Origin of the sequence: Gilliamella sp. Occ4-3 (assembly GCF_001690675.1) — a bacterium.
GTDB lineage: Bacteria > Pseudomonadota > Gammaproteobacteria > Enterobacterales > Orbaceae > Gilliamella > Gilliamella bombi.
Genome location: NZ_LZHR01000055.1, coordinates 1 through 57,671, shown reverse-complemented (window position 1 = coordinate 57,671; position 57,671 = coordinate 1). Strand labels below are relative to the sequence as shown.

The following is a 57,671-nucleotide window of genomic DNA, read 5'->3' as shown; positions in this document are numbered from 1 at the left end:
AAATTCCATTTCTCCCGCTTTTTGCAAACTTCCATTAGGATCACTGCTATCAAGATAATGAACATCCCATTGATTATCAGCGGTTTTAACGTAAAAGAGCTGAATATTGCGTTGATTACCAAGCGAATCATAAGTAGTAATAGTCGTAGAATAATTAAATGTATCAGCATCAAGCGCATTGACAGGTTGTTTTGCCGGAACTTTACTATTGGAATTTAAGTTTGTTTGCAAAGAAGCCTTGGTTGTCGCTGATGCATTTAGCATTTCTTGCGAAATTTTTAATGTATCTGGAGCTGCACCTTGCTGCACTTGAGGTGGTGTTCCAGTTGCAAGATAGCCAGTCAAATAAAGACCATCAGCAGAAATAATATTTCGTTCGGAATCTAATTGAAACTGTCCATTGCGGGTATAATAGGCTTGCCCATTACTATCCACTAAACGGAAAAATCCATTGCCAGAAATAGCCACATCTAAACTATTGTTGGTTGTTGTAGCTATCCCATCATTAAAGTTTTGCATAATCGCAGCCACTTTAACCCCCATACCAACTTTTGAGCCAGCATAGATATCAGCAAATGAGATACTAGCACTCTTAAATCCTACTGTTGCTGAATTGGCAATATTATTCCCAATAACATCTAATTGCTTTGATGCAGCATTCATACCACTCACTGCTTGAGAAAATCCCATCTGAACTTTATCTCCTTTAAAGAATTTGACGTACTTCGTCAATACTAATTGAACCAAGTATTCCTAAATCAAGTAATACTTTATTATTAACTTTACTATTGATAACACCATATACTACTGAATAAGATAATGATGTTGATGATACTTTTTTCCCGTCATAACTTGCATTAACTGAAAAAGTATAACTACCATCTAGTGCATTCGTCCCATCATTTAGCACACCATCCCAAGTGAAAGAACTAACGCCTGCTGGAATTGCGCCTAAATCAACTTCACGAACTACATTGCCATTTTCATCTTGAATAGTAATAATTACTGAGTCAGCTTCATGTACCAGCTCAAAACCAAATGGTGTGGTAACGGTTTCTTCTTTTGAGTCTGAACTTTCAGATTCTGAGGTTGCAACTAAAATTTTATTGCCAGGAACCATCACTCCCTTGCCAATCATATTACTGGCATTGACTGATAAACTATCATCAATCTGACCAGAAACCATTCCTAACGTTGTATTAAGACGTTCTATACCTGCTAAAGTATTGATTTGAGCAAGCTGTGATGTTAGCTGACTATTATCCATTGGGTTAGTTGGATCTTGGTTCTTCATTTGTGCAATTAATAACGTTAAGAAATTATCTTGTAATTCTTTACTTGAGTTACCATCAGATGCCGTTTTTTGTGTCGTTTGAGGTTTTGTTATCCCCGATGATTCTGAAACAAGAACATTAGCTATACCCATCAACCACTCCTTTTTATTGCCCTAATGCCAGTGTTTTTAACATTAAATTTTTGGCGGTATTAATTACTTCTATATTTGCTTGATAACTTCGTGATGCCGAAATGGTATTAACCATTTCGGCAACTACATCAACATTAGGTTTTTGAATATATCCTTTAGCATCGGCCAATGGATGATTAGGTTCATAAACCAAATTCATCGGTGAAGGATCTTCAATAACTTGCGACACTTTAACCCCTGCAATTGGGTTAAGTTCACCATTATCATCCACTTGAAAAACAACCTGCTTAGCTCGATAAGCTTTGCCTGAAGTACTAGTAATACTGTCTGCGTTAGCTAAATTACTAGCACTTACATTCATTCGTTGTGTTTGTGCCAATAATGCCGAGCCTGAAATTGCAAAAATAGAAAAACTCATCATGATTATCCTTGCTGTAATACCGCCATAATATTTTTAAATTTTTCACCTAAAAACGTTAAATTACTTTGGTAGTGAATACTATTATCAATAAAAGCTGTACGTTCTTGATCCATCTCGACCGTATTACCATCTGCCGCAGCCTGATAAGGTATACGATAAAGTACATCATGATTTGTCATGATTGGTGCTTTTATCTGAATATGATGATTTGAAGTGATATTAAGTCCAACGTTATTAATCTTATTCTGATTGTTAAGTGCTTTGCTTAGCTCAGCATTAAAATCAATATCTCGAGCCTGATAGTTAGGCGTATCGCTATTTGCAATATTTGCAGCTAATATATTTTGTCGTATTTCACGTATATTTAATGCTTGCTGATGAAAATTAACCCATGTATCTAATTTATCAAACATAAAATCATCCCATTTTTTTGATAATTAGAATTTTAAGCGAATAAAAAAAAAGTTATTGCGCAAATAACGATAAAAATTGCCCTTATTTCAAGATTCATTTCTTTCAATCATAAAGTAAAATCAGCTTATGAATAATTTAGAATAAATAAGCATGATTAAAATCGCAAAATTGATACTCGCTATTTTTATACTATTTAGTTGGAATAATGTTTTAGCAAATTCGCTTGATAAACAGATTAACAATTTAATATCACAGCAATTTGGTCATAAAGCGGACGACATTTTAATTACTTATCTTACTGCTAAACCGCAATTAAATTGTAAGACTCCAACACTCTCTTTATTAAATAAAAAAAAACAGTGGGGCAACATGACTATCAGTGCCCAATGCAATAATAAAAAAAAATTTATCCAGATTAATGTTGCTGTCAAAGGGAACTATATTGTAGCTAAACAAGCAATAAGTGCAGGGACGCTAATCAACGAAGATTATATACAGATACAATCAGGTTGGTTGGATAAACTACCTTCGACTGTTATTTTGGATGGAGTTGACGCAATTAATCATATAGCTTTACGAAATATTAATTTGGGTGAACCAATAAAAACAACAATGCTTCAAAAAAATTGGCAGGTGAAAGCAGGACAAATAATTAAAGTAATAATAAATGGAGAAGGTTATGAGATAACAACTAATGGTAAAACACTTAACAATGCTATATTAAACGATAAAATAAAAGTTAAACTAAATTCTGATAAAATTGTTGAAGGCACGTTAACTCACCAAGGTGTAATAATTTCCAATAAATAATATTAATGATTTTTTTATTATTGCCGATAATAGAATTATACAAATCACTTAAATCTTAAATTTGATTAAAGGTATTTTATGACTATAGATGCGACTAAATCCGTTACAGCCATAACAGGGCTAGTAAGCCGCGATGTAATTAACGAACAACAAAATACTCACAATGCATCTGTACAAACTAAAAACAGTACTAATGTAAGTACTAACGTGAGTATAAATCAAAATTCAATACACCTTTTACATTCAACCAACAAAGATATCGACGTAGAAAAAATTGAAAAAATAAAACAGTCCATATCCAACGGAACATTGGTTATTGATACACATAAAATTGCAGATAAATTAATTAAACAATTACTAGAAGATTTTTAAAAATAAGACAGAATTATAAGGATAAAAAATGTTAGCACTTAATGACATCCTAAATAAAATAGCAGAGATGTTACAAACAATTTCAGAAACTCTACAATCAGAGCAAAAAATATTAATTGAAAATAGTTCAACAAACCAGTTAAGTGAAACTATTAACAAAAAAAGCCAATTACTAATTCAACTAAAGCTACTGGATGAAGAACGCATAAAACTAAGTGAACAATTTAATATTCAACCGCCCTATAAAGAAAATCCTACAATCGAAGCTCTTTGGCTATCAATTACTGATACAACAAAATTATTAGCAGATATAAATCGTGATAATGGGCTAATCATTCAAAACCGCATGAATCTAACCCAGCAATCAATCAACTATCTTAAAAGTATTAAAAGTCCTGCTGTTTATACTAATAGTGGCTATCAACAAACTGAAATTATTTCGTCAAAACGAGCCAAAGTTTAAAAAATTAATATTTATTGACGGTAAACGCCATAAATACCCCCTAAAATGCCCTCTTATTAAGCCAACAACCCAGTAGCAATTAGTTCATACTGTTAGTATTGTAAATCTTTATTAAACTATAGCGTTTTATTTAACTTCATCATGGCTGACGATAGTGATCTAGATAAAAGCGAACACCCCACCGATAGCAAAATAAAAAAAGCTAGAGAAAAAGGGCAGATCCCTCGTTCTCGTGAATTAACTTCGTTATTAATTTTGTTAATAGGTATTATTTTATTTGGATTAATGGGATCACACTTAGTTAACCAGTTAACTACGATCATTAAAACAGCAATGAAGTTTTCGTATAAAATAGAGGATGATAAGTTAATCGTCTTCAATTTAGTTAACTTATTAACCGATGGTTTTTGGGCAATTGTACCCATTTTTTTTGGTCTAGTTATCGTTGCTATATTTGCACCACTTTGTGTTGGCGGTTTACTATTTAGCCTGCAATCAATTAAGCCTAATTTTCAAAAACTAAATCCGATATCTGGATTTGGTAGAATATTTAGTATTAGAGTTTTTTCTGAATTACTAAAAAGCATACTTAAAGTTATTTTTATTTCTATAGCTTCAACATTGTTTGTAATGCACCATTTCCCTTACATGCTTTCGTTACCCAATATGCATTTAAATAGCGCATTAACTAAAGCAATACAGCTAGTGATTCTTTGTGGAATTTTTAGTGTTATATCTTTAATACCCATGGTTGGTTTTGATATTTTCTATCAAATATGGAGTAATTTAAAGAAACTGAAAATGTCAAAACAAGAAATTAAAGATGAATTTAAAGAACAAGAGGGAAACCCACAAATCAAAGGGCGTATTCGTCAAATGCAACAGACTATTGCTAGACGCCGTATGATGAAAGATGTACCTAAAGCCAATGTGATTATTACTAACCCAACGCATTATGCCGTCGCTCTGCAATATGATGAAAAAACAATGATTGCTCCAAAATTATTAGCGAAAGGAACAAATAAAATTGCGTTACGCATCAAAGAAATTGCTAATGAACATAATATCCCCCAGTTAGAAGCTCCACCGCTTGCCCGTGCTTTATACCGTCATGGTGAAATAGGCGAAACAATACCAACCGAATTATATACCGCGGTTGCCCAAATTCTAGCGTGGGTTTATCAATTGAAACATTGGTATAAATATGGTGGCGATAAACCAATAGCGCCAAATAATTTACCCATACCTGAGTCATTATCCGTAAATAAATAAAGGTAATAACTAGTCTTATGATTAAATCTAAACTACTTAATTTATTATCAACCAATACATTAAAAAATGGGCATTATCAAGTCTTAGCTGGACCATTGCTAATTTTATTGATTCTTTCGATGATGGTATTACCACTACCTGCATTTATTTTGGATCTGTTTTTTACTTTTAATATTACATTATCAATTATCATCTTGATAGTAGCATTGTTTACTAAAAGAGTGCTTGATTTTGCAGCATTCCCGACCGTTTTATTATTTGCAACTTTATTAAGATTATCGTTAAACGTTGCTTCTACGCGGGTCGTTTTATTAAAAGGTCACACCGGTAGTGCTGCTGCTGGGCGGGTTATTGAAGCTTTTGGACACTTTTTAGTTGGTGGTAATTTTGCTATTGGTATTGTGGTATTTATCATTTTAGTCATTATCAACTTTATGGTCATCACCAAAGGAGCAGGTAGAATAGCTGAAGTGGGTGCACGCTTTGCGTTAGATGGTATGCCCGGAAAACAAATGGCTATTGATGCCGATCTGAATGCGGGTTTAATTGGTGAAGATGAAGCTAAAGCCCGTCGAGCCGAAGTTTCTCAAGAAGCCGATTTTTATGGGTCAATGGATGGTGCCAGTAAATTTGTACGTGGTGATGCGATTGCGGGATTATTAATAATGGGCATAACCATTATTGGGGGGTTATTAGTTGGAGTTGTTCAACACGGTATGGCTTTTTCTGATGCTAGCGAAACCTATGTTTTACTAACTATTGGCGATGGTTTGGTAGCACAAATACCATCACTCATTATTTCAACCGCAGCAGGCGTTATTGTTACTCGAGTCACATCACAAGATAACATCAGTGATCAAATGATTACACAGCTTTTTAATAATCCACAAGTATTGATTTTAACAGCTGTCGTCATTGGTTTACTTGGACTAATTCCGGGTATGCCAAATTTAGTTTTTCTACTCTTTACTGTTATTTTATTAATCATATCTTGGTGGCTAACTAAACAGAAAAAGACAGAACAAAAAGTGGCACCCAAACAAGCTAATGTACAAGCAACCACGCCAGCTAATATAGAAGCAACATGGTCAGATGTTAATATTGAAGATATATTGGCAATGGAAGTTGGTTATGGGTTAATTCCCATGGTAGATCAAACACAAAATGGTGAGTTGTTAGGGCGAATTCGTAGTTTACGCAAAAAATTTGCTCAAACACTGGGTTTTTTACCACCTCAAGTTCATATAAGAGATAATCTTTCATTAGCACCTTATCAATATAAGATATTTATAAAAGGTGGTGAAATTGGCAAAGGTGAAATTGTTAATAATAAATGGTTAGCGATCAATCCCGGTAATGTAACTGAAACCATTGAGGGCATTCCAACAACCGAACCTGCCTTTGGATTACCAGCGATATGGATAGATGAAAGTAATAAAGAAAATGCACAAATATTGGGGTATACCGTTGTTGATACAAGCACCATGATTGCTACTCATTTTAATCATTTATTACAGCAATTTGCTAGCGACTTATTAGGACGTTTAGAAACTCAAGAACTGCTCGACAGAATAAAACAAGATATGCCGAAATTAGTGGAGGACTTTATTCCTGGTGTTGTTACACTAACCACATTTCATAAAATATTGCAAAACTTGATCGCTGAAAAAGTGTCAATCCGTGATATGCGTACCATTATTGAAACCATCTGTGAGTACGCACCAACCCAAAATGATGCTTATCAGCTACTAAGTATGGTAAGAATTGCTTTAGGAAGAGTCATCACACAACAATGGTTTCCTGGATCTGAGCCAATCAATGTAATAGGATTAAATATCAATTTAGAACGTTTGTTATTACAAGCGCTCCAAAATACTAGCAATGTTGAACCAGGGCTAGCCGAACACATTGTCGAGCAAATTAAACAAGCCATTCACCAACAAGAAGCTATCGGTGCACCACCAGTGTTATTAGTGAACCATGCATTAAGACCTATGCTTTCACAATTTTTAAGGCCTAACTTTCCTCAATTAGTGGTATTGTCAAATTTAGAAATCACCGATAATCGAGAGATAAAAATGAGCACGCAAATTGGCGCAGAATAGTTACTTTATAATACTAATAATGAAGTGTTTCAGTTAATAAAAACTAGAAACACTCATTTCTAAACCGCCTATACGGCGGTAAACAATTTTATGATAGTTAAAGTATCAAAATAGGTGTTTCTAAATATTGGCCTCGGCGACCTAAGGACTAGGAAATAAGGACTAAGGTCTGAGGTCCGAGACGCAAACAACATAAAAGCTGCCCATTGAGCTGCCCGTCCCAATATCGCCATAGGCCGAGTCCACAACGTACATGAAGGAAGTATTCTTATCATTTTCATCCTCGCTCGACAAGTGGTAGTTGAAGCCAAAGTCGGCACCTTTGTAGAAGTCCACGACGCCCCACTCGGAAAAAAAGCCGGCATCAATATGACGCATGTAATTATTATATGGCGAAGATGGGCTAGCACCTACAGCAGGAGGAAGAAGACCTCCGTTAACATTAACCGCGTTGGTTAAATCTCTGACCCTTGGCATATGGTAGCCTATATTATGACACCATTTTAACATATCATAATAAAAGCTCCTATCACCCCGATGGATGAACCACTGCTTCAACACAAATCCATATTTTACTACCTCAACGCCATATGTATCTCTACCCACTAACTCAAACGTTTGCGGTAACCTTGGCTTAACTACACTAGGTTTAGGATTGTCCCATCGATATCTTGCCACTGGACCTGTTAACTTAACACGTGCTACCCACTCTTTACAATCCTCATAAGGAATCCAACTGTCACAAACTACATCATTTGTCACTGTTGCTGTAATTCCCTCATGCGTGACCGGTTCCCATGTCAAGTCTCTCACATCTATTCCTGTTATAAGTAAATCAAAATATAAATTATGCGCTCCTGTAGTCGGGAAATTTAAATTGTATGATTCAGGATTGATTGATTGAACTAAAAAGCCCTTCTTAGGATTCCATATGTCAGCTGGGCCTGCGTATTTATCTTTACCCAAAATTAGATTCGGTCTTACATAATTGATAACTGGCTGCGACAGTTGTAGCATTATTGCATCACTACGATTACCCGTTCGAACCTTTTTGCCATTCGCCTGTACATTCCATAAAGAAGACAATAATAACAATACCAATACTAACGGAACTTTTCGGAATAATTTTGATAATAATTTGAGAAATAACTTTGAAGATATAAACGTGGCGGGGTTAAAAATCCAACTAGTGTGTTTATCTGATAAATTTAAGACATAGGTTTGCCATGTCTGGTGTCTGGTGTCTGGTGTCTAAAATGATAATGCATTACGGTTCACCTGTCAAGTAAATTAATGATTTATTTTAATTTTTATGTTTATTTGATTGTTTAATAAACTATTCCTTTAAGGTGTTAAAGTATAGCCATTTTAAAAAAACTTGGCTAGTTTTTTATGCAATTTTTTAATTAGAATACGGTGTTAGGTTTTGTAAGCCTTAACTTTTGTGAATATCATGAATATTGGTGATAATTTCTAAACCAAGGAATTAGTGAATTACCTAACAACCAATGAACATATAATCCTTACCATGTTATGGGATGTATTACGCCCATAAAATCGTTCAGGTAGAGTATTGATTTTATTTAATTTTTTATTTTTATTAAAATCAACCAGTTATACAGAAATTTCTATTTTTATACAAAAAAGACCACCTACTCGATATTGAAGTGTCTACTATTGATGCACGTTTAACTTTACATTTTCTAAACTGCCTATACGGCATTGAAGGGTCTCCTAATCTTGATCCTCTAACTACCCTTTTTCTAAACTGCCTATACGGCATTGAAGTTGTTGGCAATGACAAAGGAAGAATATCGTGATTTCTAAACTGCCTATACGGCATTGAAGGATATGCAAGAGTCGTTAAAAATAAACGAACATTTCTAAACTGCCTATACGGCATTGAAGTGGCGTCATTTTTATTTTTGCTGATAGAGCTTTTTCTAAACTGCCTATACGGCATTGAAGGCACAATAGCGTGTTCGTCGTCAACTGGATTTTTTCTAAACTGCCTATACGGCATTGAAGAATAATGTCTATATAAAAAACTTAGGTAACGTTTTCTAAACTGCCTATACGGCATTGGAGTAGAATTTTATCTCAATAGGACCTTATTGTAAAAGAGCATACTGCACTTTTCCCAATTTTTACCCTTTTTTTGAGTCTATTTTAATATCAATAATAATCAATATGTTAAAATTATCCCCAAAAAAAGGGTTAATGATTTAAAAATCAGGAACAGTGGCTGTTTGGCTTAATCCATAGCTATTAAATGTGCCTTGCACTGGCTCTGGGCATTTTTCTTGTTTTAACCACAAAATAAATCTTTGACCTGTACTTTTACTATTCAAATGAAGATGTGGGTATTGCAAATGAACGCTTCCCCATTTTTCAACCATTTTATTTTTCACTTCAGGTGTCCATTTACCTTGTGCTGTTAATCTTTTTTCGGCACGTCTTAACGCACTCTGACCTTTAGGATTAACACGACTCAAATGCAAATAGCCTTTTATCGTTGCCGGTACTGTTGTGATAGGCATCAATAAAGCATAATCACTTATCGATGATTTTTGCTGTATATCTGCTTTAAGTTTTTGCAATTCCTGCTCGGTACCAAATAGGCGAATCACTCCGCCTAATGTTCGGTGCACATTGTAACAAGGAAAACTAATTGCGATATTTCCTTGTTGATTAACCAAGATTTGGTGAAGTGACTGCATGACTTGATTAATCACGTCCACCTCGGTTATCTCAATTTGCGAAATAGCTCGCAGCTCTAAATAGTGTGAGTGCATATAATTTACTCCTTGCCACTAGCACCAAAAACACCACCACGAATTAATACCGCAATCACATAATGTTGTTGCTCAAGCAATGGTTTTTCACCTTTTAATACCCAATTATCAAATAAGGTATAAAAGTCTAATTTCTGTTTTGGTTGTCGGAAAGCATGCCCCATTGATGTCACCGAGCCATACGGTTCTATTGCTATTGGGAATTGAGCATTATCGTCATACCAAGTATCGATAGTTCGAATTGCATTGCTGATTTTTTGTGAATGCATGGCGGCTTGTTTGTTCTTCTCATACAATACTTTACTTTTAGTTTTGCCAGTATCTAGAATTAATTCTTGTGACGGGTAGACTTCTTGACCTAAGCCCATTTTCAGTTTGGCTTCAACGTTAAAAATCACAAACTCTTTACCACATAATCCTGCTTCAATCAGTGTAGCAAGATCATTCACCGATTTATCATCATAATCAAATGAGTTTAGTTGATATTGTTTAACATCACTGACTTCAATCATTGGTTTTTTTTCATCTTTTCGAGTAATCGAAAGGCTAATTTGCTCTGCTGCCATACGGTTACGCCATAACCAACGGCCACTTAAGATATTAATAGCATAACGCTTAGCTAGTGCTGTCAATCCTTGCGTTTGAATATAACCCTGCGTTGTTTTTTCTAGTTCTTTTTGATATTCGATATCATTACATACTGATGGTTTACCTAAAAATGGCAACACTTTACAGCTCCATGTAACTACCAAAGTATCTTTATCGGCATCTAACGAAGCGACATCTACCGTTTGTAAATTTGGTTTTTGTATTTCAGCATCTAATTTGGTTGGATCGTTTGCCACTGCATTTTTAAGACGATTTGAAATAGTGCCTCGAACTGATTTTTCAGTAACTACAACAGGGGATAATTTATTGGTATCCGTACTACTTTGCTGTGCAAAAATTGCATCTGAAATATCAAAACTACGTTCAAAAGCAAGTACGCTTGCCGTTGTCATTTTATCTTTACTCATAATGTATTCCTTAATCTATAATTTTCTAAATTTACTTAATTAGTTTCTTGATTGATAATATAAATTTCTGCATCATTAGATTGCAATTCACTGCATTTATAACGCCAAAAAGCCTGTGATAAACTCTTTTTCAAGCGTAAAGGAAAGACCCATTTACCAAGCCCATAAATACACTCCACAAATTGCGTGGCATGCTCATTACTGCGCGCATGTTCAACCTTACCTGCTGAAAATAACGGTGAAATAGCTTGATAGCCCAAATGTAAAGGGACAAGCCAACCACGACCTTGCTTAACCGATGTGGTTTGCCAGTGATCTTTTTCTTGTGGATGATGATGCAATATCGCTGTCTCAATCAAGGCATCAAGCGCTGTAGCATTAGGATCTTGTTGCTGTAATTCAGCAGTAATATCTTGCAAATCTTGTGGTGCTTCAACTAAAACAAATGCTGGTAACAAAGCTTTAATTAAATCATCATGAGATTTAAAGGCAGGGAATAATTCTACCGATTCAATAGATTCTACATATCCACCAGCTATACGTTGCTGGTATAACTTATTCTTCATCTGTGTAATAAATTCTTCTTTATCTTCAGATTTATTCAAACAAGACCGAGACCGCACTTTTACTTCTACAACTAATGAAACATCCAGATGAACTCGCCCTTCTTCAATAATTGAACGAGTACTACCATTTTTAGCTAGTGGATTACGTGTTAATCGAAAAGTATAATCCGCATAGTTGTTTGGTCGATAAACTTGTACATCACATTCATGACATGCAATTAACACGCCATCTAAGTAAATAGGATTTTCTGATTCAATTTTACGACTTAAAGCATGAATAGCGCCTAAAAACCCCGAAATAGCTGGGAATCCATACGTTAATGGGCTAGAAATCGCATTGGCATTATGGATTTTGACATGATCAAATAATAAATAATAACGTAATGATGCCATTAAAATATCCCCTCCCTTTTACGTTGACTTGCTTTTACCGCTGCATTAAATTCACGGCGCCATTCGCTAAATTCAGGATCAGCAAATTGTTGTTTAAAATTTTTAAATTTTTCTTTTAAGGCATTTTGAATCCAAGTTGCAAAACGCTTTTCTAAACTTTGTTGCCAATCGCCTTGTTCATACAGCTTTTTAAATTCCTCTTCATTCTCTAATTGGGCTCGCTGTGGATCAAGCCAAAGTTTTTCATTAAAATTAAGTGAATAATCACGACTCCAACCGGCTGGTTGAGTAGTTTGAATATAACGAGCAAACTTAAGTAGTAATGATAAAATCACCGCAAGAGCATCTTTACGATCATCTCGTTCTTCTACAATATTTTTTGGCGATTCAACCATATCAAATAGTAGTTTAAAACCAAATCGGCAGAAATATTGCAATGTATGATTGAAAATAGTTTCTTGCTGTTTAGAAATCGATGGGAATTGAGATTTTTGAAATATAGGAGGCATAGATGGTAATAAAAAATTACGCCCCATTTGACTACCAATAAGTTGGCTTGCATTTTGAGCATTACTGCCACCTAGTTTAACAACGGCTAAATCATGAAAAGAAAAATAGGGCTGATGCTCAACATTCTTTTTTTTACGTAATTCTCGTGCATTTTTATTTTCTTCCGAAAATCTGGTTTGTATCTTTTGATAAACTAAATGGCATAAAGCACTAGGATGTAGTGGAATCAGTAAGCGGTAATTATTTTCATGCTGTGACAAATAAGTTTCTTCACTATTCGGCCAGAAAAATTGCTTATTAAGTTCTGAAGCCTGCGCATCACTCCAATTATCTCTAAGTAACTGCTGAAAATTTTCCAAATAAAGAGCAGATTTATTTTTATCATCAGATAAAGCTTCTTGAACAGCAGAGTGATTATTAATGATAAGCTGTAAAATTGTTATATCATTTTTAACGACTTGGTTTAAAAGCCCAAATATATCTAAAGCCGCAGCGCCACTGGCATCAAAAGGCAAAGAGTTCACTGTAGCAGATGATACTAAATTATTCAGATTATTAGGCTTTATCTGTGTATTGTAATTTGCATTACAAGCCTTTGAGCTTGGGTGAATCCCTTTTGAGAGGTGCGTTGCAATAATAAGCCATGAAATACGACGAATAGCTGCATCTTCCATCCACGCTTCAAATTCAAATCGCTTGGCTAATTCATCTAATTTTTGCTGAGCTTCATTCACTGCGACCTGATCACCTAGCTTTTTTGCTTTTTCTAGCTTAGACGTTTCAGTTTTATAATTACTATTATTGGCAAGCCGTTGTTGCAGAAAATCTAAAATTACTTTTCTTATATCTTGCCAAGATATGTTATTCATTGACCTTCCTTATTTATCTTAAATTTTAATATAATTAGAATAAAATAATCTTTGCTAAAAATCAAGCAAATAATACAAAAAATAACCTAAAAATAAAACACAAAAAAGAAAGAAACAAAGAAAAAATAATACTTAACAGGAGTATTATATAAAAGCAAAAAAGATAATTTAAAAAAAATCAATGCTATAAATAAAACCAGCTAATTTACACTGTCCGAGATTAACACTTTTATAGACCGCTTATTCAGCGGTAAAATTCACTTCAAAGAAAAGTAAATACTTAACATTTCTCAGCAACCTATTCGGCTGTCAAAGCTCAGTATAAAAGAATTACCTCACTTTTACTAGCAACCATTATTCACCTGACGATATTTTGTCAAAAAGTTTCAGGTAACTATGTGTTTCAGTATAAAAACTGATATTCTTTTATCCTTTCTTTTCATAAAATCCTAAATCAGGATGAAAATACCAACTGCTATTACGATATAAGCTTACGCTACAAAATTCATTCGCTAATCGATATGGCGTTTTATTTGGGAAATATTCGGTTATTTTTGCTATGGCTTGCCCGACACTATTAACTAGCCACGGTTGAATATTAGGATTATCAAATGACCAATTTTTATATTCAATTATACTATTTTGTGTATCTTCGCAGCGCTCATCTGGTGTTTGCCATGCGATATCTGCATAGCTAAATTGATAATCGCCATCGTCGTCGAGTTGGCAAATATATTCATCTTGTGTCTTATCATTTCCTCTAAATGGCGAAATCGCCTGTAAATGCACACAATGGTGATGAGCTAAGCCTTGTTGCCAATAGCTGGTCACATAATTACTTTTACGGGCATTAATTGCAAAAAGATCTGCCATGACCTTATGTTCTAATTCAGCTAGCGTTAGCCCATCTTCAGGGCAGGACTTAATACGTGGAACCGCATCAATATTAACTAACTGATAAGCTGGAATTAGTTCATTTGTTTTATGGGTTTTCAGCAAGAATAATGGCTTTTCTTCAAAACCTGGTTTAGTAAAACAGGCTTTATCCGTACGATACTTAGATTCAATCGCTTTTAAATTCGAGCCTAATATGGCCACATTGGCCTTTTGTGCAATTTTTTGTGGTCGGTGACGCCATACTCGCCCTACTAACTGAATAATAGAGCGCATGGATGATGGTTCGACAATCGCCCAATCATAATCGTGATCACGCCCGACTTCGGTGACTGGTGTGCCAATCACAATAAAGATATGATTTTCTTTCTTGCTACCTTTTATAGCTTGACAAATTTCAGGTTGGTTAAATAGTGCCTGTTCATCACTGCGATTTAAAATTCTATCAAGTTTTTCTTCTAATTGGCTACGCAATAACAGCAGTTGTCGAGCATGATAAACCACGATATGAAAAGCAGTATCACTAGGTAACTTCTTTTGTTCGTAAATTTGTTCGGTAAGTGAAATAACATCTTCTGTATGGGCAAAACGCATTAAACCGATACTTACCTTTTTTTGTGATTTTTTATCAATTTGATGATGATCTTGGTGAAATTGATAAGCTTGATCTAATAGTTGTTTAGCTAGCACACCATAATTAATTTTTTGGTTTTCTGTTTTATTTTCTTGGTAATTTAGTAGATCTAAAATATGCCCTTTACGGCGGATTGCACTTTGTGCTAATTGATGAATGCGCATTGCTACAAATTGTTGATGGTGATCGCTAAACGTTTTAGTATCAGCAATTTGTGATATCGACTGTTCATATTCATCAAACCAACCACATATAATGGTATTATCGGCATATTGGTTATTTTGATTCCAAATTTTTCGCCCTGCTTGGTAAGCGTCAAATAATCCGGCAATTAAATCTGGCGTTAAGGTCGCCGATGACAGCAGTACTTTGCTCCCAAACAATCCAGCTAAATGGACTAAACGCGCTAGCGCTGGCAAGTCGTGTTGATCAAAATCATCTGGCTCATCTAAAATCAAATCTGAGGTTAACAATCTTAACGTGGGTGCAATATATTTACCGCCTCGGCTACATTCGCTAGCTTGAATAATATGGTCAATTGTACATGTCACAATAGGCGCATAAAGTAATTGCCGTGCTTTACTGTCTTCGATAATAGTACCTAATTCACTATCAGCAATACCACTTTCTGCTACATCAATATATTCATCAAGTAACGATTCGATAGATTCACTACCTTGGTTTTCTGATTTTTTTTGAGAATCGTTTTGTTCAATGTCTTCACTACTCAGTTCAAACAAGGTTTTTGTGGCACGCCCACCAACTAAAATCGCCAGATGTTTATCACTTAAGTGTAATCTTTCTCTTAATGCTTTACCTGTTTGCAACGTTAAAACACGTAATCCCAATGCAATAGTAAAACGCACGCCCCGTTTTGGATTTGAAAGCGCATACATAATCCGCCCATTGGCTAAGGTTTTACCACAGCCAGTCGATGCCATGTTAACACCAAAAAAGCCACATTCATCGGAGACGTTTTGATAACTTTTTGCTAAATCAAAAGCATGATTTTGCCACTGGAAGCGTTCGACAGTTGTATGTTCAGTAAAATATTTGTGTTGATTAATTGTAGGGAGTTGGGTAGTAATTTTAGTTAATAAGTTAGCAAAACTCTCTGAATATTCAGCAACACCTAACAAATGTTCATCCAAATACTGCTTAGTTTGCTTGCCTTCTTCACCTAGATAGGTGTTGGCAATTAGTGTTTGTTGGTAATTATTCTTTTTAGCTATAGGTGGCAAACTGGAATAATTGTAATCAGCCGTCATCAAACATAAGCGCGAAATATGTAATAAAAAAGGATCTACTTGGCTTAACTGTATTAATGATTCTTGATTTAAACCTGCTGTAGCATATTCATTTAGTTTGTGTAGCCACAGTTTACTATTTGTTACACTATCTTGAAGTTCCCAGAAATTTTCAGGTGCAGGATACTGACTAAAATTGTTTTTAACCCATCCTTCAACTGCAGTTAGATTTTCATAAAAGCTATCTATCGTTAACTTAGAAATATCAAAATCATCATTTTGCATACCTTTAAAATCTTTTGGTTCTACGAGTACAAAAAATGGCATTCTATGATGCGAAACTATAAGCCAAGCAATCCATTGTGCTAATATTGGTAATATTGTGAGATCATTATATTCAATTTTGGTTAATTCTTTATGCCAATCTAGGTTTTGATTTTGAAATTCAGTAAAATTTGCTAAGCGCTCCAATACAGCTTGATTGGTAGTACAGCCTTGAATCATCAATAAAAATAGTTGTAATGAAATCCATTCATGACGATAAGGATCAGCAGCAACAAGACCTTTATTTAATTTATCTTGAAAGCCAACTGTTGCTTTGCCAAGGTCATGTAGTAATGCAGAAATAGCCGTAATTAATTGAATGTCTTTTAGATCAGAAGAATGAATCATATCCATGATAATAACTAATTAAATTGATTGAAATATAGCAAATAAATTAACATTATTCTGTATCAAAAACGAGCATTTTATTGTTTATTAAGAACAATTTCATGATTTCTAAGTTATTATATTGTGGATGGAATTTTTAAAGACGAGTGATACTCGTCTTTATCTTTGTGATTAGCAATAAAGTTGCTGTAATGGCGTTACAGTTTGTGCCGGATCGTAATCTAGCGCTGCAGTTGTAGCATAAGCAGCATTCATCGTGGTATCGTAATGTACCTTATATTGAATGGCACTTCGACGTAATACTTTTGAGGCTTCAATAGCTGCTCGCCCAGAGGTGGTATTAAGAATATAGCTATATTCGCCATTTTTTATATGGTCATGGATATTTGGTCGCCCTTCGTTTTCTTTTTTTACGACTTGGCATGGTATATTTGCTTGTTGTAATACCTTTGCCGTGCCAATAGTTGCATCAATACTAAACCCATGAGTAATTAACCGTTTAGCTACCTCTAACAGCCTTGTTTTATCCTGATCGCGAACCGATAATAATGCTTTCCCTGATTTTTTCATATTGGATAAACTACCTAGCTGAGCTTTAGCAAAGGCTTCAGCAAAGGTTTTACCAATTCCCATTACTTCACCTGTTGAGCGCATTTCAGGACCTAATATTGGGTCGACACCACTGAATTTATTAAACGGTAATACCACTTCTTTTACCGAATAATAAGGAGGAATCACCTCTTTAGTCACATTTTGCTTGGCAAGTGATTGCCCCGTCATCACACGAGCCGCTATTTTCGCCAGTGGTAAACCCGTTGCTTTTGAGACAAAAGGTACAGTACGAGCTGCACGAGGATTGATTTCGATCAAATAAATTTGATTATCTTTCACCGCAAATTGCCCATTCATTAAACCTTTTACATTGAGTTCAAGTGCTAATTGTTTGGCTTGTTGTCGTAGTTTGTCTAAAATATCTGCAGTTAATGTGTGTGTTGGTAGTGAGCAAGCGGAATCACCAGAGTGAATGCCTGCTTGTTCAATATGTTCCATAATGCCACCAATCAGGATTTGCTCACCATCAGCAATTACATCAATATCAACTTCAATTGCATCATCTAAAAAGTGATCAAGTAAGACTGGTGCATTATTTGATTCGCTTACCGCTGTTTTAAAATAACGCCTTAAATCTTGTTCATTATAGACAATTTCCATTGCTCGACCTCCTAATACATAAGAAGGTCTAACCACTAATGGATAACCTATTTTTTCTGCTTCAATGACAGCCTCGTTAATATCGGTCACTGTGGCGTTGACAGGTTGTTTTAATTTCAGTTTATCGACGACTTCTTGAAAGCGTTTACGATCTTCGGCTTTATCTATAGCATCAGGTGAGGTACCAATAATTGGTAGCCCTGCTGCTTCAAGCGCACGAGCAAGTTTTAGCGGTGTTTGCCCACCGTATTGCACAATAACACCATTTGGCTTTTCAACATGTGCAATTTCAAGCACATCTTCAAGCGTGACAGATTCAAAATAGAGGCGGTCAGAAGTATCGTAATCGGTTGAAACCGTTTCGGGATTACAGTTAACCATAATGGTCTCATAACCATCCTCACGCAGTGCCAATGCCGCATGTACACAGCAATAATCAAACTCAATACCTTGTCCGATCCGATTAGGACCACCACCAAGGATCATAATTTTTTTACGGCTAAATTGAGGATTAGCTTCACACTCTTGCTCATAGGTTGAATAAAGATAAGCGGTATCTGTTGCAAATTCAGCCGCACAGGTATCAACACGTTTATAAACAGGGTGAATTTGATATTGATGACGTAAATCGCGAACAGCTTGTTCTGTGGTATTAAGCAGTTTGGCGATGCGTAAATCAGAAAAACCTTTACGTTTTAATTGCCACAATGTTTCTTGATCAAGCTGTGCAAGTGATTGTTCCTTTAGCTTATTTTCAAGGTTAACCAACTCTTCAATTTGTACTAAAAACCAACGATCAATATTGGTTAGTAAAAAGATATCTTCTAAGTTGAATCCTGCCCTAAAAGCATCAGCAATATACCAAATCCGATCAGCGCCCGCTTCTTGGAGCTCATAACGAATTTTGGTGATATTTTTTTCATCAGTATAATTATCAATTTTAGGATCAAATCCTGAAGCGCCAACTTCAAGCCCTCGCAACGCTTTTTGTATTGATTCTTGGAAGGTACGCCCAATGGCCATCACTTCACCAACTGATTTCATTTGTGTGGTTAAACGATCGTTACAACCAGCAAATTTTTCAAAATTAAAGCGTGGAATTTTGGTAACAACATAATCAATTGACGGTTCAAATGAAGCGGGGGTTTTTCCGCCTGTTATATCATTAGATAATTCATCAAGCGTATAACCGACAGCCAGTTTGGCGGCGATTTTCGCGATAGGAAAGCCCGTTGCTTTCGAAGCTAAGGCAGATGATCGTGACACCCGTGGATTCATCTCAATAACAATTAATCGCCCTGTCTTTGGATCAACCGAAAATTGTACATTGGAGCCACCAGTTTCAACACCAATTTCACGCAGTACCGCGATCGAAGCGTTACGCATGATTTGGTATTCTTTATCAGTCAAGGTTTGTGCCGGAGCCACCGTAATTGAATCACCAGTATGAATACCCATTGGATCGAAGTTTTCAATTGAACAAACAATAATGCAGTTATCATTTTTGTCTCGAACTACTTCCATTTCATATTCTTTCCAACCAATTAATGATTCATCAATAAGTAGTTCATTGGTTGGCGAAAGATCAAGTCCTCGAGTACAAATTTCGTCAAACTCTTCGGTATTATAAGCAATACCGCCACCAGTGCCCCCCATGGTAAATGATGGACGAATAATGCAAGGAAAACCAACTTGATCAAGAACGGCGTAAGCTTCTTTAAGTGAATGAGCAATCCCTGATCGAGCGGTATCAAGACCAATTTTTTTCATCGCCTCATCAAAGCGTTTTCGATCTTCGGCTTTATCGATAGCATCTGCTGTTGCACCTATCATTTCAACATTAAATTCTTTCAATACACCTTGTCTTTCAAGCTCTAATGCACAGTTTAACGCTGTTTGACCGCCCATGGTTGGTAAAATGGCGTCTGGCCTTTCTTGTTCAATAATCTTACGAACGCTTGTCCAATGAATGGGTTCAATATAAGTGGCATCAGCCATTTCAGGATCTGTCATGATAGTGGCTGGATTAGAGTTAACTAAAATAACACGATAACCTTCTTCACGCAGCGCTTTACAGGCTTGAGCACCAGAATAATCAAATTCACATGCTTGACCAATAACAATTGGGCCAGCACCAATAATTAGTATACTTTTTATATCTGTTCGCTTAGCCATGATTATTGCTCCTGCTTATAAATTTTAATTAACTCAATAAAGTGGTCAAAAAGCGATGCTGCATCATGAGGCCCAGGACTGGCTTCGGGATGACCTTGAAAACTAAAAGCCGGTTTTTGATTGTGATGAATGCCTTGTAATGAACCATCGAACAGTGATTTATGCGTCGCTCGTAAATGAGCTGGTAAGCTTGCTTCATCTACAGCGAAGCCGTGATTTTGTGCAGTGATCATTACCTTATTATTTTCTAGATCTTTAACAGGATGATTACCACCATGATGACCAAACTTCATTTTGATAGTTCTAGCACCACAAGCAAGCGCAAGAAGTTGATGACCTAAACAAATGCCAAAAATAGGAATATCTGTGTTTAAAAACTGCTTAATGGCATCAATCGCATAACTGCAAGGTGCAGGATCTCCTGGGCCATTAGATAAAAAGATCCCATCGGGCTTTAAAGCAAGGACTTGTTTTGCTGTCGTTTTTGCTGGTACAACGGTTAATTTACAACCACGCTCAACTAACATTCGCAAAATATTACGTTTTACACCAAAGTCGTAAGCAACAACATGATATGGTAATTGGCTTTCTGGTTTTGGAGCAGGCTGTTGCTGTTGCCTTGTCCACATGCCCTGTGACCAAATATAACTTGTCAAACAAGTCACTTCTTTAGCTAAATCAAGCCCACTTAATCCTTTAAAATTGATTGCCTGCTGTTTAGCTATTTCGGCTTTTTCAAGTAAGGCCGTTTTGTCCGTTGCTGTTATGATGACGCCATGCTGTGCACCTTTTTCACGCAAAATACGGGTTAAGCGCCGCGTATCAATATCCGAAATGGCAATAACATTATGTTTTTTTAAATAGCTAGAAAGACAGAGTTCACTTCGATAGTTGCTAGCTAATAATGGCAAATCACGAATAATCAAACCTTTTGCATAAACTTGGTTCGATTCGGCATCGGTATCATTCGTTCCTACATTACCAATGTGCGGGTAGGTTAATGTAACCAATTGCTCACAGTAAGACGGATCGGTAAGAATTTCTTGGTAACCTGTCATTGAGGTATTAAATACCACTTCCCCAACTGTTTGACCATCAGCACCAATTGATTTCCCAATAAATTGCGAACCATCTTGTAACATAAGGAGGGCATAAGTTTGCATGACTAAAAGATCCTTTGAATGAATTATCATGAATTTTGAATAAAAATTCAATTTTACCTAGCTACAAAGATACAATATTTGGTCATTTTATTACACTTTTTTGTACAAAAAAAGCAATATTATAAAAATTATTTTAATAATTAAGTCTAATTTTTGAGACTTACCTCAACATAAAGGTAAAATGTTAGGGTTATTATGATGTTTAACTTGAATTTGCATAATTATTCAAATAGAATCATTTACATCATTACGGTTATTAGGAGCTATATCATGCACGGTTTTTATCAGCGTCATTTTTTACGATTACTTGATTTTACCCCTACCGAAATCAATCAATTAATTAATCTTGCTATCGAATTAAAACAAGCCAAACAACAAGGGCAAGAACAACAACATTTGATTGGTAAAAATATTGCATTAATTTTTGAGAAAGACTCCACCCGTACACGTTGTGCTTTTGAGGTTGGTGCATTTGATCAAGGTGCAAATGTCACTTATTTAGGACCAAGTGGTAGTCAAATCGGTCATAAAGAATCAATTGCGGATACCGCACGCGTGCTGGGTCGAATGTATGACGGTATTGAGTATCGTGGTTATGGCCAAGAGATCGTTGAAACATTAGCCCAATATGCTGGTGTACCAGTATGGAATGGCCTAACGACCGAAGCACATCCAACCCAAATTTTAGCCGATTTTATGACAATGAAAGAGCATATAGGCAATCGCCCATTAAGTAGCATTAAATTTGCCTATTTAGGCGATGCCCGTAATAACATGGGAAATTCGTTAATGGAAGGTGCGGCTTTAATGGGAATGGAAATTCGTTTAGTTGCACCAAAGGTCTGTCATCCCGAAGCCGAACTCGTACAAAAGTGCCAAGATATAGCAAAAAATACGGGGGCAAAAATTATCTTAACCGAAGATGTTGCCAAAGGAGTTAAAGACGTCGACTTTTTATATACTGATGTATGGGTATCAATGGGTGAGCCTAAGGAAGTTTGGGATGAGCGTGTTAAATTATTAACACCTTATCAAGTGAATGAAAATGTTATTAAACTTACCAATAATCCAAATGTCAAATTCATGCACTGTTTACCCGCTTTTCATGATATGAACACTACCGTCGGTAAACAGATGGCAGCTCAATATGGTTTAACCAATGGACTTGAAGTGACTAATGATGTGTTTGAATCTGAACATAGTATTGTTTTTGATGAAGCCGAAAACAGGCTACATACCATTAAAGCGGTAATGGTTGCAACATTAGCCAAAGATGAATAATATTGCCATAATCGATACTTAAATGCTTAGCTAAAAAATTAGGCACTTTCTTTTTGCCGGCTTAATGTCGGCAAATTTTATTTAAAAGAATATTAGATTATGACAAAACAAGAACGAAATAAAGATTTTAAAAAATTCCTCAAGTTAACCAATCCCATTCATTTTTTAGCTGTAGGACTAGGTAGTGGTTTATCTCCAATTATGCCCGGAACAATGGGATCGTTAATGGCGATTCCACTTTGGCTATTATTTTATGGTTTACAACCAGCTTTATACTGGGTATTTATTTTAGTGACTTTTATTTTTGGTTGTTTTATTTGTCAAAAAACATCGGATGATACCCATACGCACGATTCAGGGCATATAGTATGGGATGAATTTGTTGGCATGTGGATCACCCTATTTTTTATTCCACAACTTTCTGTTATGTGGATTGCGATAGCCTTTGTAGCATTTAGGATTTTTGACATGGCAAAACCGTGGCCAATTCGTTGGTTTGATAAACGTATACCTGGCGGTTTTGGTATTATGGTGGATGATGTGATTGCAGCTATCTTTTCATCATTCACCGTTTATATCATGACATTGGTTATTTAAGATGTAATCTTATACTAAAACGCATACTTTCCTGAAAGTTTTTTACAAAAATAGATTAAAACATCTTTTGCGACCATCCTAACTTAGTCGAAAGATTATTAAAATAATCATAATCTTTGGTATGAATTAAATTAAATTCATATAAAGATCGGCGAATAATCACATCTTGCGTTGGTTTGACCGGTAAAATAATTTGGCTATCACAGGCAATATTTAAATCAAGCGCAGTAGTTGGAAATTTAAGATGAATTGGGTTATTGCCTTTGATAACCAAAGGTCTAACTGCTAACGAATGCGGAAACATTGGCGTAATAATTAATGCATCTAAATGAGGCGCTAAAATAGGACCTCCAGCCGATAACGAGTAAGCGGTAGAGCCTGTTGGCGTTGCAATAATTAACCCATCAGCTCGCTGTGAAAACGCATTACGTTCATTAATGTAAACATCATAGTCAATCATATGCGCTACAGTGTTAGGAGTGACGACAATTTCGTTTACGGCGAAACTCGAATTAATCAAATTACCATTATCATAAATGGAAACTTCTAATAAGAAACGAGGATCCTCCTCATATTCACCGGCAATAACAGGACTTAATTGTTCAATTACTTGTTCATGCGAGATATCCGTTAAGAAACCGAGATTACCTCGATTAACACCAATCACTTTGATTTTATAGTGTGACAAGTACCTAGCTGAACGTAGCATATTTCCATCACCACCCACAACAATGGCTAGGTCAGCTTGTTCACCAATTGCTTCTAACGAAGCGTAATGGCTAACTGGAAATTGAATATGATCCGCTAAGCGATCTTCAACTAGCACATGAATACCAAGACTAACAAGCCAATCATAAAGCACTTGATGAGTTTCGATTGCCTCTAATTTACGAGGAAGTCCAATGAGACCAATGCATTTAAAAGGTGTATTCATAAAATATCCTTGTTATTCTTTTATATAAACGATATGTATTTTTTCGTCACAGGTCAAAAAATTACATATCAATTTACTGATAAGCTTGTAATCATAAAAATTGTCCCCATAATAACCGTAATTCACTAAGTTTTCGACTACATTATTTGGAGTACCTTATGACAGAGCAAGATAAAAATATGTCAGAAAATGAAACTAACATTGACACACCAGCTGAAGAAACAACAGAGCAAGAAGCTCCAGTGCAACCAAGTCTAGAAGAGCAATTAAACGCAAAAGATGCACGTATTGTAGAGCTAGAGCAAGCATTACAGTTAGCTAAAAAAAATGAAAGCGAAGCCATGATTCGTGCGCGAGCTGAAATTGATAATGTTCGTAAACGTGTTGAACAAGATGTTGATAAAGCTCGTAAATTTGCGCTAGAAAAATTTTCTAATGAATTATTACCCGTTATTGATAATTTAGAACGAGCTTTAGAATCTACAGATAAAACCAACCCTGAGCATAAAGCTACTGTTGAAGGGTTAGAACTGACATTAAAATCATTCCTAGATACTGTCAAAAAATTTGGTATTGAAGTGATTAATACTGAAGATTCACAACTAAATCCTGATGTGCACCAAGCAATTAGTATGGTTGAATCACCAGAACATCAATCAGGTCAAATAGTAAATACCATCCAAAAAGGCTATACCTTAAATGGCCGGTTAATTCGTCCTGCGATGGTAATTGTTGCTAAATAGTTATCTTTAGATAGGTTAACCGCCAATCACTGTGGCGGTTAATTTTATTGATTCCGTTGCTCCTCACGAGCAAGTTTCTTCATTTTTTGTTCAATTCGTTGACGTTTTAATGGTGAAAGGTAATCAACAAAGAGTTTACCTTTTAAATGATCCATTTCGTGTTGGATACAGATAGCAAGTAACTCATCGGCATCAATTTCGTAAGGATTGCCATGGCGATCTAGAGCTTTAATTTTGATTTTTTCTGCTCTTGGCACAAATCCACGACAATCAGGAACCGATAAGCACCCTTCCTCAATACCCGTTTCACCTTCTTGGCTTATCACTTCAGGATTGATGATCACATAAACTTGGCTTTTATCTTCTGATACATCAATAACAATAATTTGTTCATGTACATCAACTTGGGTTGCTGCAAGCCCAATACCGTTTTCGTCGTACATGGTTTCGATCATGTTATCAATGATCGTTTGTAGCTCAGGGGTGAACTTGGTAACAGGCTTAGCAACTTTGCGAAGTCGCTCATCAGGAAAACGTAATACCGGTAAAATAGCCATAAATTCTTCGATCTACTCCTCAAATTTCGGGTTTATTCAAATTATTGCTCATTGTAAACATTTATCATACTGATGAATAGCCCTTGTTGGCTATTGGTAGCATTTATCTTATCAATTCAAGATATCTAAATCATTTAAAACGAGTGCGGAAAGATTATGATGAGTAAATATGAATTCTTATTAAGAATTTCAATGGTTGGATATGGAAAACAAAATATTTTTGAAAAAATTGGACAGTTTTTTGCTAACGGTTTACCAAGTAGCATACAAAATGTGCCTTGTTTGTTAAATAAACTAGGATTGTCGGATGTTCAAATAGTGCGTTTTTATGAAACATCATATCTTCATTTAGAGCCAATACTTCAATGGTTAGAATCACCCCACCCACAAAAACACCTTATTGCTTATTGTGATAACGATTATCCTTTATTACTTAAACAAATTTGTTCTCCGCCTTTATTGTTGTTTATTTTAGGTAATCGACAGTTATTACATTCACCTCAATTAGCTATGGTTGGAAGTCGTGAATTTAGTGAATATGGAGCACAGTGGGGACGATATTTTGCTAGTGAATTAGCTATTAATGGTTTAACAATTACCAGCGGTTTAGCGCTTGGATTAGATGCTATTTGCCATCGTGGCGCACTTGAAGTATCGGGTCATACCATCGCAGTGTTAGGCAGCGGTTTAGCAAAAATTGCACCGAGATCAAATTTAAACTTAGCCAATGATATTTTGGAGCAAGGTGGGGCTATTGTGTCCGAATTTTTTCCATTTGAAAAAGCCAGATCCGTCTATTTTCCTCGTCGGAACCGAATTATTAGCGGGTTAAGTTTAGGAACTTTCGTGGTTGAAGCTTCAGAAAAAAGCGGCTCGTTAATTACTGCGCGTTATGCACTTGAACAAAATCGAGATGTATTTGCCTTACCAGGTGATATTAACAATGAAAACTGTAGTGGAACTCACTATTTAATTAAACAAGGCGCTTATTTAGTTTCTAAACCAGTTGATATTTTAGAGCATTATTATAGTTATTTATCAGTAGTAAATAGCTCGTGTAATCAGCTTAAAGAAGAACAGAATAATTCTATTTTGTATCCTGAAATTTTTGCTGTGATTCATCATCAACCTATCCCTGTTGATATTATTGCTCAACAAGTAAATATGTCGATTTCAGAAGTGAGCGTCAAATTATTAGATATGGAACTAGAAGGTTTAATAAAGACGGTAACAGGTGGTTATATTCGTAATCGAGTGATTTAAAATTAAAGATTTTTTTGTCAAAAAGTTTCCGGTAATTATACGTTTAAGTATAAAAACCGCCGATAAGTACCAGCGGTTCACACTATTTTTTATTTATCTTCAATTTCAAGAGCAATTTCAGATAGGATGATACCTGTGTTATCAGCATAGACAAAATCACCTGAGAAGAAAGTCACTCCACCAAAATTAACACGAATATCAATTTCACCAATGCCTTGATCTTCAGCACCAACAGGAATAGCAGCTAGAGCTTGAATGCCAATATCGGCTTCAGCTAGATAATCAACTTGGCGAACAGCACCATAAACAATAATTCCTTCCCATTGATTTTGAACAGCAATATCTACTAGCTCTGCATCAATTAGCGCTCGACGAACAGAGCCTCCCCCATCAATAACAAGGATTTTTCCTGAGCCGTCTGATTGTAAAATTTCGTATAGTAAGCCGTTATCTTCAAAACATTTAACTGTTACAGCTTGACCTGAAAACGATGCTACGCCACCAAAATTACTAAATATTGGTTCAACTACGTTAACATCTTCTGGGTAATAATCGCAAAGAATTGAAGTATCAAACTCCATTATCAAGTCTCCTTTTGCTGTGATATATAAGTTTATTTAGTATAACGCTAATACCAAGTAAAATGATATTAAAATTAAATAAACGTGAACTAGCTCAAAATAATCCCCAAACAATAAAGTAAATTAGTCAATAAAGCAAGTTTGACCATCTGTAATAATAAAGGTACCCCTTCTTTGTGCGTATTAAATTGAAAAACCATATAAATATGCTTAATAAATAACGGTAATGTTAATATAAACAAACCGCTCCAGATTGTTTGTAATTTATTGTATGCAAATAAACTTAGCGAACAAAATGCTATGAGTAATAGCAATAAATGATAATATCGCCCCATACATTTACCAATCATTACCACTAAAGTACGCTTATTACTTTTTCGATCTAGTTCTATATCACGAAGGTTATTGATATTAAGCACAGCAACGGATAACAAACCACAGCCTAAAGAAGGTAAAATAATGGATAAAGAGAATACCTTAGTTTGCAAGTAGAAACTACCCATGACGCCAATCAAACCAAAAAAAGTAAGTACTGATAGATCGCCAAATCCAATATAGCCGTAAGGTTTTTTACCCATGGTATAAGTTATTGCGGCAACAATAGATAATAATCCTAATAATATAAAAATAAATAATTCATAAATATTATTACAAGCAAATATAAGCAAAATCAGCCCAAATAAAATACATAAAAAAATATTAATCCATAGCGCTATTTTTAGCTGCTTAAGTGTAATTAAGCCTAATTGTATACCTCGATTATGGGCAGTAAGATTGTTTTGATCGCTACCTTTAATTTCATCTCCGTAATCATTGGCTAGATTAGAAAGAATTTGTAACAATGATGCTGTAATTAATGAAAACAGTAGTATCCAAAAACTAAATTGATGTTGCCAATAAGCTAGTGCATTACCTACTAATATCGCAGAAAGAGAAAGAGGTATGGTTTTTAACCGTAAACTAATAATCCATGGGTAAAATTTATTGTACATTCAAAGCGTTATTATTTTTAGTGAAAACTATAAATCATAATAACAGGAATACTGAATCAATTCACTGTGTTAGTAATAAAAAGCTCCTTCAGTAAAACTCAGATTATTTTCCGTATATGCACTTTACCCATATTTATCATTTAGCTACGCATTTTTAAATATCGAAACGTTTTCATTTTTCTAAATATACTTCTAACTTTTCCTTCTCGTAAGGCTGATATGAAAATACCTAACGAGCTATATATTACTCCTAGTAAAAGTATCATAAATATATTTAGCCAGTTATCTGATAAGCTTAACCCCATTTGATTCACTCCTGCAATCATATTGGTTGCCCAAGTTGAAGGTAGAGAATAAGAAACACATTGCACCCATAATGGCATTGCATCAATAGGCCAAATGGTTCCTGAAAGATAGAAAACAGGTGTGGTTAAAAATGCTAATGTAAGATATATCATCTCAGTACGGCGTAAACATTCTGTTAGTAATTTGCTCAAACCTAGCGCCCCAAGCAATAATGGAAATGTCATGATTAATATTTCGGGAATGCTAGCTAATTGCCGATAACCAAGTATCCAAGGCCATAAACCAAATAATACAATAGATAAAAATAACCAAATAGGTAATAACCCACATAAACTGCCAAAGACAACAATTTTAGGCGGTTTGCCTTGAGGTAGCGAATTTAAGGTGATATTAGTACGAGTTGAAGCAATTAAAAAAGAGTGTTGTAGCAACATGACTAACAAACCTGGAAAGGTAATGGCGGCAAAACTGATGCCTGCATTATAAAGTGGTTCGGTTTGACCTTTTATAGGTGATAAAATAATATTGATCTGTTTATCTGAAAATCCGTTATTACGCATTATTTTAGTATTATATTCAGTCAATATCTGCTGATATATCCCTTTTATATCAACTTGTATTAAACCATTAGCTAAACGACTTGAAGCATCACCATATGCAGGAATTGTAACTTCTTCACCATTTATTAGACGCTTTTCAAAATCTCTTGGAATTGTGATCACAGCAAAAAGTTTACGATTATTGATATCATCATAAGCCTGAAGAGAGCTTTCATAAATAATTGTATCAATTTTTGAACTTGTTTCTAATGAGCGGATTAAACCACGGCTTGTTGGAGTATGATCTTGATCAACAATTGCTATCGGTAAATTAGTGATAGTTCCATTAATATAAACAAGGCTCATTAATGATACTGACAATAGTAACAATAACCACATTGGTCGTCCTAACAGATAAAAGAATATTTTTATAAATGAAGACCAAAATATTTTAATCATCTAAATTTATCCTCTTACTGTGAATGTAAACGTCTTACTAGACGCTTTCTGACTAACACGGTAATAATAATTGGATAGATCATTAAAATTCCGCATGTTTTTAACACCGACAAATAACTAGAGTGACGCAAAAACAGATCGAACAGTTTATTTAGTGCATAAGTTAATGGTTCAAGTGAAGAGATAAATCTAGCAATCCATGGCATGGATAGTTCAGGTACAACAACACCAGAATAAGTTAATGCAAGTCCAACTAAAATACCTATATAAGTATAGGCATCAATAGGAGTTTTAGTAAAAGTGTATAGCAAAATACCAATGCTTTGTGCTGCAATAACATAGAAAAATACCACTATCATCATGGCAAACGGAGAACCTGATACACGCGCATTAGAAAACAAAACGAGCATAGCAATTTCAAAAATAAGCAGCATAGTAAACCAAATTGTATAAGGTGCTAATTTCCCTAAAACAAAAGGGTAGCTAGGACGAGTTCGCTTTGGCAACTGTGCTAGAATGTGAATTGTTGTGGTTACAACAAATAGCTGCAATAAATGCACTACTGCGGAAAATTGTTGGAAGTACATTGAGTTACCACTAGCATTAAATAAACCATCATAATTAAAGTTAACTTTTGCCAATGGGGGAACTGGCATGCCAATACTAGTAGCCATGGTGGTTCGATATTGGGTATTGATTGTTGTTATCAACCCAGAATAATCCATGATCGAATATAATCCAGCACTATAATATAACGCATTATAGTAAAGCATTGGTGTAGGTTGGCGACCTGATAATACATCCGCTTCAAAATTAGGTGGAATATAAAGTAGCGCATAAATTTTTGCTTTTTGCAGATCACGCTCAGCATCAAAAAGTTGGCTATCATAATTGATAAGATCTGCATGTGCTGCAGCATTAAGATTACGCACGAGTTCGCGTGATAAAGTACTCTTATCTTGATCAATATAACCTACTGGTAAATCATATAATACACCTCGATAAAAAATACTACTAATTAACACAAAGATAATTAGTGGCATAATCCACATTAACCAGTGAAAGGTAAATCGCCTAAAAATTTGTGGTATTTCGGCGTTAAACGCCTCTTTAAAACGATGCCAGAAATCTAACATTATTTGTCTAGCTTCCATAATGTGCTCATACCTGCACGTAAACCTTCAACAGGTGCAATAGGATAGAGTCTGACTTCAAAGGTTTTTAAATCAAAATCTCCTGTTGCTCTTGTTGCACGTTTAGTTGCATAATCGCCCATTGGTGCTATATAACGGATTTCGGCTTCAATTTCTTTGTGATTGAGTGCAGGTACTTCAAGTATAATATGATCGCCTTTGCGAATATTAGACATAATATCTTCACGCAAGTTAAATACAAAATAAGCTTGAGGCAATTGAATCACTGTTAACAATGGGCTGTTAGCATTAAACAATTCGCCGACTTCAGCAGGAATAGAACCAATTTCACCTGCTACTTGCGCTTTAACTTGTAAATCATCATATTGTATTTGTAGCTGTTTAAGTTGCTCTCCAGCTTCTTCCAATTTGGCAGCATAAATTTCACGTTGCTCAATGCGATCTCCATTTTTAGCTTGGTCTAAATTAGCTTGTGCTGATTGAACTTGTTGAAAAGCTGAGTCACGTGTTTTTAAAGCATTATCTAAGATAGATTGAGAAACATAGCCTTTGGCCGAAATAGCTTTGTTACGCTCATATTCTTTGGAAGCATTATCATATGTTACCTTTGCTTGCTCAAGAATTGCTTCATAATAACGAATGCTTTCTTCACGAGTTCCATGCTCCGAAAGTGCTAATTGAGCTTTTGCTTGGTCTCGCGCAGCTTCAGCCGCTTTGACTTGAGCTAAAAGCTCAGGGCTATCGAGAGTAATAAGAATATCACCAGGTTTAACGTCATCACCTCGATGAACATGAATAAATTGCACTCTACCTTTGGCTTTAGACGCAACGTTAACATTCGGTGCATCAACTTCACCTTGTAGGATAAACTGACTATTGTGTGAGCGAATTAAAATCGTCATTGATATTAAAATAACGATTAACGCAATAATAGTAAAAACTTTTTTGTTCATAAAATTTTGTATAGAGTGGTATTAAAGAGATAAGAAATAGAGAATTAAAATTATTATATACTTTGTAAAATAAGCATATGTAAAATTTACTCTCTCCCATTATACGAAAATTGCTTTATTTACGCAGAGCATATCAATTTAATTTAAAAATGAATTAATATCAATACTAAGTTATTATAGTGGTAACTGATTTTTTATATTTACTTAAAATAAATTTTATTAATTATAAAATAATACTTTAATAGGTTTTATTTATAAGTGATATTAGTCAAATGAAATAGATAAAAACCTACTTATTTAGTAAACTATTAAAAAATAAAAATTTAAGGTATTTAATATGGTTAAAATAATTATTATTGGTGGTGGCGCAGGAGGATTAGAATTAGCAACTGATCTTGGCGACAAATTAGGGAAGAATGATCAAGCTGAGGTTACACTAATAGATAAAAATACTTATCATATTTGGAAACCTTTATTACATGAAGTTGCTACCGGTATTCTAAATGAGCAAGCTGATAAAATTGATTATGCTGAACAAGGACAACAACACCATTTTCAATTTATTCAAGGCACGTTTACTAATCTTAATCGTGAAGAAAAGCATGTTATTATTGAGAATTCAAATAGTGAATCTATTTCTGTACCATATGATACATTAGTTGTGGCAATAGGAAGTACTTCAAACGATTTTGGCACACCAGGAGTTAAAGAACATTGTATCTTTTTAGATGACCAAAACGCTGCAATTCGTCTACGTGAAACACTGATTACAAAATTTGCTAGTTTTTGTTCAATTATTGATGAACATGAAACGACGACTGAAGATAAAATTCGTATTGCTATTGTTGGTGGTGGCGCAACAGGTGTTGAGTTAGCTTCTGAGTTACCTCATATGGTTGAAACATTTGGTAACTGTGGACGCAATAAAATGTGTTCTGATTTGCTTGATGTATCTATTATTGAAGCAACTGACCGTATTTTACCTGCTTTACCTGAAAAAACGGCATTAAATATTACCGATACCCTTCAAAAACGTGGTATTCATGTATTAACAAAAACCATGATAACCAAGGCGGAAAGTGACGGCTTTTATCCAAAGGAAGGCGATATTATTAGCGCAGATATTATGATTTGGACTGCAGGCGTAAAAGCACCTGACTATTTAAAAGATATTGCGGGTTTAGAATCAAGCCGTTCGAATCAACTGGTGGTTAAACCAACATTACAAACAACGCGCGATGATAATATTTTTGTTATTGGTGACTGTGCTTATGCTATGCAAAACAGCGGGCGAGCCTCGCCAGCTACTGCACAAGCCGCACATCAAATGGCAAAAATATGTTATGAAAATATCATTAACATGTTAAATAATAAACCCATGAAATCATTTAATTATGTTGATAATGGAACGATTATTTCTCTCCATGATACAGCACAAGGTGTGGTTAAAATTGCTGGTAAAGGCGAAATGAAAGTTAAAGGGTTCTTTGCTTTAATGATCCATCGCTTGTTGTATCGCATGCATCAAGCAAGTCTGTTAGGTATTGTCAAAACAATTCGATTTGTTAAGGCTAGTAAAGAGATGTATAAAAATAAGTTTGCTTCTATTTTTACTCATCAAGACTAGTTTCCCATTTAGATAGCTACTTACAAATACTATTTTATAAGTAGCTATTTTATAATTTATAACATTATTTACAGGTAAGGGGGAATTTAATACGTTTTATTATATTATTTATACTGTCTGTCTTTAGTTAGCTTTTTAGTATTGCTAGTTATAAACCTCAAGATAGTGATTTTATTTTTCCATCCACACAATCAACAAAGCCTGGCTCTTGAACAAGCAACAAACTTTCCATACATTCATATGGTAATTATTTTTAATACAAATGGTAAGCCATATATTTTTGAAACGGCTAATAAAGTAATTTATACACCACTTACTAGTTGGGTTTTACGTGGTAAAATAGAAAATTACGTTATCACACGATTAAAAAATCACAATTTATCTAGGATGTGTTTATCTTTGATGGTAGTTTTTAAATGACATAGTGAACGTTATAATAATTTTGCCAAAAATAACCATAACTTAATTCATTATACCGTTAACAACGGTTAACAGATAAGCAGCGGGAAGGAAAACGCGACTGAAAATAATGAAAAGTACGAATCGAGTTTATAATAAAACAGAATATAGGGTGACATTTGAGGAAATACTGTTCCAAATAAGAACAGGTATTTCTTGGCGAAATTTACCGACTACATTTAGTGAATGTAATACAGTCTATAGACGTTTTAATTTATGATTTAGAAAAAAGCATATTAATGTATATTATCAAATAATTATTAAGTATAGCTGATATCGAATGGGTTTTACTTGATGATTATATTGTGCAAGCACATCAACATAGCTCAGGCGAATAACTCAACATTTAGAACAAATAGGAATTATGCCAGCATGTTATCGCTGATATTTATACTTTTGTGGCTACCAATGTATTGTTGATTAATATATAAACACAAAAGATCAGCAGTCTATAATTACAACTTAATTTTTACATGGTACACTTTGTGGCGTCATCTACAAGAAATCAATTTAGGTAATAATATGAAAAAACTAACTATACTGATATTGTTAATGTCATGGCCACTAGTATCTTTAGCCAAAGGACCTAATTGTTATACTTGGCCTATGAACATGACCATGGTTTGGATGAAAAATGAAAAGATATTAGATATCCAAGACTTGGATGAATCAAAAACCAAAATAATGCAATTGGCCTCAGAGAAAATAAAAAAAGATTTATATACGCAAATTTATCACTTTGTTTTTTATGATAAGAATGGTAATAGTTACGAAGTTATTACAAAAAGCCAAGCATCATACGAAGAATGTTCAATGAGTGGTGTGAATAAATATCTAATATCCAAAAGCCAAGTTCATCAATAGGTTATCTAATAATAGGTAAGTAAACTCGGTATTTTAGACTATTTTTAGTCAACGATATAGGTAAAAAAGAATAATTTAAGGTAATTATATGAAAAAGCTTTCTTTATTAATATTGTTAATATTATGTCCAATTCTATCCTTTGCTAAAGGACCAGATTGCCATAATCACGCTTTGAATAAGGCTAAAGAGTGGTTGAAAAGTAGTAATATAGTGGAGATTGAAAACTTGAATCAATCAAAATTGAGAATAACACTTTTAGCATCTGAACAGAAAAGTAAGGGTTTATATACACAAATTTACCACTTTGTTTTGTATGATAATCAAAATAAATCTTACGAAGTCATCACAAAAAGTGAAGATTCTGATAAAGAATGCTCAATAGGTAACGTTGATAATTATTTAGTAGCAAAACGCCAGGTTGATTATTTTGATTAATTAGTGAAATTCTAAAGATTTCAGACGTGTTTAACCAAGCTATATTATTGCTTTATCAATTAGTTAGCTAAATGAATACGGCAAGACAAAAAATTAAAGGTTGTAAAATGAAAAAAAATTTCTTAATTATTGGGCTAATAATGTGGCCTATAATCTCTTTTGCTAAAACACCTAATTGTGCAAATGCTTTCATGAATAATGCGGCTTGGTGGATGCAATATGATGGAGGAATCGTTGAGATGGCTGATTTAGATCCATCAAAAACAACAGTAACATTATTGGCATCAGAAAAAAAGAAAAATACAAATAATATGATAAAGAAAAAATATGTATATACCCAAATTTATCGCTTCGTTTTTTATGATGATAGTGGCAATAGCTATCAAGTTATAACAAAAGGTGATGCGGTAGAAATTAACAAAAATGATATTACTGAATTTTGTTCAGCAGGATTGAGCGACGTTTATTTTGTATCGAAAAATAATTTAAGTGTAGATAGTAAATAATTCGATTGATTAACTAATCTTTTTTAGCTTTAATTTGGATATAGAATGGGTACAACTCACAGGTTAAATGTTGGAAAGCCCTTTAGCAATCAACTTATCGGAAAGTTAAAAAAGGCTACTTGTAATACCAAATAGCCTTTTGTGTATGATAAAACATCAAAAAGCAAACTATTGACCCATGCGGCGAGTCAATTCGATAACGCGAATTTTTGCCAAAGCTTTTGATAATTCAGCAGATGCTTGTGCAAATGACATATCATCGCTTGGGTGATTAATATGTTCTTGTGCTTGTCTTACTGCTTCTTGTGCTCTTGCTTCATCTAAATCTTCACCACGAATTGCAGTATCTGCCAAGATAGTTACGATGTTAGGTTGTACTTCTAAGATGCCACCAGATAGATAGATAAACTCTTCTTCACCATCCGCTTTCACAATGCCGACCATGCCTGGTTTTATGGTTGTGAGTAAAGGGGTATGGCCAGGATAAATCCCAAGTTCACCTTCCTTACCTGTGACTCTGATTCGCTGAACATCACCCGAAAACAGGTGAGATTCAGCACTAACAACTTCTAATTGATAGGAAGTTAGTGCCATAATACGATCTCCATTAATACGATCTTCGTTCAATGAATCTCTTAGAGAGATTTTGCCTTCTCAATCGCTTCATCAATTGAACCAACCATATAGAATGCTTGTTCAGGAATATGGTCATAATCACCATTCATGATTCCTTTAAATGCACTGATCGTATCTTTTAAAGGTACATATTTTCCTGGTGAACCAGTAAATACTTCTGCAACAAAGAATGGTTGAGATAAGAAGCGCTGAATTTTACGTGCACGAGCAACGATCAATTTATCATCTTCAGATAACTCATCCATACCAAGAATAGCAATAATATCTTTTAATTCTTGATAACGTTGTAGAATTGATTGAACACCACGGGCACAATCATAGTGCTCTTGACCAACAACTAAAGGATCTAATTGACGACTAGTTGAATCTAATGGATCCACTGCCGGATAGATACCTAAAGAAGCAATTTGTCGACTTAATACGATTGTCGCATCTAAGTGAGCAAAGGTTGTTGCTGGTGATGGGTCAGTCAAGTCATCTGCTGGCACATACACCGCTTGGATTGAAGTAATCGAACCAGTCTTAGTTGAAGTAATACGTTCTTGTAGTAACCCCATTTCTTCAGCTAATGTTGGTTGATAACCTACTGCCGATGGCATACGACCTAATAACGCAGATACTTCAGTACCAGCTAAGGTATAACGATAAATATTATCGATGAATAATAAAACATCTTTACCTTCGTCACGGAATTTTTCAGCCATAGTCAAACCAGTTAACGCAACACGTAAACGGTTTCCTGGTGGCTCATTCATTTGGCCGTAAACTAATGATACTTTATCAAGTACGTTTGATTCTTTCATTTCGTGGTAAAAGTCATTACCTTCACGAGTACGTTCTCCCACACCAGTAAACACTGAGTAACCTGAGTGTTCAATAGCGATATTACGGATCAACTCCATCATATTAACGGTTTTACCTACACCAGCACCACCAAACAGACCAACTTTACCACCTTTAGCAAATGGACAAATTAGGTCGATAACTTTAATACCTGTTTCAAGTAATTCAGTTGAGTTTGCAAGCTCTTCATAGGTTGGGGCAGCACGGTGAATCGCCCAACGTTCTTCTTCACCAATAGGACCTGCTTTATCAACAGGATCACCAAGTACGTTCATAATACGACCTAGTGTTTTTGTACCCACAGGTACTTCAATGCCGTGACCAGTGTTTACTACGTCAAGTCCACGTCTTAAACCATCAGATGAACCCATTGCAATACAACATACAACGCCACCACCTAATTGTTGCTGAACTTCCAGAACTAATTTTTCAGTGCCTGTTTCCACTTCTAATGCATCATATACCTTTGGTACTGCATCTTCTGGGAATTCGACATCAACCACCGCACCGATGATCTGGACAATCTTTCCAGTAGCCATTTTTAATCCTCTACGTCTTTTTCTTAACTATAAGCCAATATTTAGCACTAACCTGAAACAGCGGCTGCACCGGATACAATATCAATTAATTCATTAGTGATAGCACCTTGGCGTGCCTTGTTATACACAATTTGTAACTCATTAATTAGGTTTGCTCCGTTATCCGTTGCCGCTTTCATGGCCACCATTCTTGCTGCTTGTTCACTCGCTAAATTATCAACCACTGCTTGATAAACTTGTGATTCAATATAGCGACGTAAAATCACGTCTAATAGTGATTTAGCATCAGGCTCATAAATATAATCCCATGATGAAGCTTTGAGTTTTTTATCTTCTGATGGTGGTAAAGGTAATAATTGCTGAATTGTCGGCTTTTGTGACATCGTATTAATAAATTTGTTTGTGACAATATATAATCTATCAATTTTACCGTTGTCATATGCCTCAAGCATTGTTTTTACCGGCCCAATTAAATCGGATAAATTTGGTTCATCGCCCAAATTAGTAGCTTGAGTTAAGATGTTCGCTTTCACTGACGAGAAAAACGAAACACCACGCGAACCAATTAAAGCAACATCAGCTTCAACACCTTTTTCCTGCCATGCTGACATATCAGCAATGACAGTTTTAAAAAGATTGATATTTAAACCACCACATAAACCACGATCGGTTGAAATGATAAGATAGCCAACTCGTTTTACATCTCTTTCTTCTAAATAAGGATGTTTGGTGCCTATCTGAGCTAACGCTAAATGTCCAATTACTTCACGAATCATTTCAGCATATGGTCGACTAGCAGCCATTCTATCTTGCGTCTTACGCATTTTAGAATTGGCAACCATTTCCATCGCTTTAGTGATTTTTTGCGTACTTTGGATACTGGCAATTTTTGTTCTAATCTCTTTTGCATTAGCCATTTTTTACCTCACCCTTACCATGTTTGAGTTGATTTAAAGCTTTCAAGTAATTCTTTTAGCTTAGTTTCAATCTCATCATTGTAATTACCTGTTTCATCAATTGATTTAACAAAATCGGCATATTGACTATGGGCATAAGCAAGTAGTGCTGTTTCAAATGGTAATACTTTAGCTAATTCTACATCTTCAAGATAACCACGTTCAGCGGCGTAAAGTACTATTGATTGTTCAGCAACAGTCATTGGCGAGTATTGCTTTTGTTTTAACAATTCTGTTACTTTTTCACCGTGACTTAATTGGTTTCTTGTTGCTTCATCTAAGTCTGATGCAAATTGAGAGAACGCAGCTAATTCACGATACTGTGCAAGCGCAGTACGAATACCACCTGATAATTTTTTCATTATCTTAGTTTGTGCAGCACCACCCACACGTGAAACCGAAATACCAGGGTTAACCGCAGGGCGGATACCTGAGTTAAATAGGCTAGTTTCAAGGAAAATCTGACCATCAGTAATCGAAATTACGTTAGTTGGTACGAATGCTGAAACGTCACCAGCCTGAGTTTCAATAATTGGTAATGCTGTTAATGAGCCTGTTTTTCCTTTAACTTCACCTTTAGTGTACTCTTCAACATAGGCTTCGTTGACTCGCGCTGCGCGTTCAAGTAAGCGAGAATGAAGATAAAATACATCACCAGGATAAGCTTCACGTCCAGGCGGACGACGAAGTAATAACGAAATTTGACGATAAGCAACAGCTTGTTTAGATAAATCATCATAAACAATTAATGCATCTTGACCACGATCGCGGAAGTATTCTCCCATTGCACAACCAGCATATGGCGCTAAGTATTGTAACGCAGCTGATTCAGACGCTGATGCCACAACCACAATTGTGTTTTTAAGTGCACCATGCTCTTCAAGTTTACGTACAACATTGGCAATAGTTGATTGTTTTTGACCAATGGCAACATAAATACATTTTACACCTGAGTCGCGTTGGTTGATGATTGCATCGACAGCAAGTGCTGTTTTACCTGTTTGACGGTCACCGATGATAAGTTCACGTTGACCTCGTCCAATTGGAATCATTGAGTCAACGGCTTTATAACCAGTTTGTAATGCTTGGTCAACGGATTTACGATCGATAACACCTGGTGCAACTACTTCTACTGGTGAAAAACCGTCATGTTGAAGTGAGCCTTTACCATCAATTGGTTCACCTAGTGTGTTAATAACGCGGCCTAATAAACCTTCACCAACTGGTACTTGTAAAATACGGCCAGTACATTGTACTTTCATACCTTCAGACAAGTCTTCGTATGGTCCCATGACTACCGCACCAACGGAGTCTCTTTCAAGGTTTAATGCCATTGCATATCGGCCACCTGGTAATGCAATCATTTCGCCTTGCATTACATCAGTTAATCCGTGGATTCGAAGGATACCATCACTTACAGATATGATAGTTCCTTCATTGTGAGCATCACTCACAATATTGAACTGAGCTATCCGCTCTTTAATTAGTTCACTTATTTCAGTTGAATTTAGCTGCATTATCAGTCCCCTTAAGACTGTAGAGCGTTATTTAAACGATTTAAACGCCCTCTGATACTACTATCAATAACCATATCGCCCGTACGAATAATAAAACCAGAAATGAGCGATTTATCTATATGACATTTTAGTTTTACTTTTCGTGATAAACGTTTTTCGACAGCGACAGAAATTTTATTAAGTTGCTCATTAGTTAGTTCACTAGCAGAAATTACATCAACATCTGCTTGCAATTCTCTATCTAAACAATATTGTTCAAACAAGGTTAACACTTCAGGAAGAAGTGATAATCGTTTGTTTTCAGCCATAATCTTAATAAAATTAGTACCAAACTCATCTAACACATCTTTACAAATGTTGATGAGTAAATTAGCCACCGAATCAGTTTTCATATCAGATGTTAAGACACTTCTTATTTGAGTATCTTTACTCACTTCAGATGTTAGCACTAACATTTTATGCCATGATTCGATGCTGTTATTTTCTATCGCAAATTCGAAAGCGGCTTTAGCATAAGGGCGAGCAATCGTAATTAAGTCAGCCATTGCTCTATTCTCCTTATAGTTCAGCTACGAGTTTATCAATGATGTCGCTATTTGCGGCTTCATTAACAGAACGTTCAATAATTTTTTCTGCACCAGCAATAGCGAGTGTAGCGACTTGTTGTTTAAGCTCTTCTCTTGCTCGTTTGCGTTCAGCTTCTACTTCGGCAAGTCCTTGAGCAACAATTCGTTCTTTTTCGCGAGAAGCTTCTTGCTTTGCTTCTTCAAGAATGATTGCTTTGCGTTTATTCGCTTGCTCAATAATTGCATTAGCCTCAACCTTAGCCTGTTGCATTATGTCAGATGTATTTGCTTTGGCTAATTCCAAATCTTTTTTTGCTGTTTCTGCTGAAGCAAGTCCTTCGGCTATCTCTTTTTGGCGTTTTTCAATCGCGCCAATAACAGGAGGCCAAACAAACTTCATACAGAACCAAACAAACAATACAAATGTAATTGCTTGGCCGAGGAGAGTTGCGTTCATATTCATGACACGATTCCTCTTAAATTTTTATTAACCTGCAACAGCAAAAATAACGTAAAGCGCAATACCTACACAGATCATTGGAATTGCATCAACTAGACCCATAACGATAAAGAATTGAGTACGTAACATAGGCATTAATTCTGGTTGACGAGCAGCACCTTCTAAAAATTTACCACCTAATAAACCAATACCAACTGCACCACCAATTGCAGCTAATCCCATCATAATGCCTGCGGCTACAAATAACATTTCCATTATATACTCCAGTTTATTAACAAAAAAATATTAAAATTAATGATCTTCCGTTGCCGACGCCATAGCTAAATAGACGATCGTCAACACCATAAAAATAAAAGCTTGTAACGTAATTATTAAAATATGGAAAATGGCCCATGGTAACGATAATACCCACTGTGACCACCAAGGTAATAATGCAGCTATTAAGATGAAGATAAGTTCACCTGCATACATATTTCCGAAAAGTCGAAGCCCTAAAGAAACAGGTTTCGCTAATAGGCTAACTAATTCAAGTACTAAATTGATAGGTGCAAATGCCCAGTGATTAAATGGATGCAAGGTATATTCTTTAACAAATCCTGAAATTCCTTTGTACTTGATTGAGTAAATGATGATAAGTGCAAACACACCTAAGGACATTGACATAGTAATGCTTACATCTGCGGTTGGTACAACTCGCAAGTGTGACAGACCTAAATACTGACCAGCATAAGGTAGAAAATCAACAGGGATAAGATCCATTAAATTCATCAAGAAAACCCAAATAAACACTGTTAATGCTAACGGCGCAATGAGTTTATTTTGACCACTAAACATATCCTTAACAGTATTATTGACAAATTCGAAAATCATTTCTACTGCACATTGCAGTTTACTTGGGACGCCACTAGTGGCTTTTCTTGCTACACGATGGAATATCCATAAAAAGATAACACCAAGTAAGATCGAAAAGAACAATGAGTCAAGATTTAAGGTCCAAAAACCAGAACCTACTTGCAAGTTCTCAAGATGATGCTTGATATAAGCTTGTGGTGAAGCTGGAGAGGAAACTGACATATAACCCTCTTAACCTATTTTTAAAAATAAAAAATATTGCTCATGTTTTCACTTGAAAGATATAAGCAATTGCTGTAATAATCTGAAGTTACTATTTTAAACCTAATTGCCTATAACAAGTCAACCTTTGATTAACAAAATTAAAATTTTAGACACTTTTTACTAATTTTACGTAAATGCACGCAACTTCTCTTACTATTCTAACCTCAATACAGCTCAATTAATGGCTTAATTAATGGGCATGATTGGGGGTATTTTTAAGCTTTAACTGCTGTAGCGATAGTTTCTGCTAGTTTTTGCACTTCAATTTCATTGCATCCTTCTACCATAACACGAATTAGCGGTTCGGTTCCTGATTTACGGATCAAAACTCGACCATTATGACCAAGCTGTTTTTCTGCTTGTTTAATTGCCGCTTTCACTTCATCACTATTTAGGGGGTCATTTTCACCTGAAAATCGAACATTAATTAATACTTGTGGTAACATTGTCATACCACTGCACAAGTCAGCCAATGACATATCATTACGAATCATTGCTGCTAATACTTGTAAGCCAGCAATAATACCATCACCAGTGGTGGTTTTATCTAATAATAAAACATGTCCCGAATTTTCGGCACCTAAGCGCCAATTTTTTTCGATTAGTTTTTCAAGTACATAACGATCACCAACTTTAGCACGAGCAAATGGGATACCGAGATTTTTAAGGGCAATTTCAAGCCCCATATTGCTCATTAATGTACCGACAACGCCACCTTTTAGTTGACCTTGTCTTAATGCTTCACGGGCAATGATATAGATAATTAAATCGCCGTCAATTTTTCGACCTTCGTGATCAACCATGATAATACGGTCACCATCGCCATCTAAGGCAAAACCTAAATTGGCTTTTTCATCAATAACTCGTTTAGCAAGCGCTTTTATGTCAGTTGCGCCACAGTTTTCATTGATGTTAACACCATCTGGCTCACAACCAATTTTTATTACTTGTGCTCCTAGTTCTCGTAATACTTTTGGTGCTATGTGATAGGTGGCACCATTAGCGCAATCGACAACAATTTTTAATCCAGACAAACTTAAATCATGGTCAAATGTGCTTTTACAAAATTCAATATAACGCCCTGCAGCGTCGGTAATACGGCTAGCTCGACCAAGTTGTTTGGATTCAACGCAATCGATCTCTTTTTCAAGTTCGGCTTCAATTTCTAGTTCGATTGTATCATCAAGCTTTTTCCCTTCGGTTGAAAAGAATTTAATACCATTGTCATAAAAAGGATTGTGCGAGGCAGAAATGACAACGCCAGCATCAGCACGAAAAGTGCGGGTTAAATAGGCAATTGCCGGGGTTGGCATTGGTCCTGTAAACGCAGCGGCAACACCAGCAGAAGCAAATCCCGCTTCTAGTGCTGATTCAAGCATGTAGCCTGAAATGCGGGTATCTTTACCGATTAATACTTTTTTAACACCATCTTTGGCTAGCACTCGCCCAGCAGCCCAGCCTAATTTAAGCGCAAAATCTGGTGTAATAGGATACTGGCCAACTTTACCGCGAATCCCATCTGTACCAAAATATTTTCGATTAGACATGATATTCCCTCACACTAACATTTATTATTTCTAACAACTATCTTTTGATAAAAAGTATATTTTAATTTGTGAAAAACTTTCAGGAAAGTATACTTTTTAATATAAAACTACTCTCGATTATCATTGGCAAATTTTAATAATCCTTGGCTCTCTTTAATAAAACGTTCGGCATAACTACCAAACCATTGAGTTACTTCGTTAAAACTTTTAATAAATTTAGTTTTGTCACGTTGTTCAATTAGTTTGACCATTTGCCCAAAGCGTTCATAGTAGCGTTTAATTAATTCAATATTATCATCTGACGCCATGATGATATCGGCATAAAGCTCAGGATCTTGAGCAAATAAGCGCCCAACCATCATCAATTCAAGGCGATAAATTGGCGAAGAAAGTGCGATCAATTGCTCTAAATCGGCCTGTTCTCGTTGCAAATTGACACCATATGAGAACGAAGTGAAATGGCGTAATGCTTGGATGAATGACATGCATTTGTCATGCTCCTTGGCATTAATCACACATAAATTGGCACCCCAAATACGCATTTGTTCAATTAGCCATTGGTATTTATCTGGATATCGTCCTTCACAATAAACAATAATTTGTTTGGCTAAATTTGGTACATCTGGACCAAACATTGGGTGTAAACCGACTACAGGCCCTTGATGTTTATCAAGCATTGCCTGGAGAGGCTTGGCTTTTATAGATGTAAAATCCGTTAAAATACAATCTTTGGGTAATGGTGGTAGTTGTTTAATGACTTCACAGGTTTTGTTAATAGGTACTGTCACGATAACAGCCACTGCATCAGTAACCACTTCGGCTGCTTGATGCATAGTTTTAGAACCTAATGTTTTAACCTGATAGCCAGATAGGGTAAATAAATGAGCAAACAATCGTCCCATTTGCCCATTACCACCAACAATCACTATTGATCCTTGACCACTATAGACTTTTTTAAAACCTTTATCATTTTCGCTAATATAAGACTCACGCATTAAACGACGTAAAATATCTTCTATTAAATTGGGAGATATGCCTACTTTTTCAGCTTCATGTCGCCTTTTAGCTAACATATCCGCTTCACGATTGGGATCATAAATCGGAATGCCATGTTTGCTTTTTACTTCGCCAACTTCGGCAACTAATGCTAATCGCTTTGTAATTAAAGATAAAATGGATTTATCAACTTCATCGATTTTATCGCGCAAGGCAAGTAATTCCGTAGACATATTTAGTGATTCCCTTTATCACAAATGGTGGTTTTTATTGTAATAGCTTAACAGTATAACGTATTTTTGTTACGATGCGTATTTAGTTTATAACATGGAATTAAATATAATAAATTTATTATGAAAGTTATCTCGTTTAATATTAATAGCCTTCGCGCTCGAATTCATCAATTATCAGCAATTATTGAGACACACCAACCAGATATTATTGGTTTACAAGAAACTAAAGTTCATAACGATCAGTTTCCCATTGATGAATTAGCACAGTTTGGTTATCACTTACATTATCACGGACAAAAAGGGCATTATGGAGTAGCGTTGTTAACCAAGCAACAACCTTTGTCTGTGCAATGTGGCTTTCCAAACGATAGTGATGATGCTCAGTGTCGTTTGATCATAATTGAGTTACCTACTAGTCAAGGTAATTTAACAATAATTAATGGTTATTTTCCTCAAGGTGAAAGTTTACATCATGAAATTAAATACCCTGCTAAACGTAAATTTTATAATGATTTAATACAGTATTTACAAGATCGTCAATTAAATAATCAACTAACTTTAGTCATGGGCGATATGAATATTTGCCCAACCGATTTAGATATAGGCATTTCCGAAGATAGCCGTAAACGATGGCTTCGTACAGGAAAATGTTCATTTTTACCGGAAGAACGAAAATGGATAAACAACTTAATGTCTCTCGGTTTTATTGATACTTACCGCAATGCTCACCCAACTGAACTTGAGTATTCTTGGTTTGATTATCGTACTAAAGGTTTTGAAACCCATAATGGGTTAAGAATTGATTTAATATTAGCTAGTCAAAAAATGATGACTTATTGTAAACAAACGGGTATTGATTATGATATTCGTGCAATGATAAAACCATCTGATCATGCACCAATTTGGGCTCAATTTGATTTAGCATAAACCTTTATAGTTATAATATAGTTGTAATACAGTTGTAATAAGGACAATAGCATGCAAAGCAATTCGATTTTATCAGTGAAAGATCTTAATCAAATGGTTAAAGAGTTGCTTTGTGATGCTATTGGTCAGATCTGGTTAATAGGTGAAATATCAAACTTTTCACGTCCATCATCAGGTCATTGGTATTTTTCGTTAAAAGACGATAGTGCACAAGTACGCTGTGCTATGTTTCGCAACAGCAATTTTCGTGCAGGTTTTATCCCACAAAATGGGCAACAAGTTTTAGTTAGGGCCACAGTGACACTATATGAGGCACGTGGTGAATACCAACTGGTTATTGATAAAATCCAAGCAGCAGGTACGGGATTATTACAGCAAAAGTTTGAGCAACTAAAACAAAAGCTGTCTGAGGAAGGTTTATTTGATTCTATCAATAAACAGCCATTACCAGAAAACATTCGCACAGTTGGAATTATCACTTCATCAACGGGTGCAGCATTGCATGATATTTGTCAGATATTAAAACGCCGAGATCCAAGTTTGCATTTAATTATTTATCCAACACAAGTACAGGGTAATGAAGCGGCAGGGCAGATCGCTAACATGATTCACATTGCCAACATTCGTCAAGAATGTGATGTATTAATTGTTGGACGAGGTGGTGGCTCGCTTGAAGACTTATGGTCATTTAATGAAGAAGTGGTAGCCAGAGCTATTTTTGCTAGTCAAATACCTATTGTGAGTGCGGTTGGGCATGAGATTGATTTTACGATTGCCGATTTTGTGGCTGATGTTAGAGCGGCAACCCCATCTGCGGCAGCCGAGCTTGTTAGTCGAGACAGTTTACAACAAGTAAAGCGTTTACAAGTTCAACAGCAGCATTTATCCATGGCAATGGATTATTATTTAATGCAATGCCGAGAAAAGCTCAATAAATGGCGACACCAATTACAGACTCAACATCCACAAACAAAGCTAGAAAAACAATTAAATCAACTTTTAGCTTATCGCCATTCATTATCTGAAAATATTCAGCAATATTTGCTCAGACTATCAAATCGCCATAATTCACTCGATAAAAGACTATTACGAGTATCTCCACAAAATAATATTACCTATTTAGGGCAACTTACTTGGCAAAAACAGCAACAATTAATTAATTTAATTAAACAAAAGTTAATAAAATCACAACATCAATTTGTTTTACAAACCTCTCAACTTAACAACGTTAGTCCGCTAGCTACTCTCGAACGAGGTTATTCAGTTACCACCGACCAAAACAACACAGTGGTTCGTCGCTCTGAACAAGTCACGGTGGGTGACATTATCGTAACAAAGCTGAAAAAAGGTAAACTTGTTAGCCAAATTACAAAAATTAACGAATAAAATAATTATATTTAAAGATAATAGATAAACCTATTTTACTAATCTTTAGTATCATTTTTGCAATTCTGGTGATCGCTAGTATATAATCTAAACAATAGGAAATTATTATATTATTTAGAGAGTTTATGCATTATCCAATCGGTATTGATTTAGGCACTACAAACAGTTTAATTTGTGTTTGGCAAGATGGTAAAACTGTCCTCATTCCTAACTCAATTGGTGAAGTTGTTACACCATCTGTAGTTAGTGTTGATGAAGACGATTCTATTTTAGTCGGACATGCGGCATTGTCTCGTTTAACCACTCATCCAAATCGCAGTGCAGCAGCATTTAAACGCTTTTTAGGTTCAAATAAAGTTTTCGAATTAGGTGACAAAAAATTTACGCCAACTGAACTTTCAGCCATTATTTTAAAATCATTGAAAGCAGATGCAGAGGTTTTTTTAAACCAAGAAGTTCGTGATGTTGTCATTTCTGTTCCTGCTTATTTTAATGATGAACAACGCAAGCAAACTCGCTTTGCTGCCGAGTTAGCAGGATTAAATGCTGTACGCTTAATCAATGAACCAACAGCAGCCGCTATGGCATACGGATTACATGAAGATCAATCGGGTAATACTTTAGTATTTGATTTAGGTGGTGGTACGTTTGATGTAACAGTGCTTGAATATTCAATGCCCATTATTGAAGTGCATGCTTCTGCTGGTGATAACTATTTAGGTGGTGAAGATTTTACCCAAGAGCTTGTTAAAGTTTGCTTAAGTGAATGGAACCTTAAAAAGCAAGATATTCCGACCGATGATTATGCTCGCTTATTAGATTTAGCCGAACAACTAAAATGTAAATTAAACGGTGAACAATCACACACCTTAACTTGGGTTTGGCAAGATAAGCAGTGGCAATTTTCCTTAAACGAAAGCCGAGCTAAAACACTATGGTTACCATTACTTAATCGCTTACGAGCACCAATTGAACAGGCATTAAGTGATGCCCGATTAAAACCTAATCAACTTGAACATATTGTATTAGTGGGTGGTTCATCACAATTGGGAGTGGTACGAGAGCTGGTAACCAAATTATTTGGTAAATTACCGTATCGCCATATCAATCCGACAACGATTGTTGCACAAGGAGCCGCGGTTCAAGCGGCTTGTCGATTGCGAAATGCCGATGTTGAAGAAGTCATTTTAACTGATGTGTGCCCTTATACGCTAGGGATTGAAAGTTGTTCAAATAATGTCAGTGGGTTATTTTCACCCATTATTGAACGTAATACCATTGTACCGACATCAAAAGTAAAAACATTTTACACAACGCACCCTCAGCAAAAAGCGATATGTATTTCGGTTTATCAAGGTGAAAATCCACGCGTTGAAAATAATGTTTTAATTGATGAGTTTGAAGTGCCTTTAACACCAATGGAAAGAACACAAGGAATTGATGTCCGCTTTAGTTATGATCTAAATGGCTTATTAGAAGTTGATGTGGTTTTGCTTGAAACAGGTAAGCAACATGGAAAAGTAATTGATCATAGTCCAATTGGATTAACAGACAAACAAAAACAAGACAGTCATGATCGCTTGAAAGCACTTAAAATTCACCCTCGCGACGAAATGCCGAATCGTACTTTATTAGCAAGGCTAGAACGTGCATGGGCACAATCATTGGGTGATGAACGACTATTAATTGGATCATATATCGAAGTTTTTATGGAAGTACTAAATAGACAAAATTCTGAAGAAATTAACGAAATTCGTTGTGAAATTGAATCTAATCTACAAGATCTGAATCGATAACCAATAAAATTTAAAAAATATAAAAAGTCCTCTTTTTTAGACATAAAAAAGAGGACTTTAATTTGTTTACTTTTCCTTTTCTTTGCTTGTTTCTTCTACGGGTGATCCAAAACGGTTAGTGTATTTGACACCAGAAACCCAAAATGGCGCAAAAAATAAGAAAAAAACTAATATTTCGGCCAAAAAACCGATGAGCGGTTCACCTTTATCGATATCATTAAAACGTCGTTTTAAAGCAAAAACCATATTGGTTACAGCAATAGAATAACAAATCATAGAAAAAGTAGGACTATTCAATTCAAAATTGTTGTTAAATACGGTCATCAATCCTAACACAATGAAGCTACAACATAATTGTATAATAAAACCTTTTATATTAGTTCGCCCTTTCCAACGCCAAAACTGCCACCATTTATTTTTAGGTAATGGCTGTGATTCCAGTTTTTGTTGATTTTCATGATTTTTTGCTATAAGTAATGACGCACAAAGCCGTAAGACTAAATCATTGTCACTGTTGTTTTTAAACTTGTATAACCTTTCAAGTTCACTTTCATCGCATATACCGTAAGAGTTAGATAAACGTTTAGCAATGGTTACTATTTCATCAACCAGTTCGGTATAATTGTATTTTATTTTATCATCAGATGATAGTGACTCCCAATTTTTTGGTAGAGCTGTTGATATTTTTATTAACTCTTTATTATCGCCAGTAATATCTTGTAACATTGTATTTAATTTTGTTTTTTGATTGGGCTTATTAAATACTATGGTGTATAAAATCATCAAGTAGAGAGGGTTTTGTTTCGCTAATTTAGGATGCCATACTTGTTCAAATTTTTGCTCAATTTCGTTAAAATCAATGCTATCAGGTGTATCATCAATATACGATTCAATTGAATTTGGATAATTTATTAAAATGCAATCAATTAACTTACTGTCATTGTTAATCAGATTATATAACTCTGTTTCATTTTGCCAGTTTCCTTGTTTAAAAATATTAATAAGAGGGGATAGCAAATTATCATCCGGTAGTTGGAATGTATTATTTTCAGTTTGAAGATATTTGGCCGTTGCAAAGGGTTGATTGGCAATTGATATAACTAATAAACAATTACGATACCATTGCCAATAGGCATTTTTATTACTTGAACAGATAGAAGCATCTGGGGGAGCTGGTAGTTTGTAAGGTATTCGTATTGTAAGAAAAGCTACCCAATCATACATTTCCATATATGAATAATCTAAATTATTATAAAGATGAAATATGGCAACATAAGGCAAATAATCAAGCCTATCTAGCCATAAACGACAATAAAAACAATGATTATCTTCAGAGTTAGGATCAAATTTAGCTGGGATAGGCGCATTTTCATCACTATCATATAGCCAAGCTTTAAACTCTTGTACGGGTGGTAGTTCTGATAACCATGTTAGATTTTGTCGTGCTTGCCGTTGTAAATTTTGCAAAATAAATTGTTCAAATGGATCATCGCTGCGTTCATCAAGAATTTCTTGCAATAACCTTTCATTACCGTGGCGAAGCATGATGGCATGGCGATATAAGCGATACAATCGATTGGTACCGTCATCAAGTAACAGCATGGATAAAACTTGTCTATAATTCCAATTTACATTTAACGCCCAATCAATAAAATTGGCTATTTCAGGGGAATAATCGCTAGCCTCTAGTCCTGCTAATCGTGAAACAGTTGTTGCTGTTAGCTGAGGTATTGCATTTAAATAATTTTCAGTATTATTTATAGCAATACAGTAAGAATTATTAAGAGCCATAACTAATAATGGTAAGTAATTTTTTTCAAAATAAGTACACCACCCCGCTATCCAGCTTTCTGCTTTTTGTTGATAATGACCTGAATAGTACAACTCTAACCAAGCTTGTAAGGCATTTTGTTTATCTTCGAGCAAACTATATTGGATAGCGGCAATATATTTCCACTCGATAATAATATTTTCATCTTCATCGCCTTCGGCAATGCATTTTAAAGCATAATCTAAAATAGATTGATTTTTTAGGCTCGCAGTACTATGCCAATGAGCAAATTCGAGCATAAATTTCTTATCATCAGGAAGATAAATAATGGTATCTTGAGCTAAAAATGCATAAACATCTTCTGATCTACGTTCCCAAAATAACCATTTGGCATTATATATATAATCGATAGTTGCATTTTGTAGTGTTTTATTGGTTGTTGGCAAACATGTGTAATCAAATAAATCACCGCGATCAATATGATTTAAATAACTATCATACTTTTCAAAATCATCGGTAAATTGGATCATTAGCTGTTGTCGCCAACGTAAACTATCAGCTAATAGTTTGACACATGACTCTGATATATTTTTTGATTCATAACTTATTTCTAGCAATCGCCATTTTACAGAATCAATAACTGCCATTGAGTAGTCATAAAATGAACCAATAAATTTTTGCCACTCGTTAACATTAAAACAGCGTCGAGGATCATCTAACAATGTTTGATAAGCCTCACAAATTTCATTGGCTTTAAGCTGTTCTTCTGTTAAGGATACTGATACTTCTTGTTGTTCTGATTCAGACTTAGGTTCATCGGCCATTGTTTCGGGCGATTGTGCATATTTTATTGCTGACTCATAGGCTTCGCGTAATGCTTTAAAACCATCGGGATCAGTTTCAGGATGATATGAAGGTAATTGTGCTCGATATGCTTGACGAATAGCCACTTGATCGGTTGTTTTTTCAATGCCTAACAGTTGCCAAATATTTTCATTCATGACCAATCATACTCCATTAGTGACTCGGGTTTTTCTAGTTCTTCAATATCTATATACCAAGATAAACGATTATGTGGGGCATCTTTATCTTCATGTAAATTTGCCATGGTATGAGCGCGTGATGCTCGAGTCAATTCACAGCGTAATGTTTCTAAGTCTTCTTTGCTATTGAGTGATATCCAATATTGATAACCAACAAACCAGCCTGTAAAGTAATGGTGCCAGTTTCTATAATAATATTGACAACGGAGTCCTATTCGAGAAAGGATCCATAAGGCCTCTTGTTCGGTGATATATTTATTAGTAGTACCATTTCGTAAGATATATCCCATTCGAGCATAATCCCAACTACGGATACCTGCAGTACCACACACAGAAAAGGTTTGTTTGACAAAATCAAGCAAAACTTTTTGATAGTCATCTTGTTCTTGATAATGGTCATACCAATCAAATTCGGAAAGTCGAGAATACATCAAATAATATTTAGACAATGCTGAAGCGTGCCCATCATCAACCATGCCGAACACACAGTTAAGTAAAGTTTCACGGGAATCAATAGCCCAACTCTCTTTCATATCAACAAAATCTCGATCTGGATAAAAAAATGGCGAAGTATAACTAGCTCCATTTTCTATGTTTATTACAACCATTGGTGCAGATAAACCATATAGCCAATCAACACAATCTTGATTCATATTTGTATTCCAATCATCTAATTTATTTTATTTATTACCAAAAGATAGCAGATTTTACACTAAAATAACAATTGAAATTCAAATAGAAATCTATGGTATGGTTAAGTTTAATAAAATATAAATACTGCTATAAGCTAGCATAAATCATAAAATTATTTGCAAATCAATATCTACAAGGCATAATACAAACAATTTATTGAAATTTGATTATTACAGAGTAATAAATCATAAGGAGTTATAGTGAAAAAAGTTAGCTTAATAGTAATGTTAATTTCTTGCGCATTAACATTACAAGGCTGCGTTGCTGCCTTTATAGGAATTGGTGCAGGGGCTACGGCAAAAGTTGCAACCGATCCTCGTACTGCGGGTACTCAAGTTGATGATACAACACTTAGTTCACGCATGAGCATGAAAATAAAAAATAATGGACCATTTTTTATTGGTTCTCGTATTGTTACTAGTGCTTATGGTGGTAATATTCTGTTAACTGGACAAGCAAATAATGAACAAGTTGAAAAAGCTGAAAGTCTTGCTTACCAAGTTGAAGGAGTAAAAAAAGTCTATAACCAAATTCGTATTGGAGAGCCTGTTGGTGCAGGGACTATTACCAATGATACATGGATAACGACTCAAGTTAAATCTCAGTTAGTTTTAGATGCCAAAACAAAAGCTCGCAAAATTAAAGTAGTAACTGAAAATGGCGAAGTTTTCTTAATTGGTATTGTTACGTCAGAAGAAGGTAAAGTAGCAGCCGAAATTGCAAGTAAAGTCCGTGGTGTAAAAAAAGTGATCACACTATATACGTATACTGAAGATTAAATAGTGACTATACAAAAGACAGGGGGGCGATTAGCCCCCTTTTTTATACAACTGATTTAATACGCTCAATTAATTTAGTAACCCCTTGCAAACGAGATTGGCTTAACTCATCAGAAATTTTCAATTGGCTTAATAAGGATTGAAAATCGAGCGTTGCAATTTCTTGCGCTGTTTTATTATTAGCAACAATAATTAAGATTGCCAATAATCCTTTCACTATTCGACCTTCACTATCACCACTAAAAACATAGGTATCATCTGTCTGTTTTTGATAAGTCAACCAAACTCGGTTTTCGCAGCCATTGACTTGATTTTGCGCTGTCTTTTGCTCTTCAGGAAAATCAGGCAATTGCTTTGCTAACATCACTAACTGTCGATAACGATCTTGCCAATTATGTTGCTTTGCGAATAATTCGGCTAAGCTTTGCTGTGATAGCATAATATTGACCTATTTACGATTAAATGTTTGTAAAAAAGTTTCAGGAAACTATACGTTTCAGTATAAAATCACACTAATATTTCAATTACATTTTGCAATACTGAAATAAATTTTTCCACATCTTGCTGATTATTATATGGCATCAATGAAACACGAACCACTCCGTGGCATCCTAATTTATTCATCAAAGGCTGGGCACAAAGCTCACCAGTACGGATGGCAATATTTTGTTCACTTAACAAAATAGCAATATCATTATGATGAATATTATTGATATTAAAAGTGATTATCGGGCTATCATCCACACTATAAAATTGAATATCGGCAAATTGGTTTAGTTGTGATTTTGCATAATAAGCTAGCTGTTTTGTGTAGTTTTCAGCTTGCTCATTATCCCAACTTTTTAACCACTCAAGTACGGAATTAAAACCAACAATACCTGCAATATTAGGCGTACCAGCTTCAAATTTATAAGGAAGATCTTCTTGAATAAAATCATCAAACGAAGCACTTTTTAGCATTTTACCGCCACCATGCCAAACCGACATTAGCTCAAGTAATGCCTTTTTACCATATAAAACGCCAAGCCCCGTTGGACCATACAATTTATGGGTAGAAAAGGCATAAAAATCGATATCTAATTGGTTAACATTAATTGCATGATGAACAACACCTTGCGCACCATCCACCACTAAAACCGCATCATATTGATGAACAATGTTGCTTATTGTAGCTAAATCAGGGCAAAATCCAGTGACGTTTGACATTTGAGTCACTGCAACAATCTTGGTCTTAGCTGACATTAACGACGATAACTCATTAACATCCGACGACCACTTAACGACTTTAGCCCCCGTTTGCTTAGCCACAATCAACCAAGGTAACAAATTACTATGATGCTCTAATTCACTCACAATAATTTCATCGTTGGGTTGTAACAACGATCGAGCATAGCTTTGCGCAATTAAGTTAATTGACTCGGTTGCACCTCGTGTCCAGATAATTTCAGCACTACTATTAGCGTGAACCAAATCGGCAACATTTTGTCTTGCCTTATCAATTGTTGCAGTTACTTGCAAAGCATCTTGGTGTAAACTACGTTTTGCAGTAGCAGTATTCTGGGCATAATACACAAGTGTCGCATCAATCATTGATAGCGGTTTAAGTGCTGTTGCTGCCGAATCAAGATATACGCTTTCACTATTAAGTGCAGGAAAATTTGCCCGAAACTGTTCAGGCAGAAAATGCTTATTGGGTAAGTTCAAGTCCGGCAATCCCATTCCAGTAACCATTACAATCTCGGTTATGTTCAATTTGCAGTGGATTTAATCCATCTTCGTTAGCTTTAAACTGCTTAATAATATCAAGTGTTTCAATACCAAGTGGTGAAATTCTAACGATATCAACCAATCCTTTCATCTCTTTTAGATTATTTCCCAAATTGTAACAATAACCGCTTTGAGTCTGAATGCCGTTTAACACAAATACTTTCTGTTGTTCTTGTGAAAACACCTCACGTCCAACAGGATACTTAATACAACAAGTTTCGCATTTATCTTTAGGCTTATCTTCCGATCTTGCGGTAAAACAGCGAGCTGAATAAGCTAAAGGTAAATAACCATAACTAAACACTTCAACTTCAAAATTTCGTGCGATATTTAAACTCTCAAACTGTTTAAGCACATTACTCAACCAATCACGAGAAAGCTCAACCGGCATACACCAGCGAACCATACCTTGTTTTTGTAATAATTTTAAAGTTAAAGCGTTATAACAGTTAATAGCCGGACCTGCAACAAAGGGTAATTTATGCTCATGCGCAACATTAATGGCAGCTAAATCGTTTGCTTCGACTAAAAACTCCCCATTATTAACCAATTGCCGTAAGTCATTTAATTCTGATGGTGCTTCAAGTAAAGCTAATGTAGAAAGCACTACCTGTTTACCAGATTTAGCAATCTCTTTTGCTAATTCAATCCAGTTTGGTACTTTCATTTCACGGCGCTTGGTACAAACCGTTTCGCCCATATAAATAATATCCGCTTGACTCTCTTTGGCGGCATAATAAAAAGCTTCTGTTTCAGTTTTAGGCCAATAATAAAGTACTGGTCCTAATGCGTATTTCATGGTTTTGCTCACTATATTTATGTTAGATCTTTTTCAATGATTTACGTTGATGCTGTTAGCACATTACCTATTGCTAACTCACCTTATTGCCATTTACGGTGATAAGCACCTAAAGTTGTTTGTGTGCCTTCTGACACCGAACCAAGCGTATCTATCCAACGTTGTTCGACCTGAAATGATTGTGGATTGGCCTTATAGCGATCAATAGCCTGCCTCCATATTTTTGTCACTTGCTCGACATAAGCAGGACTACGCTGACGACCTTCTATTTTGACCGATGTAATGTTTGCAGCAAACAGTTCAGGCAATAGCTCAATGGTATTCAAACTTGTTGGCTCCTCGATCGGATGATAAAGCTCATCTCCAACAAAATAACGACCTTTACATAGTGTTGGATAGCCAGCATTCTCACCTTTCTTATGACAATCAATTAACACATTATTCAGTCTTGACTCCAGTCCTTTCTCGGTTTCTTCCCAACGAACAAATTTGGCAGGCGAACAAGCGCCAACGGTATTAGGGGATTGGCCAGTTAAGTAAGATGACAAATAACATCGACCTTCCGCCATAATACACAAACTACCAAAAGCAAACACTTCAAGCGGAACGGGTGAAACTTGCGATAACTGTTTAACTTGATGCATCGAAAGTACGCGAGGTAAAACAATGCGATGTACCTGAAAATTATTATAGTAAAACTTAATCGACTCTTCATTGGTCGACGACGCTTGTACAGAAACATGACGCTCAAGATTAGGGTATTTTTCAGCCGCATAATCAAGCATAGCAAGATCGGCAATAATTAAAGCATCAGCACCAATATTAGCCGCAGTATCGACCGCATATTGCCAACGCTGAAAATTTTCTGGATGGGCAAAAGTATTAATAGCAATATGCAATTTTTTGCCGTATTTGTGTACATAATCTGAAGCTTCAATCAATCGCTTTTCATTAAAATTTAAACCAGCAAAATGACGGGCATTGGTATCGTCTTTCAAACCAATATAAACAGCATCAGCGCCATTATCAATGGCCACTTTTAATGATGGTAAAGATCCCGCTGGACAAAGAAGTTCCATAATTATTCCTAACTCAATTTTTATAGTTTATACCCTCTGTATTATGCAATAATTCAGAGGGTAATGCGAATAGAAAGCGATATAGTTAACTAAAAAAACATCAGATGCTTGGTTTATTGTATAAACAGTAATTCCTACAAATTATATGAACAACAATGACAGGTAAAAATCGAGTACAAACGATTACATGCATTACTCTTGGAACGGCATTTTTGGAAAATATTTTATACCACATCTAATTGTAGATTTTATAATCAGTATAAATAAAATTTTGGTTAAGTACAAAAATAAGATATATGGCAATATTTATAATGCGAATAAAAAATATAAAAAAAAGAGTAAAAATATTTGTCATTTGCTTGGTTTTTATACTAAGGAATATCCTAAAAAATATGTTCATTGAATAAAAATAGTTCATTATTTATCAACTTTTTACACTATTTTAATGATAAAGATATCTAGGTTTTTTATGGGTAAAGTATTAATAATATTTGTAATTTTATCAAAAATTGTAGAAAAATAGAGTAATTTATTATATCATA

At 35.2% G+C, this 57,671-nt stretch carries 53 protein-coding genes and 1 CRISPR repeat array (1 of these 54 running past the window's edge); of the genes, 18 read left to right on the top strand and 35 right to left on the bottom strand.

What is annotated here, in order from left to right:
• The 4 genes in view from flgE to flgB are tightly spaced (at most 16 nt apart) and all read right to left on the bottom strand, a layout consistent with a single transcriptional unit that may run on beyond the window.
• Positions 1–690, bottom strand: partial view of a flagellar hook protein FlgE gene (gene flgE, locus A9G44_RS06445; RefSeq protein ID WP_065609903.1) — the 5' portion only. It extends 522 nt beyond the left edge of the window; only the first 690 of its 1,212 coding nucleotides appear in the window; its start codon is at positions 688–690; its stop codon lies off the left edge, out of view.
• Positions 691–706: 16 nt separating this feature from the next.
• Positions 707–1,426, bottom strand: a complete 720-nt coding sequence (locus A9G44_RS06440; RefSeq protein ID WP_034909450.1) for a flagellar hook assembly protein FlgD — start codon at positions 1,424–1,426, stop codon at positions 707–709.
• Between the two features lie 13 nt (positions 1,427–1,439).
• Positions 1,440–1,847 carry a flagellar basal body rod protein FlgC gene (gene flgC, locus A9G44_RS06435; RefSeq protein ID WP_065609901.1) on the bottom strand — a complete coding sequence of 136 codons (408 nt, stop codon included), beginning with the start codon at positions 1,845–1,847 and terminating at the stop codon, positions 1,440–1,442.
• A 2-nt stretch (positions 1,848–1,849) separates the two neighbouring features.
• Positions 1,850–2,260: a flagellar basal body rod protein FlgB gene (gene flgB, locus A9G44_RS06430; RefSeq protein ID WP_034909444.1), complete on the bottom strand. Its 411-nt coding sequence runs from the start codon at positions 2,258–2,260 to the stop codon at positions 1,850–1,852.
• Between the two features lie 151 nt (positions 2,261–2,411).
• Between flgB and flgA the strand changes: the two genes are divergently transcribed.
• The 5 genes from flgA to flhA all read left to right on the top strand — a co-directional run bounded on the left by flgA (position 2,412) and on the right by flhA (position 7,283).
• Positions 2,412–3,071: a flagellar basal body P-ring formation chaperone FlgA gene (gene flgA, locus A9G44_RS06425; protein ID WP_034909440.1), complete on the top strand. Its 660-nt coding sequence runs from the start codon at positions 2,412–2,414 to the stop codon at positions 3,069–3,071.
• Positions 3,072–3,149: 78 nt separating this feature from the next.
• Positions 3,150–3,443 carry a flagellar biosynthesis anti-sigma factor FlgM gene (flgM, locus tag A9G44_RS06420; RefSeq protein ID WP_034909437.1) on the top strand — a complete coding sequence of 98 codons (294 nt, stop codon included), beginning with the start codon at positions 3,150–3,152 and terminating at the stop codon, positions 3,441–3,443.
• A 28-nt stretch (positions 3,444–3,471) separates the two neighbouring features.
• Positions 3,472–3,906 carry a flagella synthesis protein FlgN gene (locus A9G44_RS06415; protein ID WP_065609898.1) on the top strand — a complete coding sequence of 145 codons (435 nt, stop codon included), beginning with the start codon at positions 3,472–3,474 and terminating at the stop codon, positions 3,904–3,906.
• Between the two features lie 141 nt (positions 3,907–4,047).
• Positions 4,048–5,178 (top strand): flagellar biosynthesis protein FlhB, encoded by a 1,131-nt coding sequence (gene flhB, locus A9G44_RS06410; RefSeq protein ID WP_065609896.1) that lies wholly within the window; start codon positions 4,048–4,050, stop codon positions 5,176–5,178.
• A 17-nt stretch (positions 5,179–5,195) separates the two neighbouring features.
• Entirely contained in the window at positions 5,196–7,283 is a 2,088-nt protein-coding gene (gene flhA / locus A9G44_RS06405) for a flagellar biosynthesis protein FlhA (protein ID WP_051634094.1), read from the top strand.
• A gap of 162 nt (positions 7,284–7,445) precedes the next feature.
• Here flhA and A9G44_RS06400 read toward each other — a convergent pair whose 3' ends face one another.
• From A9G44_RS06400 to carA, 8 genes are all read right to left on the bottom strand, one after another.
• The gene (locus tag A9G44_RS06400) at positions 7,446–8,369 is read right to left on the bottom strand and encodes a hypothetical protein (protein ID WP_065609894.1); all 924 of its coding nucleotides are present in this window, start codon (positions 8,367–8,369) and stop codon (positions 7,446–7,448) included.
• A gap of 614 nt (positions 8,370–8,983) precedes the next feature.
• A CRISPR array of direct repeats spans positions 8,984–9,371; the repeat unit is 28 nt; unit sequence TTTCTAAACTGCCTATACGGCATTGAAG.
• Between the two features lie 137 nt (positions 9,372–9,508).
• Positions 9,509–10,078 (bottom strand): type I-F CRISPR-associated endoribonuclease Cas6/Csy4, encoded by a 570-nt coding sequence (gene cas6f, locus A9G44_RS06395; RefSeq protein WP_065561650.1) that lies wholly within the window; start codon positions 10,076–10,078, stop codon positions 9,509–9,511.
• 5 nt (positions 10,079–10,083) lie between these two features.
• Positions 10,084–11,094, bottom strand: a complete 1,011-nt coding sequence (gene csy3 / locus A9G44_RS06390) for a type I-F CRISPR-associated protein Csy3 (protein ID WP_065605842.1) — start codon at positions 11,092–11,094, stop codon at positions 10,084–10,086.
• A gap of 35 nt (positions 11,095–11,129) precedes the next feature.
• The gene (csy2, locus tag A9G44_RS06385; RefSeq protein WP_065609893.1) at positions 11,130–12,053 is read right to left on the bottom strand and encodes a type I-F CRISPR-associated protein Csy2; all 924 of its coding nucleotides are present in this window, start codon (positions 12,051–12,053) and stop codon (positions 11,130–11,132) included.
• Positions 12,053–13,432 (bottom strand): type I-F CRISPR-associated protein Csy1, encoded by a 1,380-nt coding sequence (csy1, locus tag A9G44_RS06380; protein ID WP_065609892.1) that lies wholly within the window; start codon positions 13,430–13,432, stop codon positions 12,053–12,055. The genes csy2 and csy1 overlap by 1 nt, the downstream gene beginning before the upstream one ends.
• Before the next feature lie 426 nt (positions 13,433–13,858).
• Positions 13,859–16,879, bottom strand: coding sequence for a type I-F CRISPR-associated helicase Cas3f (gene cas3f, locus A9G44_RS06375; protein ID WP_081298278.1), 3,021 nt, complete (start codon positions 16,877–16,879; stop codon positions 13,859–13,861).
• Positions 16,880–17,050: 171 nt separating this feature from the next.
• Complete coding sequence (gene carB / locus A9G44_RS06370; RefSeq protein ID WP_065609888.1) at positions 17,051–20,266, bottom strand: carbamoyl-phosphate synthase large subunit; 3,216 nt, start codon at positions 20,264–20,266, stop codon at positions 17,051–17,053.
• A 2-nt stretch (positions 20,267–20,268) separates the two neighbouring features.
• Positions 20,269–21,429 (bottom strand): glutamine-hydrolyzing carbamoyl-phosphate synthase small subunit, encoded by a 1,161-nt coding sequence (carA, locus tag A9G44_RS06365; RefSeq protein ID WP_065609886.1) that lies wholly within the window; start codon positions 21,427–21,429, stop codon positions 20,269–20,271.
• A 270-nt stretch (positions 21,430–21,699) separates the two neighbouring features.
• Here carA and argF point away from each other — a divergent pair, with 270 nt between their 5' ends.
• On the top strand, positions 21,700–22,710 hold the full coding sequence (argF, locus tag A9G44_RS06360; RefSeq protein ID WP_065609883.1) for an ornithine carbamoyltransferase: 1,011 nt from the start codon (positions 21,700–21,702) through the stop codon (positions 22,708–22,710).
• 99 nt (positions 22,711–22,809) lie between these two features.
• On the top strand, positions 22,810–23,307 hold the full coding sequence (locus A9G44_RS06355; RefSeq protein ID WP_034947327.1) for a phosphatidylglycerophosphatase A family protein: 498 nt from the start codon (positions 22,810–22,812) through the stop codon (positions 23,305–23,307).
• 55 nt (positions 23,308–23,362) lie between these two features.
• On the opposite strand, the gene nadK is transcribed toward A9G44_RS06355, so the two are convergent.
• Complete coding sequence (nadK, locus tag A9G44_RS06350) at positions 23,363–24,241, bottom strand: NAD(+) kinase (protein WP_034947324.1); 879 nt, start codon at positions 24,239–24,241, stop codon at positions 23,363–23,365.
• A 158-nt stretch (positions 24,242–24,399) separates the two neighbouring features.
• Here nadK and grpE point away from each other — a divergent pair, with 158 nt between their 5' ends.
• Entirely contained in the window at positions 24,400–24,984 is a 585-nt protein-coding gene (gene grpE / locus A9G44_RS06345) for a nucleotide exchange factor GrpE (RefSeq protein ID WP_065561641.1), read from the top strand.
• 44 nt (positions 24,985–25,028) lie between these two features.
• On the opposite strand, the gene def is transcribed toward grpE, so the two are convergent.
• Entirely contained in the window at positions 25,029–25,541 is a 513-nt protein-coding gene (gene def / locus A9G44_RS06340; RefSeq protein ID WP_065605826.1) for a peptide deformylase, read from the bottom strand.
• Positions 25,542–25,697: 156 nt separating this feature from the next.
• On the opposite strand from def, the gene dprA reads away from it, so the two are divergent.
• Positions 25,698–26,804, top strand: a complete 1,107-nt coding sequence (gene dprA, locus A9G44_RS06335) for a DNA-processing protein DprA (protein WP_143426327.1) — start codon at positions 25,698–25,700, stop codon at positions 26,802–26,804.
• 89 nt (positions 26,805–26,893) lie between these two features.
• On the opposite strand, the gene rraA is transcribed toward dprA, so the two are convergent.
• The 5 genes from rraA to A9G44_RS06310 all read right to left on the bottom strand — a co-directional run bounded on the left by rraA (position 26,894) and on the right by A9G44_RS06310 (position 31,788).
• Positions 26,894–27,385 carry a ribonuclease E activity regulator RraA gene (gene rraA, locus A9G44_RS06330; RefSeq protein ID WP_034909391.1) on the bottom strand — a complete coding sequence of 164 codons (492 nt, stop codon included), beginning with the start codon at positions 27,383–27,385 and terminating at the stop codon, positions 26,894–26,896.
• A gap of 89 nt (positions 27,386–27,474) precedes the next feature.
• Positions 27,475–28,377 carry a 1,4-dihydroxy-2-naphthoate polyprenyltransferase gene (locus A9G44_RS06325; protein WP_034909388.1) on the bottom strand — a complete coding sequence of 301 codons (903 nt, stop codon included), beginning with the start codon at positions 28,375–28,377 and terminating at the stop codon, positions 27,475–27,477.
• Between the two features lie 140 nt (positions 28,378–28,517).
• Entirely contained in the window at positions 28,518–29,678 is a 1,161-nt protein-coding gene (locus tag A9G44_RS06320) for an ABC transporter permease (RefSeq protein WP_065561699.1), read from the bottom strand.
• A 17-nt stretch (positions 29,679–29,695) separates the two neighbouring features.
• Positions 29,696–30,817 (bottom strand): ABC transporter permease, encoded by a 1,122-nt coding sequence (locus tag A9G44_RS06315; protein WP_143426328.1) that lies wholly within the window; start codon positions 30,815–30,817, stop codon positions 29,696–29,698.
• On the bottom strand, positions 30,817–31,788 hold the full coding sequence (locus A9G44_RS06310) for an HlyD family secretion protein (RefSeq protein WP_065609877.1): 972 nt from the start codon (positions 31,786–31,788) through the stop codon (positions 30,817–30,819). Before A9G44_RS06310 ends, A9G44_RS06315 begins: the two co-directional genes overlap by 1 nt.
• Positions 31,789–32,125: 337 nt before the next feature.
• On the opposite strand from A9G44_RS06310, the gene A9G44_RS06305 reads away from it, so the two are divergent.
• The 5 genes from A9G44_RS06305 (at position 32,126) to A9G44_RS06285 (ending at position 35,680) form a co-directional block, all read left to right on the top strand.
• The gene (locus A9G44_RS06305) at positions 32,126–33,415 is read left to right on the top strand and encodes an NAD(P)/FAD-dependent oxidoreductase (RefSeq protein WP_065609875.1); all 1,290 of its coding nucleotides are present in this window, start codon (positions 32,126–32,128) and stop codon (positions 33,413–33,415) included.
• Between the two features lie 529 nt (positions 33,416–33,944).
• Positions 33,945–34,094: a transposase gene (locus tag A9G44_RS14040; protein ID WP_081298276.1), complete on the top strand. Its 150-nt coding sequence runs from the start codon at positions 33,945–33,947 to the stop codon at positions 34,092–34,094.
• Between the two features lie 302 nt (positions 34,095–34,396).
• Positions 34,397–34,738 (top strand): hypothetical protein, encoded by a 342-nt coding sequence (locus tag A9G44_RS06295; RefSeq protein ID WP_065609871.1) that lies wholly within the window; start codon positions 34,397–34,399, stop codon positions 34,736–34,738.
• An 88-nt stretch (positions 34,739–34,826) separates the two neighbouring features.
• Positions 34,827–35,174 carry a hypothetical protein gene (locus A9G44_RS06290; protein WP_065609869.1) on the top strand — a complete coding sequence of 116 codons (348 nt, stop codon included), beginning with the start codon at positions 34,827–34,829 and terminating at the stop codon, positions 35,172–35,174.
• Between the two features lie 107 nt (positions 35,175–35,281).
• The gene (locus A9G44_RS06285; protein WP_065609867.1) at positions 35,282–35,680 is read left to right on the top strand and encodes a hypothetical protein; all 399 of its coding nucleotides are present in this window, start codon (positions 35,282–35,284) and stop codon (positions 35,678–35,680) included.
• Positions 35,681–35,848: 168 nt separating this feature from the next.
• Here A9G44_RS06285 and A9G44_RS06280 read toward each other — a convergent pair whose 3' ends face one another.
• From A9G44_RS06280 to tyrA, 10 genes are all read right to left on the bottom strand, one after another.
• Positions 35,849–36,274 (bottom strand): F0F1 ATP synthase subunit epsilon, encoded by a 426-nt coding sequence (locus A9G44_RS06280; protein WP_034911289.1) that lies wholly within the window; start codon positions 36,272–36,274, stop codon positions 35,849–35,851.
• Between the two features lie 41 nt (positions 36,275–36,315).
• The gene (gene atpD, locus A9G44_RS06275; protein ID WP_034911215.1) at positions 36,316–37,698 is read right to left on the bottom strand and encodes a F0F1 ATP synthase subunit beta; all 1,383 of its coding nucleotides are present in this window, start codon (positions 37,696–37,698) and stop codon (positions 36,316–36,318) included.
• Between the two features lie 47 nt (positions 37,699–37,745).
• Complete coding sequence (atpG, locus tag A9G44_RS06270; RefSeq protein WP_065609865.1) at positions 37,746–38,615, bottom strand: F0F1 ATP synthase subunit gamma; 870 nt, start codon at positions 38,613–38,615, stop codon at positions 37,746–37,748.
• A 14-nt stretch (positions 38,616–38,629) separates the two neighbouring features.
• Positions 38,630–40,171 carry a F0F1 ATP synthase subunit alpha gene (gene atpA / locus A9G44_RS06265; RefSeq protein ID WP_034911218.1) on the bottom strand — a complete coding sequence of 514 codons (1,542 nt, stop codon included), beginning with the start codon at positions 40,169–40,171 and terminating at the stop codon, positions 38,630–38,632.
• Between the two features lie 11 nt (positions 40,172–40,182).
• Positions 40,183–40,716 (bottom strand): F0F1 ATP synthase subunit delta, encoded by a 534-nt coding sequence (gene atpH, locus A9G44_RS06260; RefSeq protein WP_065590588.1) that lies wholly within the window; start codon positions 40,714–40,716, stop codon positions 40,183–40,185.
• Positions 40,717–40,729: 13 nt separating this feature from the next.
• Entirely contained in the window at positions 40,730–41,200 is a 471-nt protein-coding gene (gene atpF, locus A9G44_RS06255) for a F0F1 ATP synthase subunit B (RefSeq protein ID WP_034911222.1), read from the bottom strand.
• A gap of 24 nt (positions 41,201–41,224) precedes the next feature.
• Positions 41,225–41,452 carry a F0F1 ATP synthase subunit C gene (gene atpE, locus A9G44_RS06250; RefSeq protein ID WP_411588181.1) on the bottom strand — a complete coding sequence of 76 codons (228 nt, stop codon included), beginning with the start codon at positions 41,450–41,452 and terminating at the stop codon, positions 41,225–41,227.
• A gap of 36 nt (positions 41,453–41,488) precedes the next feature.
• Positions 41,489–42,271, bottom strand: coding sequence for a F0F1 ATP synthase subunit A (gene atpB, locus A9G44_RS06245; protein ID WP_065609863.1), 783 nt, complete (start codon positions 42,269–42,271; stop codon positions 41,489–41,491).
• A 257-nt stretch (positions 42,272–42,528) separates the two neighbouring features.
• Positions 42,529–43,860 carry a phosphoglucosamine mutase gene (glmM, locus tag A9G44_RS06240; protein WP_034911229.1) on the bottom strand — a complete coding sequence of 444 codons (1,332 nt, stop codon included), beginning with the start codon at positions 43,858–43,860 and terminating at the stop codon, positions 42,529–42,531.
• Between the two features lie 107 nt (positions 43,861–43,967).
• Entirely contained in the window at positions 43,968–45,089 is a 1,122-nt protein-coding gene (gene tyrA / locus A9G44_RS06235) for a bifunctional chorismate mutase/prephenate dehydrogenase (protein ID WP_065609858.1), read from the bottom strand.
• A gap of 120 nt (positions 45,090–45,209) precedes the next feature.
• Here tyrA and xthA point away from each other — a divergent pair, with 120 nt between their 5' ends.
• The 3 genes from xthA to A9G44_RS06220 all read left to right on the top strand — a co-directional run bounded on the left by xthA (position 45,210) and on the right by A9G44_RS06220 (position 49,198).
• Positions 45,210–46,016, top strand: a complete 807-nt coding sequence (gene xthA, locus A9G44_RS06230) for an exodeoxyribonuclease III (protein WP_065609856.1) — start codon at positions 45,210–45,212, stop codon at positions 46,014–46,016.
• A 51-nt stretch (positions 46,017–46,067) separates the two neighbouring features.
• Positions 46,068–47,402 carry an exodeoxyribonuclease VII large subunit gene (xseA, locus tag A9G44_RS06225; RefSeq protein ID WP_065609854.1) on the top strand — a complete coding sequence of 445 codons (1,335 nt, stop codon included), beginning with the start codon at positions 46,068–46,070 and terminating at the stop codon, positions 47,400–47,402.
• Between the two features lie 125 nt (positions 47,403–47,527).
• Complete coding sequence (locus A9G44_RS06220) at positions 47,528–49,198, top strand: molecular chaperone HscC (RefSeq protein ID WP_065609852.1); 1,671 nt, start codon at positions 47,528–47,530, stop codon at positions 49,196–49,198.
• A 66-nt stretch (positions 49,199–49,264) separates the two neighbouring features.
• Here the strand turns inward: A9G44_RS06220 and A9G44_RS06215 are convergent, their stop codons facing one another.
• On the bottom strand, positions 49,265–51,970 hold the full coding sequence (locus A9G44_RS06215) for a hypothetical protein (protein ID WP_065609850.1): 2,706 nt from the start codon (positions 51,968–51,970) through the stop codon (positions 49,265–49,267).
• Entirely contained in the window at positions 51,967–52,665 is a 699-nt protein-coding gene (locus tag A9G44_RS06210; RefSeq protein ID WP_065609848.1) for a DUF1266 domain-containing protein, read from the bottom strand. Before A9G44_RS06210 ends, A9G44_RS06215 begins: the two co-directional genes overlap by 4 nt.
• Positions 52,666–52,905: 240 nt before the next feature.
• Between A9G44_RS06210 and dolP the strand changes: the two genes are divergently transcribed.
• Positions 52,906–53,484, top strand: coding sequence for a division/outer membrane stress-associated lipid-binding lipoprotein (gene dolP / locus A9G44_RS06205; RefSeq protein WP_065609846.1), 579 nt, complete (start codon positions 52,906–52,908; stop codon positions 53,482–53,484).
• A 43-nt stretch (positions 53,485–53,527) separates the two neighbouring features.
• Here the strand turns inward: dolP and csdE are convergent, their stop codons facing one another.
• The 4 genes from csdE to ubiU all read right to left on the bottom strand — a co-directional run bounded on the left by csdE (position 53,528) and on the right by ubiU (position 57,129).
• Positions 53,528–53,923, bottom strand: a complete 396-nt coding sequence (gene csdE, locus A9G44_RS06200) for a cysteine desulfurase sulfur acceptor subunit CsdE (protein WP_065590580.1) — start codon at positions 53,921–53,923, stop codon at positions 53,528–53,530.
• A gap of 68 nt (positions 53,924–53,991) precedes the next feature.
• Positions 53,992–55,203 (bottom strand): cysteine desulfurase CsdA, encoded by a 1,212-nt coding sequence (csdA, locus tag A9G44_RS06195; protein ID WP_065609844.1) that lies wholly within the window; start codon positions 55,201–55,203, stop codon positions 53,992–53,994.
• Entirely contained in the window at positions 55,172–56,050 is an 879-nt protein-coding gene (locus tag A9G44_RS06190) for a U32 family peptidase (protein WP_034911249.1), read from the bottom strand. The genes csdA and A9G44_RS06190 overlap by 32 nt, the downstream gene beginning before the upstream one ends.
• An 83-nt stretch (positions 56,051–56,133) precedes the next feature.
• A complete protein-coding gene (ubiU, locus tag A9G44_RS06185; RefSeq protein WP_065609842.1) occupies positions 56,134–57,129 on the bottom strand; it encodes a ubiquinone anaerobic biosynthesis protein UbiU in 996 nt (331 codons plus the stop codon).
• Positions 57,130–57,671 lie beyond the last annotated feature (542 nt).

Excerpts from the sequence above, each read along its gene's own strand:
- atpD (WP_034911215.1), bottom strand. The coding sequence starts at position 37,698 with ATGGCTACTGGAAAGATTGTCCAGATCATCGGTGCGGTGGTTGATGTC.
- carA (WP_065609886.1), bottom strand. The coding sequence starts at position 21,429 with ATGCAAACTTATGCCCTCCTTATGTTACAAGATGGTTCGCAATTTATT.
- A9G44_RS06215 (WP_065609850.1), bottom strand. The coding sequence starts at position 51,970 with ATGAATGAAAATATTTGGCAACTGTTAGGCATTGAAAAAACAACCGAT.
- xthA (WP_065609856.1), top strand. The coding sequence starts at position 45,210 with ATGAAAGTTATCTCGTTTAATATTAATAGCCTTCGCGCTCGAATTCAT.
- carB (WP_065609888.1), bottom strand. The coding sequence starts at position 20,266 with ATGGCTAAGCGAACAGATATAAAAAGTATACTAATTATTGGTGCTGGC.
- A9G44_RS06220 (WP_065609852.1), top strand. The coding sequence starts at position 47,528 with ATGCATTATCCAATCGGTATTGATTTAGGCACTACAAACAGTTTAATT.
- A9G44_RS06305 (WP_065609875.1), top strand. The coding sequence starts at position 32,126 with ATGGTTAAAATAATTATTATTGGTGGTGGCGCAGGAGGATTAGAATTA.
- argF (WP_065609883.1), top strand. The coding sequence starts at position 21,700 with ATGCACGGTTTTTATCAGCGTCATTTTTTACGATTACTTGATTTTACC.
- flgB (WP_034909444.1), bottom strand. The coding sequence starts at position 2,260 with ATGTTTGATAAATTAGATACATGGGTTAATTTTCATCAGCAAGCATTA.
- csy1 (WP_065609892.1), bottom strand. The coding sequence starts at position 13,432 with ATGAATAACATATCTTGGCAAGATATAAGAAAAGTAATTTTAGATTTT.
- glmM (WP_034911229.1), bottom strand. The coding sequence starts at position 43,860 with ATGTCTAATCGAAAATATTTTGGTACAGATGGGATTCGCGGTAAAGTT.
- A9G44_RS06295 (WP_065609871.1), top strand. The coding sequence starts at position 34,397 with ATGAAAAAACTAACTATACTGATATTGTTAATGTCATGGCCACTAGTA.
- flhB (WP_065609896.1), top strand. The coding sequence starts at position 4,048 with ATGGCTGACGATAGTGATCTAGATAAAAGCGAACACCCCACCGATAGC.
- atpG (WP_065609865.1), bottom strand. The coding sequence starts at position 38,615 with ATGGCTAATGCAAAAGAGATTAGAACAAAAATTGCCAGTATCCAAAGT.
- cas6f (WP_065561650.1), bottom strand. The coding sequence starts at position 10,078 with ATGCACTCACACTATTTAGAGCTGCGAGCTATTTCGCAAATTGAGATA.
- csy2 (WP_065609893.1), bottom strand. The coding sequence starts at position 12,053 with ATGGCATCATTACGTTATTATTTATTATTTGATCATGTCAAAATCCAT.
- A9G44_RS06310 (WP_065609877.1), bottom strand. The coding sequence starts at position 31,788 with ATGAACAAAAAAGTTTTTACTATTATTGCGTTAATCGTTATTTTAATA.
- csy3 (WP_065605842.1), bottom strand. The coding sequence starts at position 11,094 with ATGAGTAAAGATAAAATGACAACGGCAAGCGTACTTGCTTTTGAACGT.
- flgA (WP_034909440.1), top strand. The coding sequence starts at position 2,412 with ATGATTAAAATCGCAAAATTGATACTCGCTATTTTTATACTATTTAGT.
- A9G44_RS06440 (WP_034909450.1), bottom strand. The coding sequence starts at position 1,426 with ATGGGTATAGCTAATGTTCTTGTTTCAGAATCATCGGGGATAACAAAA.
- xseA (WP_065609854.1), top strand. The coding sequence starts at position 46,068 with ATGCAAAGCAATTCGATTTTATCAGTGAAAGATCTTAATCAAATGGTT.
- ubiU (WP_065609842.1), bottom strand. The coding sequence starts at position 57,129 with ATGGAACTTCTTTGTCCAGCGGGATCTTTACCATCATTAAAAGTGGCC.
- A9G44_RS06190 (WP_034911249.1), bottom strand. The coding sequence starts at position 56,050 with ATGAAATACGCATTAGGACCAGTACTTTATTATTGGCCTAAAACTGAA.
- A9G44_RS06210 (WP_065609848.1), bottom strand. The coding sequence starts at position 52,665 with ATGAATCAAGATTGTGTTGATTGGCTATATGGTTTATCTGCACCAATG.
- A9G44_RS06355 (WP_034947327.1), top strand. The coding sequence starts at position 22,810 with ATGACAAAACAAGAACGAAATAAAGATTTTAAAAAATTCCTCAAGTTA.
- csdE (WP_065590580.1), bottom strand. The coding sequence starts at position 53,923 with ATGCTATCACAGCAAAGCTTAGCCGAATTATTCGCAAAGCAACATAAT.
- A9G44_RS06315 (WP_143426328.1), bottom strand. The coding sequence starts at position 30,817 with ATGTTAGATTTCTGGCATCGTTTTAAAGAGGCGTTTAACGCCGAAATA.
- A9G44_RS06325 (WP_034909388.1), bottom strand. The coding sequence starts at position 28,377 with ATGTACAATAAATTTTACCCATGGATTATTAGTTTACGGTTAAAAACC.
- grpE (WP_065561641.1), top strand. The coding sequence starts at position 24,400 with ATGACAGAGCAAGATAAAAATATGTCAGAAAATGAAACTAACATTGAC.
- flhA (WP_051634094.1), top strand. The coding sequence starts at position 5,196 with ATGATTAAATCTAAACTACTTAATTTATTATCAACCAATACATTAAAA.
- A9G44_RS06285 (WP_065609867.1), top strand. The coding sequence starts at position 35,282 with ATGAAAAAAAATTTCTTAATTATTGGGCTAATAATGTGGCCTATAATC.
- nadK (WP_034947324.1), bottom strand. The coding sequence starts at position 24,241 with ATGAATACACCTTTTAAATGCATTGGTCTCATTGGACTTCCTCGTAAA.
- atpB (WP_065609863.1), bottom strand. The coding sequence starts at position 42,271 with ATGTCAGTTTCCTCTCCAGCTTCACCACAAGCTTATATCAAGCATCAT.
- csdA (WP_065609844.1), bottom strand. The coding sequence starts at position 55,203 with ATGGGATTGCCGGACTTGAACTTACCCAATAAGCATTTTCTGCCTGAA.
- atpA (WP_034911218.1), bottom strand. The coding sequence starts at position 40,171 with ATGCAGCTAAATTCAACTGAAATAAGTGAACTAATTAAAGAGCGGATA.
- A9G44_RS06290 (WP_065609869.1), top strand. The coding sequence starts at position 34,827 with ATGAAAAAGCTTTCTTTATTAATATTGTTAATATTATGTCCAATTCTA.
- flgC (WP_065609901.1), bottom strand. The coding sequence starts at position 1,847 with ATGATGAGTTTTTCTATTTTTGCAATTTCAGGCTCGGCATTATTGGCA.
- rraA (WP_034909391.1), bottom strand. The coding sequence starts at position 27,385 with ATGGAGTTTGATACTTCAATTCTTTGCGATTATTACCCAGAAGATGTT.
- atpE (WP_411588181.1), bottom strand. The coding sequence starts at position 41,452 with ATGGAAATGTTATTTGTAGCCGCAGGCATTATGATGGGATTAGCTGCA.
- A9G44_RS06415 (WP_065609898.1), top strand. The coding sequence starts at position 3,472 with ATGTTAGCACTTAATGACATCCTAAATAAAATAGCAGAGATGTTACAA.
- def (WP_065605826.1), bottom strand. The coding sequence starts at position 25,541 with ATGGCTATTTTACCGGTATTACGTTTTCCTGATGAGCGACTTCGCAAA.
- tyrA (WP_065609858.1), bottom strand. The coding sequence starts at position 45,089 with ATGTCTACGGAATTACTTGCCTTGCGCGATAAAATCGATGAAGTTGAT.
- cas3f (WP_081298278.1), bottom strand. The coding sequence starts at position 16,879 with ATGATTCATTCTTCTGATCTAAAAGACATTCAATTAATTACGGCTATT.
- A9G44_RS06280 (WP_034911289.1), bottom strand. The coding sequence starts at position 36,274 with ATGGCACTAACTTCCTATCAATTAGAAGTTGTTAGTGCTGAATCTCAC.
- A9G44_RS14040 (WP_081298276.1), top strand. The coding sequence starts at position 33,945 with ATGAAAAGTACGAATCGAGTTTATAATAAAACAGAATATAGGGTGACA.
- dprA (WP_143426327.1), top strand. The coding sequence starts at position 25,698 with ATGATGAGTAAATATGAATTCTTATTAAGAATTTCAATGGTTGGATAT.
- flgM (WP_034909437.1), top strand. The coding sequence starts at position 3,150 with ATGACTATAGATGCGACTAAATCCGTTACAGCCATAACAGGGCTAGTA.
- atpH (WP_065590588.1), bottom strand. The coding sequence starts at position 40,716 with ATGGCTGACTTAATTACGATTGCTCGCCCTTATGCTAAAGCCGCTTTC.
- atpF (WP_034911222.1), bottom strand. The coding sequence starts at position 41,200 with ATGAATATGAACGCAACTCTCCTCGGCCAAGCAATTACATTTGTATTG.